The 57,671-nt window shown below is 67.8% G+C and carries 53 protein-coding genes, 1 tRNA gene and 1 pseudogene (1 of these 55 running past the window's edge); 35 read left to right on the top strand and 20 right to left on the bottom strand.

The annotated features are described in order from the left end of the window. Positions 1-75: 75 nt before the first annotated feature. Positions 76-270 carry a hypothetical protein gene (locus NZH93_RS51485; protein WP_505011382.1) on the top strand — a complete coding sequence of 65 codons (195 nt, stop codon included), beginning with the start codon at positions 76-78 and terminating at the stop codon, positions 268-270. Next, the gene (locus tag NZH93_RS34060) at positions 194-430 is read left to right on the top strand and encodes a Na+/H+ antiporter NhaA (protein ID WP_259627395.1); all 237 of its coding nucleotides are present in this window, start codon (positions 194-196) and stop codon (positions 428-430) included. Before NZH93_RS51485 ends, NZH93_RS34060 begins: the two co-directional genes overlap by 77 nt. 90 nt (positions 431-520) lie before the next feature. Here NZH93_RS34060 and NZH93_RS34065 read toward each other — a convergent pair. Together NZH93_RS34065 and NZH93_RS34070 are read right to left on the bottom strand one after the other, a co-directional pair. Further along, positions 521-671, bottom strand: a pseudogene (locus NZH93_RS34065) (SulP family inorganic anion transporter); the annotation flags it as partial. Positions 672-1,094: 423 nt separating this feature from the next. Continuing rightward, positions 1,095-1,271, bottom strand: a complete 177-nt coding sequence (locus tag NZH93_RS34070; protein ID WP_259627396.1) for a hypothetical protein — start codon at positions 1,269-1,271, stop codon at positions 1,095-1,097. A gap of 564 nt (positions 1,272-1,835) precedes the next feature. Here NZH93_RS34070 and NZH93_RS34075 point away from each other — a divergent pair. The 7 genes from NZH93_RS34075 (at position 1,836) to NZH93_RS34105 (ending at position 8,497) form a co-directional block, all read left to right on the top strand. Then, complete coding sequence (locus tag NZH93_RS34075; protein WP_259627397.1) at positions 1,836-2,582, top strand: hypothetical protein; 747 nt, start codon at positions 1,836-1,838, stop codon at positions 2,580-2,582. After that, entirely contained in the window at positions 2,579-3,538 is a 960-nt protein-coding gene (locus tag NZH93_RS34080) for an alpha/beta hydrolase (protein ID WP_259627398.1), read from the top strand. The genes NZH93_RS34075 and NZH93_RS34080 overlap by 4 nt, the downstream gene beginning before the upstream one ends. An 82-nt stretch (positions 3,539-3,620) precedes the next feature. Continuing rightward, on the top strand, positions 3,621-3,923 hold the full coding sequence (locus NZH93_RS34085) for a transposase (protein ID WP_259627399.1): 303 nt from the start codon (positions 3,621-3,623) through the stop codon (positions 3,921-3,923). 132 nt (positions 3,924-4,055) lie between these two features. After that, the gene (locus NZH93_RS34090) at positions 4,056-5,429 is read left to right on the top strand and encodes a recombinase family protein (protein ID WP_259627400.1); all 1,374 of its coding nucleotides are present in this window, start codon (positions 4,056-4,058) and stop codon (positions 5,427-5,429) included. A gap of 752 nt (positions 5,430-6,181) precedes the next feature. Next, positions 6,182-7,042: a macro domain-containing protein gene (locus NZH93_RS34095; protein ID WP_259627401.1), complete on the top strand. Its 861-nt coding sequence runs from the start codon at positions 6,182-6,184 to the stop codon at positions 7,040-7,042. A 43-nt stretch (positions 7,043-7,085) separates the two neighbouring features. Beyond that, positions 7,086-7,883 carry a nucleotidyltransferase domain-containing protein gene (locus tag NZH93_RS34100; protein ID WP_259627402.1) on the top strand — a complete coding sequence of 266 codons (798 nt, stop codon included), beginning with the start codon at positions 7,086-7,088 and terminating at the stop codon, positions 7,881-7,883. Beyond that, positions 7,880-8,497: a metallophosphoesterase gene (locus NZH93_RS34105; RefSeq protein ID WP_259627403.1), complete on the top strand. Its 618-nt coding sequence runs from the start codon at positions 7,880-7,882 to the stop codon at positions 8,495-8,497. The genes NZH93_RS34100 and NZH93_RS34105 overlap by 4 nt, the downstream gene beginning before the upstream one ends. A 14-nt stretch (positions 8,498-8,511) precedes the next feature. Here NZH93_RS34105 and NZH93_RS34110 read toward each other — a convergent pair whose 3' ends face one another. After that, positions 8,512-10,296, bottom strand: coding sequence for a tetratricopeptide repeat protein (locus tag NZH93_RS34110; protein ID WP_259627404.1), 1,785 nt, complete (start codon positions 10,294-10,296; stop codon positions 8,512-8,514). 200 nt (positions 10,297-10,496) lie between these two features. After that, entirely contained in the window at positions 10,497-11,408 is a 912-nt protein-coding gene (locus tag NZH93_RS34115) for a helix-turn-helix domain-containing protein (RefSeq protein WP_259627405.1), read from the bottom strand. 606 nt (positions 11,409-12,014) lie between these two features. Here NZH93_RS34115 and NZH93_RS34120 point away from each other — a divergent pair. Further along, on the top strand, positions 12,015-13,622 hold the full coding sequence (locus NZH93_RS34120) for a transcriptional regulator (RefSeq protein ID WP_259627406.1): 1,608 nt from the start codon (positions 12,015-12,017) through the stop codon (positions 13,620-13,622). On the opposite strand, the gene NZH93_RS34125 is transcribed toward NZH93_RS34120, so the two are convergent. From NZH93_RS34125 to NZH93_RS34135, 3 genes are all read right to left on the bottom strand, one after another. After that, on the bottom strand, positions 13,623-13,973 hold the full coding sequence (locus tag NZH93_RS34125) for a cupin domain-containing protein (protein ID WP_259627407.1): 351 nt from the start codon (positions 13,971-13,973) through the stop codon (positions 13,623-13,625). After that, positions 13,970-15,541, bottom strand: a complete 1,572-nt coding sequence (locus tag NZH93_RS34130; protein WP_259627408.1) for a helix-turn-helix domain-containing protein — start codon at positions 15,539-15,541, stop codon at positions 13,970-13,972. The genes NZH93_RS34125 and NZH93_RS34130 overlap by 4 nt, the downstream gene beginning before the upstream one ends. A gap of 148 nt (positions 15,542-15,689) precedes the next feature. After that, positions 15,690-16,073, bottom strand: coding sequence for a helix-turn-helix domain-containing protein (locus NZH93_RS34135; protein ID WP_259627409.1), 384 nt, complete (start codon positions 16,071-16,073; stop codon positions 15,690-15,692). 355 nt (positions 16,074-16,428) lie between these two features. On the opposite strand from NZH93_RS34135, the gene NZH93_RS34140 reads away from it, so the two are divergent. The 5 genes from NZH93_RS34140 (at position 16,429) to NZH93_RS34160 (ending at position 21,639) form a co-directional block, all read left to right on the top strand. Next, the gene (locus NZH93_RS34140; RefSeq protein ID WP_372506960.1) at positions 16,429-16,758 is read left to right on the top strand and encodes a WhiB family transcriptional regulator; all 330 of its coding nucleotides are present in this window, start codon (positions 16,429-16,431) and stop codon (positions 16,756-16,758) included. Then, positions 16,755-17,063, top strand: coding sequence for a hypothetical protein (locus tag NZH93_RS34145; protein WP_259627410.1), 309 nt, complete (start codon positions 16,755-16,757; stop codon positions 17,061-17,063). The genes NZH93_RS34140 and NZH93_RS34145 overlap by 4 nt, the downstream gene beginning before the upstream one ends. Then, complete coding sequence (locus NZH93_RS34150; RefSeq protein WP_259627411.1) at positions 17,060-17,662, top strand: hypothetical protein; 603 nt, start codon at positions 17,060-17,062, stop codon at positions 17,660-17,662. The genes NZH93_RS34145 and NZH93_RS34150 overlap by 4 nt, the downstream gene beginning before the upstream one ends. Continuing rightward, complete coding sequence (locus NZH93_RS34155) at positions 17,659-19,737, top strand: cell division protein FtsK (protein ID WP_259627412.1); 2,079 nt, start codon at positions 17,659-17,661, stop codon at positions 19,735-19,737. The genes NZH93_RS34150 and NZH93_RS34155 overlap by 4 nt, the downstream gene beginning before the upstream one ends. 138 nt (positions 19,738-19,875) lie before the next feature. Further along, a complete protein-coding gene (locus NZH93_RS34160; protein WP_259627413.1) occupies positions 19,876-21,639 on the top strand; it encodes a recombinase family protein in 1,764 nt (587 codons plus the stop codon). On the opposite strand, the gene NZH93_RS34165 is transcribed toward NZH93_RS34160, so the two are convergent. Next, positions 21,621-21,703 (bottom strand) — tRNA-Leu (locus NZH93_RS34165). The genes NZH93_RS34160 and NZH93_RS34165 overlap by 19 nt on opposite strands. Positions 21,704-21,822: 119 nt before the next feature. Here NZH93_RS34165 and NZH93_RS34170 point away from each other — a divergent pair. Then, positions 21,823-23,145, top strand: coding sequence for a M20/M25/M40 family metallo-hydrolase (locus tag NZH93_RS34170; protein WP_259627547.1), 1,323 nt, complete (start codon positions 21,823-21,825; stop codon positions 23,143-23,145). Positions 23,146-23,199: 54 nt separating this feature from the next. Here NZH93_RS34170 and NZH93_RS34175 read toward each other — a convergent pair whose 3' ends face one another. Together NZH93_RS34175 and NZH93_RS34180 are read right to left on the bottom strand one after the other, a co-directional pair. After that, positions 23,200-23,916, bottom strand: a complete 717-nt coding sequence (locus NZH93_RS34175) for an SDR family oxidoreductase (protein ID WP_372506961.1) — start codon at positions 23,914-23,916, stop codon at positions 23,200-23,202. Positions 23,917-24,053: 137 nt separating this feature from the next. Then, positions 24,054-25,085, bottom strand: a complete 1,032-nt coding sequence (locus NZH93_RS34180; protein ID WP_259627414.1) for an AraC family transcriptional regulator — start codon at positions 25,083-25,085, stop codon at positions 24,054-24,056. A gap of 267 nt (positions 25,086-25,352) precedes the next feature. Here NZH93_RS34180 and NZH93_RS34185 point away from each other — a divergent pair, with 267 nt between their 5' ends. Continuing rightward, entirely contained in the window at positions 25,353-25,550 is a 198-nt protein-coding gene (locus tag NZH93_RS34185) for a WGR domain-containing protein (RefSeq protein ID WP_259627549.1), read from the top strand. Here NZH93_RS34185 and NZH93_RS34190 read toward each other — a convergent pair. Beyond that, complete coding sequence (locus NZH93_RS34190) at positions 25,504-26,487, bottom strand: hypothetical protein (RefSeq protein ID WP_259627415.1); 984 nt, start codon at positions 26,485-26,487, stop codon at positions 25,504-25,506. The genes NZH93_RS34185 and NZH93_RS34190 overlap by 47 nt on opposite strands. Before the next feature lie 198 nt (positions 26,488-26,685). On the opposite strand from NZH93_RS34190, the gene NZH93_RS34195 reads away from it, so the two are divergent. Genes NZH93_RS34195 through NZH93_RS34215 form a run of 5 tightly spaced genes read left to right on the top strand, consistent with a single transcriptional unit; the run spans position 26,686 to position 36,851 of the window. Next, positions 26,686-30,231, top strand: coding sequence for a DUF4132 domain-containing protein (locus NZH93_RS34195; protein ID WP_259627416.1), 3,546 nt, complete (start codon positions 26,686-26,688; stop codon positions 30,229-30,231). An 8-nt stretch (positions 30,232-30,239) separates the two neighbouring features. Continuing rightward, complete coding sequence (locus NZH93_RS50140; RefSeq protein WP_276024620.1) at positions 30,240-31,331, top strand: ATP-binding protein; 1,092 nt, start codon at positions 30,240-30,242, stop codon at positions 31,329-31,331. Next, positions 31,331-33,856: a DUF5682 family protein gene (locus tag NZH93_RS34205; RefSeq protein WP_259627417.1), complete on the top strand. Its 2,526-nt coding sequence runs from the start codon at positions 31,331-31,333 to the stop codon at positions 33,854-33,856. Before NZH93_RS50140 ends, NZH93_RS34205 begins: the two co-directional genes overlap by 1 nt. Continuing rightward, complete coding sequence (locus NZH93_RS34210; RefSeq protein ID WP_259627418.1) at positions 33,853-34,956, top strand: VWA domain-containing protein; 1,104 nt, start codon at positions 33,853-33,855, stop codon at positions 34,954-34,956. Before NZH93_RS34205 ends, NZH93_RS34210 begins: the two co-directional genes overlap by 4 nt. Next, positions 34,956-36,851: a YehQ family protein gene (locus tag NZH93_RS34215; protein ID WP_259627419.1), complete on the top strand. Its 1,896-nt coding sequence runs from the start codon at positions 34,956-34,958 to the stop codon at positions 36,849-36,851. Before NZH93_RS34210 ends, NZH93_RS34215 begins: the two co-directional genes overlap by 1 nt. A gap of 11 nt (positions 36,852-36,862) precedes the next feature. On the opposite strand, the gene NZH93_RS34220 is transcribed toward NZH93_RS34215, so the two are convergent. Continuing rightward, positions 36,863-37,294, bottom strand: a complete 432-nt coding sequence (locus NZH93_RS34220) for a hypothetical protein (RefSeq protein WP_259627420.1) — start codon at positions 37,292-37,294, stop codon at positions 36,863-36,865. A gap of 155 nt (positions 37,295-37,449) precedes the next feature. Between NZH93_RS34220 and NZH93_RS50920 the strand changes: the two genes are divergently transcribed. Both NZH93_RS50920 and NZH93_RS34230 read left to right on the top strand, forming a co-directional pair. Beyond that, on the top strand, positions 37,450-38,616 hold the full coding sequence (locus NZH93_RS50920; RefSeq protein WP_259627421.1) for a sensor histidine kinase: 1,167 nt from the start codon (positions 37,450-37,452) through the stop codon (positions 38,614-38,616). After that, entirely contained in the window at positions 38,613-39,263 is a 651-nt protein-coding gene (locus tag NZH93_RS34230; RefSeq protein ID WP_259627422.1) for a response regulator, read from the top strand. Before NZH93_RS50920 ends, NZH93_RS34230 begins: the two co-directional genes overlap by 4 nt. Here NZH93_RS34230 and NZH93_RS34235 read toward each other — a convergent pair. The 3 genes from NZH93_RS34235 to NZH93_RS34245 all read right to left on the bottom strand — a co-directional run bounded on the left by NZH93_RS34235 (position 39,260) and on the right by NZH93_RS34245 (position 40,761). After that, a complete protein-coding gene (locus NZH93_RS34235; protein WP_259627423.1) occupies positions 39,260-39,607 on the bottom strand; it encodes a hypothetical protein in 348 nt (115 codons plus the stop codon). The two genes, NZH93_RS34230 and NZH93_RS34235, sit on opposite strands and share 4 nt — an antisense overlap. A gap of 89 nt (positions 39,608-39,696) precedes the next feature. Next, complete coding sequence (locus NZH93_RS34240; protein ID WP_259627424.1) at positions 39,697-40,113, bottom strand: hypothetical protein; 417 nt, start codon at positions 40,111-40,113, stop codon at positions 39,697-39,699. A 126-nt stretch (positions 40,114-40,239) separates the two neighbouring features. Continuing rightward, positions 40,240-40,761: a DUF6630 family protein gene (locus NZH93_RS34245; protein WP_259627425.1), complete on the bottom strand. Its 522-nt coding sequence runs from the start codon at positions 40,759-40,761 to the stop codon at positions 40,240-40,242. An 84-nt stretch (positions 40,762-40,845) separates the two neighbouring features. Between NZH93_RS34245 and NZH93_RS34250 the strand changes: the two genes are divergently transcribed. Then, the gene (locus NZH93_RS34250; protein ID WP_259627426.1) at positions 40,846-41,904 is read left to right on the top strand and encodes a hypothetical protein; all 1,059 of its coding nucleotides are present in this window, start codon (positions 40,846-40,848) and stop codon (positions 41,902-41,904) included. 1 nt (position 41,905) lies between these two features. On the opposite strand, the gene NZH93_RS34255 is transcribed toward NZH93_RS34250, so the two are convergent. The 4 genes from NZH93_RS34255 to NZH93_RS34270 form a co-directional block, all read right to left on the bottom strand. Beyond that, complete coding sequence (locus tag NZH93_RS34255; protein ID WP_259627427.1) at positions 41,906-42,298, bottom strand: GNAT family N-acetyltransferase; 393 nt, start codon at positions 42,296-42,298, stop codon at positions 41,906-41,908. A gap of 52 nt (positions 42,299-42,350) precedes the next feature. Next, positions 42,351-43,262 carry a zinc-binding dehydrogenase gene (locus NZH93_RS34260; protein ID WP_259627428.1) on the bottom strand — a complete coding sequence of 304 codons (912 nt, stop codon included), beginning with the start codon at positions 43,260-43,262 and terminating at the stop codon, positions 42,351-42,353. 107 nt (positions 43,263-43,369) lie between these two features. After that, the gene (locus NZH93_RS34265; RefSeq protein ID WP_259627429.1) at positions 43,370-44,290 is read right to left on the bottom strand and encodes an AraC family transcriptional regulator; all 921 of its coding nucleotides are present in this window, start codon (positions 44,288-44,290) and stop codon (positions 43,370-43,372) included. 43 nt (positions 44,291-44,333) lie between these two features. Beyond that, the gene (locus NZH93_RS34270) at positions 44,334-47,000 is read right to left on the bottom strand and encodes a helix-turn-helix transcriptional regulator (RefSeq protein ID WP_259627430.1); all 2,667 of its coding nucleotides are present in this window, start codon (positions 46,998-47,000) and stop codon (positions 44,334-44,336) included. Positions 47,001-47,164: 164 nt separating this feature from the next. On the opposite strand from NZH93_RS34270, the gene NZH93_RS34275 reads away from it, so the two are divergent. From NZH93_RS34275 to NZH93_RS50925, 9 genes are all read left to right on the top strand, one after another. Next, positions 47,165-47,959 carry an ABC transporter ATP-binding protein gene (locus NZH93_RS34275; protein WP_259627431.1) on the top strand — a complete coding sequence of 265 codons (795 nt, stop codon included), beginning with the start codon at positions 47,165-47,167 and terminating at the stop codon, positions 47,957-47,959. After that, positions 47,952-48,659 carry an ABC transporter ATP-binding protein gene (locus tag NZH93_RS34280; protein WP_259627432.1) on the top strand — a complete coding sequence of 236 codons (708 nt, stop codon included), beginning with the start codon at positions 47,952-47,954 and terminating at the stop codon, positions 48,657-48,659. The genes NZH93_RS34275 and NZH93_RS34280 overlap by 8 nt, the downstream gene beginning before the upstream one ends. A 15-nt stretch (positions 48,660-48,674) precedes the next feature. After that, positions 48,675-49,526 (top strand): branched-chain amino acid ABC transporter permease, encoded by an 852-nt coding sequence (locus NZH93_RS34285; protein WP_259627433.1) that lies wholly within the window; start codon positions 48,675-48,677, stop codon positions 49,524-49,526. Further along, positions 49,526-50,551: a branched-chain amino acid ABC transporter permease gene (locus tag NZH93_RS34290; RefSeq protein ID WP_259627434.1), complete on the top strand. Its 1,026-nt coding sequence runs from the start codon at positions 49,526-49,528 to the stop codon at positions 50,549-50,551. Before NZH93_RS34285 ends, NZH93_RS34290 begins: the two co-directional genes overlap by 1 nt. Next, positions 50,548-51,867 (top strand): ABC transporter substrate-binding protein, encoded by a 1,320-nt coding sequence (locus tag NZH93_RS34295; protein WP_259627435.1) that lies wholly within the window; start codon positions 50,548-50,550, stop codon positions 51,865-51,867. The genes NZH93_RS34290 and NZH93_RS34295 overlap by 4 nt, the downstream gene beginning before the upstream one ends. Positions 51,868-51,985: 118 nt before the next feature. Then, positions 51,986-52,858, top strand: a complete 873-nt coding sequence (gene bdeA, locus NZH93_RS34300; protein WP_443742680.1) for a bis(hydroxyethyl) terephthalate hydrolase — start codon at positions 51,986-51,988, stop codon at positions 52,856-52,858. Positions 52,859-52,997: 139 nt separating this feature from the next. Beyond that, positions 52,998-53,795 (top strand): SGNH/GDSL hydrolase family protein, encoded by a 798-nt coding sequence (locus NZH93_RS34305; RefSeq protein WP_259627437.1) that lies wholly within the window; start codon positions 52,998-53,000, stop codon positions 53,793-53,795. 93 nt (positions 53,796-53,888) lie between these two features. After that, positions 53,889-55,022: a PucR family transcriptional regulator gene (locus tag NZH93_RS34310; protein WP_259627438.1), complete on the top strand. Its 1,134-nt coding sequence runs from the start codon at positions 53,889-53,891 to the stop codon at positions 55,020-55,022. A gap of 10 nt (positions 55,023-55,032) precedes the next feature. Further along, the gene (locus NZH93_RS50925) at positions 55,033-56,172 is read left to right on the top strand and encodes a PucR family transcriptional regulator (RefSeq protein ID WP_259627439.1); all 1,140 of its coding nucleotides are present in this window, start codon (positions 55,033-55,035) and stop codon (positions 56,170-56,172) included. Between the two features lie 67 nt (positions 56,173-56,239). Here NZH93_RS50925 and NZH93_RS34320 read toward each other — a convergent pair whose 3' ends face one another. Further along, positions 56,240-56,623 carry a hypothetical protein gene (locus NZH93_RS34320; RefSeq protein ID WP_259627440.1) on the bottom strand — a complete coding sequence of 128 codons (384 nt, stop codon included), beginning with the start codon at positions 56,621-56,623 and terminating at the stop codon, positions 56,240-56,242. 231 nt (positions 56,624-56,854) lie between these two features. Between NZH93_RS34320 and NZH93_RS34325 the strand changes: the two genes are divergently transcribed. After that, on the top strand, positions 56,855-57,671 hold the 5' portion of the coding sequence (locus NZH93_RS34325) for a cellulose binding domain-containing protein (protein ID WP_259627441.1). 1,208 nt of this gene lie beyond the right edge of the window; only the first 817 of its 2,025 coding nucleotides appear in the window; it begins with the start codon at positions 56,855-56,857; the stop codon falls past the right edge of the window.

Raw genomic sequence — 57,671 nt, forward strand, 5'->3', positions numbered from 1 at the left:
GGTGGCGGGTGCGGATGTCGACGTCGATTCGGCGGGCTGATCACCTCGCTCGCCGACCCGGTCGCGTTGGGCATCGTGCTGGCGCTCGTGCTGGGCAAGACCATCGGCATCACCGGCGCGACCTACCTGGTGCCCGGTTCACCCGCGCGGAACTGCACGACACCTCGCCTGAACCGACATCATCGGCCTGGCCGTGCTCGGCGGAATCGGGTTCACCATGTCGCTGCTGATAGGCGACCTGGCCTTCGGCGCCGGCAGCGAGAGCGATGAGCACGCCAAGGTCGCGATCCTCATAGGCTCCCTGCTCGCCGGGTTGATCGCCACGGTCATCCTGCGTGCCCGCAACCGTGCCCATCGACGGATCTGCGCCGAGGAATCCTTGGACGTCGATCAGGACGGGATTCCCGACGTGCACCAGCGCGAGGACTGACCCACGGTTCAGTGGTTGGTGAGTTCACCGGTGAGCGCCGAGTGCATCCTGGCGCTGTAATCGTTGAGGTCGATGATCTCCACGGTCTTTGGTAAAGGACGCGAACAGCCCGACGCTGGGATCGACCCCGGCGATGATGGAGAACGAGATCGCCTCGGGGATGAGTGCGAGCGCGACCACCAGTCCGGCCAGCACTTCGCCGCGCAGCACGTTCAGGGTCATCCGGGTGGAGCCCAGGCAGGCGAGCAGCGACGCGGGAGAAACCGTTGAGCGGTCAAGAACAACTCTGTCGTGATTGGGCGCAGTCCCGTGTTGGAGGACCGCGCGGAGTACTTCGAGGGCGACAGCCGCGCGGGAACCTGTCCACATAGGTGCGTCAGTTCTCGGGCGTGACCCTGAGAAGTGGTGTGTGAGCCTCAGACTATCGTGACTACGGCGGGCAGGACCAGGAGCGGCACATGCGGCATTTCCTGTCCGTAATGGGTTCTGCTGGTTCAGAGCATAGACCTGAGCCGTCGGCAGAGTGAACCTCCTCGACATCGAAGTGGGGATCATACGAAGCGGTCGAGTTGTGGTCCACAACACGACCACCACGAAGGCGATCGGTGTACCTCGGAATTCGGAGAATAAAGGGCCCTGGCTCTCGGGTGAGGTGAACTCGAGTTCAGCCCATGCGGATTCCGCCGACCAGAACCGATCCGATGATCACGGCGATCACGGCCATTCCGGCCCACCCGCCCCATGAGGCCAACGCCAGGACGGTGACAGGGACGATGATCAGCAGCGCGATCAGCACGATCGGGCGAAGTACTCCATCGGAGTCGAACAGGAAGCGGCGCATGGGTCCAGCCTCGCAAATCCCCTGGCAGAACGCACCACCGGCATTGTCCGGCAACTGTCCACTCGGACGCTTGTCCCCTAGAAGCGTTGCGCGATCACAGTTCGGGTCTGAGCGCCCACGTGAAATTGGCATCCGGACCGGCATACCCCCGCACGGTGTCCGATGCGGGACCTCACGTTCAGACGACGCGTTCAAGGACGTTCGCGGCAGCGTTCACACCGTCTTCCGCACGGATCCGCTCGCCTAGCCGTGCGGCGTGTTCACAAAGTGCTCCGTCACCTGCTACCTGTGTGAGCCGGTCGGCGAGTCGGTCTGCTGTGAGGTCCTGCTGCCGCAATGGTTCGGGTGTGACGTCCATGGTGTGCATGCGAGTGGCCAAGTGCGGTTGGTCGGCTACGAACTTTCACACCACCTGTGGACGGCCGGACGCGAGAGCAGCACCGGTGATGCCGCGCCGCCATGGTGCACGACCGCGGCCACGCGCGGGATCAGCCGCTATCCGGTGGCCACCACGGCTCGGACCCTGGACTTCCACACGGCGACGACCTCTTCGTACCGTGGGGAATGCTCTACATCCCGCTCGAGGGCCACGAATCATTGTGGGACGACGATTACCAGTGGGACCCTCGAGGTTTCTGGGGTTACCGCCACCTGCTCGAGCACAGCTTCTCCCGCTCCCCCGGCTTCGACAGTCGGATCACGCTTCCCGGCTCCGGCCTCGCGGTCAGCATGAACGTCGACGAACGGGTCGATGTCGGCTACCCGCCCACGCCGTACGTCAGCCCGTTGATCGACTTCTTCACCGCCAGGGCCGCCACGACCGTGCGCACGCGCAAGGCCGAGCTCGCAGTGGCGTTCCAGAGTCCGGACTTCGCCGACCACGTCGTCTACTTCGGTTGTCACGGAGAGGCCGGTACCAAGGACCAGCGCGCCTATCTCGTGCTCGGTGATGGGGAGAAGATCTACAGCACCGAGGTCATGGCGTGGCTGTCCAAGGGGTTGTCCACAAGGCCGGTGGTGTTCGTCGGCGCGTGCCAAGGAGGGCAACTCGCGTCGATGTTCTACCCGGCGTTCGGTTACCACATGCTGCACCGGGGCGCGCGTTGCCTGATCGGGCCGCAGATCGACCTGCCCCGTGCGTTCGCCCGCGAGTACGCCACAGGACTGTTCGACGCGTTCCTCACCCCGAACACGAGGCTCGGTGACATCGTCCGGCAGCTGGCCCGTGAGTTCCTGGACAAGCACCACAACCCGCTCGGCTTGATCTTCTCGCTGCACCGCGGGATCGATGTCCACCTGGCGGTCCGATGAGCCTGGTCGTGCTGGACCTCGACGCTGACGGCAATCCCCTGGACCCCGCGACCCAACAGCCGGTGGCAGACGTCCAAGGGTTCCTCGCCCGACACCTGGAGGTCCCAGAATCCGCGACCGACATCGTGGTGTTCGTGCACGGCTGGCGGAACACGAAAGCCACCGCGTTCCACCGCGCCCACCGGTTCGCCGACCTGGTCACCACCACCTACGACCCCGTTCGCTATCCGGCCTTGGGGGCCTGGAACAGCCACTACGTCGTGGTGCGGTGGCCTTCGGCGAGCAACCCGTTCCTCCACGGCTACCGCCGCATCCGCGACCGCGCCCACCTGATGTCCACCACCGGCCGCGCCCCGGAAGCACTGGCCCACCTGCTCGGCTACCTCAACGCCCACCGCGAACGGCCGCGCGGCACGCTGCGCACGAAGGCCGGTCAATACCTGCATCTGGTGGGCCACTCGTTCGGCTGCAGGTTCCTCGCCGAGGCCATCCAGTGGGCCGCCGACAGCAGGCCGGACGTCCTGGGCTGGGACCGCTCCGACCCTCGGTACCCATACGCCGCCGACACCCTGCTGATGTTCCAGATGGCGTACCCGCACGACCTGATCGCCCACGGATTCCCCCGGCTGCTTCACGACGCCCCGATCGGCGGGCCTGCCGTGTTCACGCACTCACGGTTCGACCGGGCGGTCGGGCTGTGGCACAGACTGGCCGAGCGGCGGACCGGGGTCGGCCACCGCGGTGCCACCGAACCCAGGGAACACATCTCGTCGATCATCCTGCGACCGATGACCCAGAACTACACCGCGGGGGATTTCACGAGCACGCTGGTCAACGTCGACGCCAACCTCTGCTTCCGCCGAGGCCGGTTCCTCAACCCCGCCGGAGCCCACGCCGACATCCTCCACCCCGAATCGGCGCACCTGATCCTGTCACTGGCAGAGTTAGCCCGTTGAAGAACCACTCAAAAGTTGCCGTGAATAGAGCGAATAGGTGCTGCTGATGTGGCCCCTGGAAACTGATCCACGGTTGTGAGAGTTGAGGCAGAGTGATCATCAGAAGGTCACTGTGCCCACAAAGTACTCCTCGTCGGTGCGCCGCCAGGTCTGTCTGCGACTGCTCGGTGGTGAGCCCGTCGCCGAGATCACCGCCGACACCGGCATCTCGCCGGCGACGCTGTTCCGGTGGAAGGCCAAGGACCTCATACTCGGCTGGGTACGAGCGACACGGGGAACATGGGCGGTGGACGTCGACAAGGTGGTCACGCGTGAACGCACAGGGCCCGTCGGTGAGGCTGGGACCGCAGACGACGACATGCTGCGGATCCGCCGCCTCCACTGAACATCGCGCACGTTCGGACCACCAGATGACGGTCGAGACTGCGCCACCTGGGTGAGGTGCGACAGGAGTGACGTCATCGCCGATCACCACCGCTGTCCTGACGGTGACGGTCCCCCAGCGAAGGCGAGCAACATGACCACGGCCCTGCACGACGACAACTCGTTCAGCACGTGGATCGGACGTGACACCCCCAAGACACGCAAGCGTGCGAGTCGTCGTGCGTCGGAGGAACTTCGGTTCGCCTTCTACGGCCGAGCCTCCACCGTCGAGCACCAAGACCCGGCGACATCCGAGGGCTGGCAACGCGAAGCCACCGAGCACTTGATCGCCGGACACAGTCGGATCGTGGCGTCGTACTTCGACGTCGGCAGCTCACGCCGTCTCCCCTGGCGCCACCGACCCCAAGCCGCGGAACTCTTGTCCGCGTTGGCGGATCCGGACCGGGGCTTCGATGCCATCGTGGTCGGAGAGTACGAACGGGCCTTTGCCGCCGACCAGTTCCAGCGCATGGCCCCGCTGTTCCGCCGCCATGGCATCCAAATCTGGTTACCCGAAGCCAACGGGCCTGTCGATCCGGGCAGTCTCATGCACCAAGCCCTCGTGACCGTGCTCGGCGCCCAATCACATCGCGAGGTCCTGCGAGCCCGTCACCGAGCACTGGCGGCGATGCGCATCCAGGTCGCGGACCAAGGCCGCTACCTCGGCGGTCGACCGCCCTACGGATACCAGCTCGTCGACGCGGGCCCGCACCCGAACCAGGCCGACGCGAAATGGGGACGGCGCCTGCGCCGCCTGGCCGAGGATCCCGACACCGCCCGCCACGTGCGGTGGATGTTCGCCGAGCGACGGTCCGGTCGCAGCGTCGCCGGAATCGCGCGGGCCCTCAACGAGAAGAACGTGCCGTGTCCCTCCACCGTCGATCCCACGCGCAACGCTCATCGCAGTGGGGTGTTGTGGACGGTGCGGTCGGTGGCGACGATCCTGGAGAATCCGCGTTACACCGGCTGGCAGGTGTGGAATCGGCACAGCGCCGACCACGACGCGTCCACCGATCGGCGACGGGTCGTTCATCAGCGGACCATCCGGCAGGACTGGGTCGTGTCCAAGCAACGCACCCACACCGCCCTGGTCAGCGAACAAGACTTCGTCGCGGTCCAGGGCATGCGATCAGCGCGCCCGACCGGCGACGGTAGCATCCGCACCTACCAGCTGTCAGGGCTGCTGCGGTGCGGTGTCTGCGATCGTCGAATGGACTCACACTGGGTGCATGGGCATGCCGGTTACCGGTGTCGTCACGGACATTCGAGCAGCCGGACCCGGACGCCGGATACTCCCCTGCCGCTGTACCTTCGCGAGGAATTACTCATCACCAGGATCGGCGTTCACCTCGCCCAAGAAGATCACGAGGATCGACCCACTCCTGCGGAGATTGCTACGTTCCTGCACGTCAACGCGCTGACAGTCACCTGCTACACCGACCGTATCGCCATCGGAAACCAGTCCTGAAAATACGAAAATCCGGACCGCAAAAGTGCGATCCGGATCCGTGGGGTAAAAACGTGACCGAGGCCGGACTTGCGCACTACTCACCCGCGTGGTTCTTCCGAGCCCTGAGTAGGTCCACCTGTCCCGATTCTCACCTGAAGCCCGTCCCGCGATGGTCACGCGGGACGGGCCTCTTACATTGGCTTAGGCAGCTCTACCAGCGGCAACGTCGAGATGGGACGCCGGACACCTAGGACACGACCTGTCCTGATAGGCCCCTGTCCGGGCTCACATGCACGGTAGAAAACGGCAAGCCAACGGGACGCCTGGAAAGCAGCGCAGTCACCGAGCACTACCCATATCCAATTTGGTTGCTAAGTCTCACCTATCAGCCCAGACAAAACAAACTTGTGGGACACGAAAGACAAGACACTCGATCAGAAAGGACTGCCGCCAGATTAAACTGGAACAGCATCCCGTTGGTGCCCCAGGTGGCGATGAAGCACTGCCGAGACAGACCGAACCATCGAGCCAGCGTGACCAGGCAGTGCATCGCCCGCATCGCCACATACGGGCTCAACACGCGGGAGCATCCTGGGTCCACTGCCACGTTCAGACTGGCACTTACAACGCCTCTCACCAAGCATGTGAACGTGCTCAACCTACGAACGAGCGAACTCACCAGGAACTCGCGTTTACACCAACATCCAGCCTGGATCCAGGACGACAGATAGAGTTCCCCTGTCCAACGCACCACCCCAAGGGAGACCTGCATGCGGCGACTCCACCGGAACCTCCGTTCGACGCTTGCTACCAAGCGTGGCCTGACCATCCTGGCCAGGGACTCACTCGCCACCTTCGGTGTTCTCGGCGGATCGGTGCAGATTTACGATGTCCTTACGCCGAAGGCAACCTACAGTCCACTAGTGATGGCCGTGCTCCTAGGTGTTCTCCCCATCACAGTTGGACTCACACGTGCCTGGCCCAGAGACACTCTCTTCCGTCACTTAGGTCAACCTGACGCCACCATCAAAATCACCATTGGCGACCTCTTCAACCAGGATAGCCACCTAGTGATCGGCTATACTGATACCTTCGACACCGACACTACAGACCCACGAGTCATCCACCCTCGTAGCATTCAGGCACAGTTTCAACAGCGATACTATCCCGATAGCATCGCTCTAGGTCGTGCCCTTACTTCGACTCTTTCGCATATCACACCGCAATGCGACATCACCAAAACCCACGGAAACACTAATCGCTACCCAATTGGAAGCGTAGCCGTCCTAGACGTCGGGAACCATTTGGCATTTTGCCTCGCATACGCCAGGATGGGGCACGATCTCGTTGCCCGCGGCACAGTCGATGACATCTGGAACAGCCTTAGTGCACTATGGGATTCGATCTATACTCACGCTCATCGCGAGCCGGTCTCGATAGCTGTGATCGGCTCCGAACTCGCCAAGGTCGACTCCCTAGACCGTGCTAGCCTCATCCGGCTCATAATCCTCTCGTTCATCGCCCGCACACGCACCAGCGTTGTCACACGTCAACTCACCATCGTCATCCATCCCAATGACAGCGAGAAAGTTGATATGCTCGAACTAGCCGCATTTCTGGCCACAGCATAAGCAAGCACATTTGTGCAATTTTCAGAATAGCTAAGAGGAATATATGACAGAGTTCGCGCACGAGCTGAAAATAGCAATCGGCCAACTAGAACTAAACAGCAGCGAGCAATCAGCCCTATTAGAAAGGATTTCAAAAGATACACAAGGGTTGCTGATATATGGAAGCAGGGCCCGAGGGGATCACATCTCGACATCAGACTTCGATTTGCTTCAACTGAATAAATTCCCATTTTCGACCTTTAAAATTGATCGAGTATCTGTTAGTTCATACACACCAGAACAACTGTCCAGCGCTACTCGAACCCTCTTTGGAACTCATATCATCCGTGATGGACGAGTTATTTTCGATCCAAACGGAGAACTTGCTCAAATTATCGAAAGTCTCGAACCAGCTGATCCTCAGACTCTGCTCGAAACAGTTCATCATTACAGCATTATTCTCAACCAGTCAGACAAGGAAAAGCGCCGATATCTTTCCGGACTGGTTCGCCTGGCCCGATATCTACTAAGAACAGCGATATACGCAAAGGCGATGCTTTCAGGTTCACCTTGCTTCTCGGTTCGAGAATTAGCCGAAAGATTCAATGATCCCGAACTGTCAACGATCTTGGCCTCTGATCCACAAGTAACAGGAAAACCTTCTAAGGAACTTTTTGAAGAACTTACGAGCCGATTGATCGAGAACATAGGCCCATTCCCAGAAAACACTTATGGCTCTATTTCAGCCATCGCAGTTAGCGCCTGGGACTCGGATCGAAATCTAGCTGCACTCGCAGTCCGAGCTATGTCAGAAGATAAAGCAACCCTTAATTACTCGGATCTCCCAAAGGTACTGCTTTGAGCGAAACAATTGGAATAGTTGGCGACATACACGGTAACGTTCAAGCACTGCTTGGACTACTACGCACAATAGATGGAAAGTACGATCGCCTAATATTTGCTGGAGATTACATAAATCGAGGGCGAGGTAGTGCCGATGTAATTCAAATACTAGTCGATAACGCAAGCGAAAATTCAAAAATGACCTTCGTTGCAGGTAATCATGATCTCGCTTTTTTAAACTGTCTCGAAGACGGAAAACTCTCTGAATTCCTCATGATAGGAGGCGCTGCAACGATAAACTCATACATCAAGGCCCCGGAACCAGATGTGCTTTCTCAGCTGCGGCGAAGCGTGTCGGTGGAGCACAAAAATTTTCTACACAACCTCCAACCACGATATTTCGATAATGGCCTACTCGTAACGCACGATGCCGAGAACTCCCTCAAACCGGGTAAGGGAGTTCTATTTCACGCGTTCGGGCATGTTCCGCAAGCTAGTTTCATACCTAAAATTACTCAAGATTGGGCTGCTATAGACACAGGCTGTGGAACGCTTCCTGGAGGGCGTCTGACATGCCTTTTTTGGCCTACGAGAGACTTCGTCCAAGTAGATGACTCGGGCCATAAAGTCTAGAACATACATAAAGGCTATGAGGTTTCTTCGATAACGCCTTCCACAATAGATCGGAGTTGCTCGTTTCCGGTGACTGCAACTAGAGAGTTGGCCTTCCCGAGCGATTGCAAGGCCTCCGCTCTATTACCCACGCTGAGCTGTACCTCAGAGAGATGAAATCGAGCCCAGGCTTCGCCATTAGGGTTTCCAATTTCGGCATAAGCCGTTGCAGCTTCGTCCAGTAGGCCAATCGCCAGAATTTCCCTGCTCGTTTTACCGAAGATCCGACCGAGTAGATGACTAGAAGAAACCATTCCTTCTCGATTAGAGGTACGCTCATTCTCATCAAGCGAGCGCTGCGCGAATCTTTCAGCAACTGCAAGGTCTCCTCGTTCGAACAGAATGCGCGCAACCTGATTTAGGCTCATGGCGATATTATCAGGCATGCCGGAAGCCTCATTAATTTGCAGTGCAGTCCTGTAGGATTTCTCTGCTTCAACCAAGTCGGATTCAACCTCCAAAATTTCGCCCATTGTTGCATGAGCAGAGGCCAATGCTGACTGGTCATCGAGTTTGCCAAGAATCTCAATAGCCTCCGCGCACTTCTCCTTCGCCATTTCTGTTTGGCCTGACTTTTTGTACCAGCGCGCCAGATTGGTCAAGGTCCGAGCCTGGCCTATCTCGTCGCCAGACTCGCGACGCGCAGATAGCGCCTCCTGATAACACTCCAAAGACTGATTATTGTCACCAGTCCGACTCGCAGTAATTCCTAGATTATCCAGCGCATAGGCCAGAACGTCCAGCGCATCCACACCACCCATACGCGCTGTTTGTACGGCCTCATTCAACGAGTACCGCGAATTTCGCAGATCCCCAAGCTTGCGCTCAACTATTCCGATGCTCACCAGAATTCGCGCACGCTCCACGACAGTATCTTTTGATTCTCCAGAGCCCACCAGTCGCGTAAGCACTTGCCGGTTAATTTCCAGGGATTTCGCGAAACGCCCCGTGCGCCGCAAAAATCTCGCATATTTCTCAAGACTAGCCACATCGGATTCAACAATCGCTTTGGCGTACGCCGCCTCAGCTTGAGTCATAAGTCCCTTAGCTTCAAGAGCCTCCGCAGACGCTAGCGCTGATCCGCCAGGTGAAATCTCCTGTACCTCTCCCGTAATTGATCGCGCACTCAGTTTTTGACCCACTTTAACGCCTGTGTATATTGGCGAAGTTGCGACTTCGACAGGTACAGGTACAGGTACCTCAACGGGAACAGGTGTCTCGCGACTACTCTTTTGACTCATCCACCCTCGCAGGCGCGCATTAATCTCCTGCCGGAGGCTTTCCAAATTGTCGAATGTCTTGTACAGCAGCTCCTTCGATTCTTCCAACTTTACCTTGAAATCGAGAACTTTCTTTAGCTGATCGCCTGGGTCGCTCATCTGATCCTCAGGAATACCCTTGAACAACACAAGAATATCCAACATCGGGGAATCAGTTCGCGGGATACATTCTTTCGCTAGGAAAAATTCTTCTTCTGTTCCCGAGGTAAATTTTCCATTAACTGCCGAATGAGAGCCCCATCGAGGCCCAAGAATTAGAATCATATAGTCACAACGTCCAACAAGCTCATTGATGAGCCCTTGAGGCCTCCCAGCTCCGCCCGGAACGTCTTCCGAACTCTGAGCGCGAAAAGCAAATCCTGAATCAGTCGCGTATATCTGGTTAAACTTCTCGACCTCTTCACGTACAGCTGCGCGTTCGGCCGACAAGCCTCCAGGGGAAGCTATGAAGACTCGATACGTCACCACGTCGATGGGCATGCCGATAGAGTAGCTGCTGAAGCGCACCGTCGCCTGTCATTCAGCCTCATGATCTGACCGCAGGTTGGCGGGAACTACTCAATATTCCTCACGAGGAAGAATACTGGCCAGGGTTGTCAGCCGTCGAAGCCGACCGGCAACCCTGGGTGCGGCAGTTTTATTCACACAGAGACGATCAATTCACCTATTAATAATCATCTTTAGTGATCATCACCGTAGATTTGATCGTATGTGTCTGCATGCAATTCAAGCAGTTGCCGTGATTTATCCACGTCCAGTGCCATCGAGTCCAGTACATCTACCTTCCGGCGATAGAACTCGATGGCATGGTTGCTTTCCAGGAATGTAGTGGACATGTCAGCGTCCGTGTACGCCAACGAGGCCGCATCGTCGAATGTCAACAGTGTCACGGGCCGGAGTAGCGCGACATGTCCTCCAGCACTCCGCGGAATGACACGCAAGCTCACTTGCGGCCAGTCACTCAAAAAGGTCAGCCACATCATCTGGTCGTGCATGGTGTCAATACTTCCGACCCTGAGCTCAAGCGCATTCTCATGAATATAGAAGACCGACGATGGAATACTCTCGCCACACGCACGAGTCGAGCGATCAATCCGACTCGTTACCATTTCGATGTTTGTTTCTTTTGAGCCAGCACCCGTTGACAGCAACGCTAGCGCGTATGCCTCAGCCTGCACGAGTGCCGGGATAGCTACCGGGTCATAGCTGGTGAGTTTGACTGCTGTGCGTTCATGGATTTCCAGCGATAGCAGAGTATCTGGGAACCCTACTTGGTGAGTTCGCGTGAAATGCCCGAGGTGCTCTTCTTGCACCAAATGCATAATTCGGTCGCGGTCTACCTTTTCGGCACCGCACTTGCCCAATAGTGCGCCAATGTCCCAGCTGCTTGTAGCACGCGATCCCTTCTCTAACTTACTCAATTTGGCTAAAGACCAGCCCAATTCTCCCGCGACCCGAGCAGTTTTCAACCCCGCGTACTGGCGAACCCGCCGCAGCTCTTCTCCGATCTCACGACTCTGTGCAGTGCTCGCACGTGAAGCGAGGGCATCAGCAGGACAATCACCGTAGCTCGAACTGTCCTCAATTCGCACTCGCGGCATCACGATTCAGATTTTTCTGACGAATTTGGCAGTTCATTGTTCCCACATTCGAGCTGCTGCCTTCTGCGCGAATCGAGCAGATCATCACGCTCCTCATTGGAACGAGACAACCACTCTTCTGCAATATCTTCTGGACTAACCACTGATCTGTCCGATCGTTGCGAGCGTGCACTGCGGGAAAACCTTCTATCGATGACGTCGAACCAGTCTCCGGAACTCAAGACGTTTCCACCAGTCGAAAATGTCGCCAATTACCCATGTCCAGATCAGCACGCATGACACGCATGCAATAACGATCAGAGCTGTCACAACAGAGAACTCCCCACCATCGCGACGACTCGCATTTTTTCGCGGTGCGCAGTCAATCAGTCCGAATTCGCCCGCTGGCACTGGCAGCCGCGTCGAGACTGGACATGTGTCCATAACAACGGCGTTCAGGAACCCCCGTCCTCTCTAGAACCTTTCGAGTGCTCAGCGAAACCCGTAGAGATGGGCCGCCGACATCGAGCGACTGGTGCAGCCGTACTTCGCCAGTTCGTGGCAGACTGAAATCAGGCTCTCATCAGCGCTTGATCAGCGGAACGACCTGGAGGCGACATGCGACGACCTGTGGTGAAGGCAAGACGGTCGGAGCGGGTGTTTCGCACTGTGCTTGAGCGGAAGATCTGGGAGCGGAGGCAGACCTTTGAGGAGTTTGCCGAGTTCGCGGAGGTGTTTGCTCGTGAGCACAGGGAGCCTGGAAGCGTTGGGGTACGCCATCTTCAGCGGCTGGCGGCTGGGCGTAAGCCATCTGGAGAGCCGCTGAGTCCGGTGCGGCCGTCGACTGCTCGGCTGTTGGAGAGGATCTTCGGGGTCAGGATCGATGTGTTGCTGGGTTCTGCGCGAGAGCCCATCGAGGCGCCCGAGATTGTTGGTGGTGGGTCGCCTGCGCGGGCCGATGGTGAGCTGGTTGACGCGTTGACGTGGCTTGATCGGCGTGCTGGGTGGGTGTCTGGCACTGGTCGACGCAAGGTGGGCACGCTGGCTGGGGATCTTGGCGTTGGCGGATTGCTCGATCGAAACGCTCGGCGGAGCAGGGTCGGGCCGGCTCAGGTGGCCAGTGCGTTGGCGGACTACTACGGGCCGTTCAAGGCGGGGTACGGGATGTACCGGGCTCGCTGCGGGGGCCAGGCGGTCGTGACGAGTGTTGTCACGCGGGTTGAGTGGCTTGATATGGCCTGCGCGTTGATGGCCGATCGGGACAGCGTGAGGTTCGTTGCTGGAGAGTTCGTTCCTGAGGCCGCTCTCGGCCATGTGGGAGCAGATGCTGCGGTGGACCGTCTCGCGGAATCGGTGGCGCTCGGCGTCCGGATCGCCAACTTGCCGCTCTACCGGCTCTTGGGCGTTGAGATCGGTGATGCGCTCAGTGGGACCGTTGGTCAGGTTCCGTTCATGGAGTATGCGTTGACGATGGATCTACTCGAAGGCGAACTCCTGGACGCCGTGGCGGCTGGTCGGAGCGCTCTGCCGCTTCGGGACCTGTACTTGCCCAGTGCTGAGAGTGTGCTCGACCTGCCGAAGCGGGTGTGCGCGGGTGGTGTGCTTGCGCTCTGTGCCATCGCGCGACCGGGTGATCCGTTCCGCGGTGGGCCGGACTACGCGCTCTTGGTTCAGGAGCGGTCTGGGAGCGTGTTGAACGCGAGTGGGCGGTTGGCGGTGATCCCGAAGGCGTTTCACCAGCCGATGAGTGATGTCCGGGCTGATGCGCGGGTGGGAGCGACGTTGCTGCGGGAGCTTGAAGAGGAGTTGTTCGGGCGTAGCGACGTCGACTTGACCATTGGTGATGGGCGGGCCGCGGTGCCGATGCATCCTGGGCGGGCATCTGAGCCGATGAAGTGGCTGATTGCGGAGCCTGGGCGGATGCGGGTGGAGTGCACGGGGTTCGGGTTGAACTTGGTTAGCGGGAATTACGAGTTCGCTGGCCTGGTAGTGATCGAGGATGAGGAGTTCTGGCGGCGGTTCGGTGGGCAGGTTGAGGCGAACTGGGAGGCCTCTGGGCTGCGGCTGTACTCCAGTCTCGATGGTGAACTGGTCGAGGAACTGGTTGGGCAGGAGGCCTGGAGCAACGAAGGGCTGTTTGCGTTGCTCCAGGGGCTCCGGCGGTTGCGGGAGATCGGCGGTGGGCGGATGGAGTTGCCTGCCGTCGAGGTGGAGGTTGGCGGGTGATCAGGTCTGGGACGGCCAGCGGACGGTGATGACCACCGAGTCCTCGTTGGCTTCCCACGTGTGGTCGATGCCGGGACCCCACATGACGTAGTCGCCTTGGCGGATCATGGTGGAGCTGCCCTCGGTGAGGTCTACGCGGAAGTTGCCCTGTACCAACAGAACCAGGGTGGTTCGCTGGTCGTCCGAGGTCCATTCCGGACGCTTGTCCCCTGCCGGGTGGGTGCCCCACTTCACCTCTACGTCCTTGGAGGACCGCACGCCCTCGGACGGGTCGATGAAGTGTCCGATGAGCCACCCGCGGGTGTCGCTCGACGCTTCTTCGGCGTTTCCGTGGCTCCAAGTGGCGGTCAACGAATCTCCCAATCGATCGTAGGCAGGTCCACGCGGCTCCCGCCGATCTGCTTCAGTCGGCGAAGACCTTGCAGGAGTGCGAACAGACCTTCGTTGCTCCACGCTACGTCGCGCACCAGGTCGGCTAGCAAGTCGGTGTCGAGGCTGGAGTACTGGCGCAGGTTGGAGGCTTCCCAGTTGGTTTGCACCTGGCCGCCGAATTGCGGCCAGAAGTCCTCATCCTCGATGACGATGAGGCTGGCGAACTCGAAGTTGCCGCTGACCAGGTTGAGGCCGAAGCCTGTGCACTCCATGCGTAAGCGGTCGGGCTGTTCGGTGAGCCAGCGCATTGGGGCAGATAGAAGGCTCGGGTGCATGGGGTCGGCATGGCGCTGGTCGGTCGCCGTGTTGTCGATGTCGTGGCGGCCGAACAGCTCCTCTTCCATCTCGCGGCGCAGTGTCGCGCCTACCTGTGCGTCAGCCCGGTAGTCCGTCAGTGGCTGGTGGAAGCCCTTGGGGATGACGGCCAGGCGGCGGGCGGCGTTGATGACGTGGCCGGAACGTTCCTGGACGAGGAGTAGGTAGTCCGGTCGGCCGCGGTACGAGCTGGCCGGGCGGGCAATCGCGGTGAGGGCGAGTGTGCCACCTGCGCAGAGCCGGTCGTTGACGTCGAGGACGGTTGGCAGGGTTGGCATGTAGTTGTCGCGTACTGGCTGCGAGCCTGGGCGTGGGGTGGTGCCGTTGCCGAGTGCGTCGATCAGTTCGCCTTCGAGCAGGTCCATCGTGACCGCGTAGCTGGCGAACGTCGTGAGGCCTACCGCGCCGCCGATGGTGTGCTTGCCGATGGCGATGTCGAGGAGGCGGTAGAGCGGCATGTTCGCGAAGCGGATGCCGATCGCGAGCATTTCGGCCAGGCGTTGAGCGGCCAGGCCCGCACTCGTCTCGTCCAATGCAATGGTGTCGTCCGGGGTGGCGCCGGTGAGGCGAAGGCGGTCGTTGAGCGCCTCCAGGGGGCAATCGAGGTCGAGCCAGTCGGGGTGGGTGAGCACGCTCGTCACGGCTTTAGCGTCGCTGCCGAAGCTGGCCGTGTAGGTGCCGTGGCCGGTGGTCACGGTGCCGTAGTAGTTGGTGAGGGCTTGTGCGACGTCGCGTTGGTTGACGCGTCCGCGGCGGATGCCCCGGTCGTGGAGGTCGTTGACGTTCAGGTGGGCGAGTCGTGTGGCTACGTTGCGCCTGGCTGTGCCTGGCTCCCATCCCGTGTGGTGGTCGAGCCAGTCGAGCGCCGCGACCATGTTGGGGTCTGCGCTGAGCCGTATCTCGGCGTCTTCCGCCGCGCCTTCGGGGAGTTGTACCGGTGCCTCGTTGGCCAGGATGGCGAACCGGGTCTTCACGTCTGCGGGTGCCCGGTCGTGAGCCGTGTCGAGGAGCTGTTGCATCTCGGACTTTGGCCGTAGATCCGGTTTCTGGTGCCAGGCGGCGACGGTTCGCGCACTGACGCCCAGGTGCTCGGCGAACGCCTCGTGGCTGAGCCGCAGTGCGGCCTGTAAAGCGGATGCGGTTTGGCCTGTCCAGCCGTTCGCGAGGCTCATTGGTCGCTACTCCCCCAAGTGCGATGTGCAGTGAACCTGCACTGGTTGTGCGGTGAATGTGCAGTGGAACTGCATGGGTTCGGACGCCGTTCCGCAGTGGAATTAGTGCATGGAAAACAACCGGCTCCACCAGGGAAAACGTCCCGAACTAGCGTCTATCGCGAACGTGCTCGATGACGGTCGAGAGATCGGTTTTCAGGCCGTCGAGGCGTTCGGTGATGTCGTTGAGGCGCTGTTCGAAGCCGTCCAAGCGCGACCACAGGGTGTCGGCCGGGTTGGCAAGGGGCTCGTCGAGTTGCGGCGGCCGTCGGTCGTGGAGCACGGCGTCGAGGTGTTGCGGGTGCCAGCCCAGGGCCGTGGACAAGGATTCCAGGGTCCGCGGGCTGCGGCGGCGTTCGACGGTGCGGTGTTGGACCTCGCGGACGATCGCTTGCGAGACGTGCGAGCGCTCGGCGAGTTCTCGTTGACGCCACCCCAGCTCATTCACGCGCTCGTTGATGGCCTTGGCGACTGCCGCCCAATCCTCCGACACGTATTCCTCCGCGCTCCGCCTCAGCGCTGAGATTAGCCAACTTCGGCTCATTGGTGATGTGACACGGCGGCTTTTGCCCCGTGTGGGATCTCGCGCGGTCTCATTAGCGCTGAAATCGGCACTCTATTGCTGAAATCATCGAATACTTCTCGAAGGGCTTTCTCATGCGTACTTCTCTGTCGAACGTTCACTACTCGATTCGCGAAGCGGCCGGGGTGCTCGGTGTTGCCCCCTCGAACTTCGCTCGTGCCATCCGGCTCGGCCAGGTCCGAACGGTGCGGCGGCGTGGCCAGGTGGCCATTCCCGCAAGCGCGTTGATCCGGCTGCTCGGTGACCCCATGTCCGGGGGTACGCCGTGAACGACCTGAGGTTGATCAACATCGCGTGGCGGTTGGATCGGTTGCGCTGGACTCCGAGCGAAACGCTTGTGGACGTCGTGCAGCGCGACGGCTTGTGCATGGAGGTGACGGCGGAACAGCCGCCGTGTGGTGACGAGGTGCTGACCGATCGCGCGTTGGCTGCGCGGTTGTGTGCGGGCTGCCCGGTCCAGGACGAGTGCTTGGAACTGGAGTTGCGCACGGCTGGCGAAGACACGGTTGGTGTCTTCGGCGGGTTGCCGGATGGCGACCGGCGCGACCTGCACTCGCATTGGCTGCGGCGCGGTGAACGGTGGTCGAGGCCATGAACGCGACTCAGATCATGATCGGTTTGGGTGTGCTGGTCGTCCCGCTGTTCCTCTGGCGGGTCGGTGCCCGTCGGGCGAAAGCACCGCGGGCTCGTGTGCACTTGGTGTCGATGGCTGGCCGGGTGTTGTTCAACGCCGCGCTCGTGGTCGTCGTGCAGTGGGTGGTGATCACCCACCGGGAAGGGCCGTGGCTGCTGTTGGCGGTGCTCGGCGTACCTGCCCTGTTCGCCTCGTACACGTTGACGAAGGCGTTGACCGTGACCAGTTACGAGCCTCCCCAGAGTCGACGGGGTGAGCGGCGATGAGCGAATCGGTTGAGCGGGTCGCGGTGCAGGTGGACCGGTTGTGTTGGACGGGGATTCTGCTGGGGCTGGCGTTCACGATGACGAACGTTCAGCAGTTCGCGGCTGCTGGCTCGTTGCCGTGGTCCTTGGCCTGGTGTGCGGCGTGGCTGCTCGACCCGATGGTGTCGCTGGTACTGCTGGCGATTCTTCGGGCCGAGCAGGTCACGGCTCAGCACGGCGTGCGGATGGGTGGATGGGTCCGTGCGGCGAAGTGGTTCACGCTCGCCGCCACGTACGTCATGAACACCTGGAGTGCGTTCATGGCCGGGTCGGCTGCGTTGGTGGTGCTGCACTCGGTGCCGCCGTTGGTCGTGTTCGTAGCGGCTGAGGCGGTCACCGAACTGCGGGACAAGTTGGTTGTGCCGGTAGCTGGTCCGGCGCCCGAACCGGCCGCGCCTACGCCGCGGACGTCGTTCGCGGAATACCTCGCTGTAGCCCAGGCCGCGCGGACCCGTGACGTGAAGGTGACGCCCGCGTGGGTGCGCGAGGTAACGGGGTGTTCGCGTGGCCTGTCGTCGCGGCTGGCCGCTGCTCTCGCTGAGCAGGAGGTGCGGCCGTGAACGGTGATGTGGTGCCTGCCGCGCCTGTGTACGACGGCGAGTTGGTTGATGAGCCGCCGAAGGTGGTCCGGCGGTTCGGGGACATCTGGCAGCGGTCGCGGTTCGTTCCAGCCGTTCTCAGGTCCCGAGCGGCGCTCGGGTACGCGGTGCGGGACGCGGTCGCGTGGTTGGTGAGAGCGCCATTGCGGTTCCTGAGCGGAACTGTGCGGGGTGCCGTGGTCGCGGGGCGTGGGTGGCGGCGATGGGTGCGGGTGCGTGACTACCGGGAGGCTGCCGAGCAGTCGGAGAAGTTGGCGGACAAGTTCATTGAGATTCGCGAGTTGACCTTGTTCCGGTGGAAGGTCACAGGGGCGGTTTGTGCGGTCGTCTCGGCTGTGTTGGCCGTGGGCTACGTGATGTTCGGCGGGCTGGCGTTGTGGGGTGTGACCGGGGTTGCGTCCGTGGTGCTCGCGGTCGTCGGACGGCGGAAGGATGGCTCGCCTGGACGGAAGGCGGTGCTTGCGGGGCCGCGGACGCTGACTTGGACGATGGACCCTCAGGTCTTGGTCGACGCGTTTCGGGACGCGAAGCTTGTGGGCAAGGACGAGACCTTGCGCCTGGTGGAGCGCGCCGCGCGTGTTGGTGATGGGTGGGCGGTCACCGTGGACCTGCCTGCCACGCGGAAGGCCGCGGACGTCATCAAGAACCGGGACGCGCTTGCTTCGGCGTTGGCCGTGGACGAGGTGCAGCTCATCGTTGAGCGTGTTCGCGGGAAGGGCGGGCACGCGGGCCGGGTGTTCCTGTGGGTGGCTGATGAGGACCCGTACGCCGGTCCCCCGTTGCGCACTCCCCTGCTCGACGTCGAGTGGTGGGACGCGTGGCGGCCGGTGCCGTTCGGGCGGGACGCGCGGAACCGGCGGATCGATCTTCCGTTGGTGTGGACGTCGCTGCTGGTGGGAGCGATTCCTAGGCAGGGTAAGACTTTCGCGACTCGGCTTGCTGCCGCTGGGCTGATCCTCGACCCCTATACGCGGCTCTATGTGTACGACGGCAAGGGAGGCAAGGACTGGGATTCCGCCGAGCAGATCGCCTTCCGGTACGTATGCGGGGACGAGCTGGAGCACGTCGAGGCAGTGCGCGATCACTTGGTGGAACTTGTTGCAGAGGTTCAATCCCGGTACGCACGAATGGCCACATTGGATGATGAGGTCTGCCCGGAGTCGAAGATCACGCCTGCCATCTCGCGAGATCCGAGTCTCGGTATGCCGATCACTGCGGTGATCATCGATGAGGTTCAGGTGTTCCTGGAGAACCCGACGCGCGAACAGGTGGGCGGCAAGAAGACCACGCTTGGGGCGTACATCGCGGACCTGCTCGCCTACCTCGTTCGGAAGGGGCCTGCGGCGGGCATCGTGGTCATCCTGGCCACGCAACGGCCGGACTCGAACACCATCCCATCTCGGTTGCGTGCGGTGCTCGGGTCGCGGTTCGCGCTGCGGGTGATGGACTGGCGGGACTCCAACATCGTGCTCGGCGAGCAGATGAACACGCGCGGCTATGACGCGTCGACGCTGCTGCCGAGTCACAAGGGGGTCGGCATCCTGCGGCCGGACGGTGAGACCGACGCGGGAGCGGACATGCTCGCGATGACGGTTCGGACGTACTACATGCCGAACGCTGAGTGGCGGGTGATCTGCGCGCGTGGCCGTGCGCTGCGGGAGGCTGCGGGGACGCTGGCCGGTCATGCGGTGGGTGATGACGCCGTGCGCGCGATCGACTCAGTAGCGGTCGTCAAGGCGCTGGGAACGGGAGCCGCTGAGGGGTGGGTTGTCGAGCTTCCGGAGCCGTTGGCGGCGGTCGTGGACTACCTCGGGGACCAACTCGACAAGCGCGAGTTCGTGCCGACCGCCGAGTTGGTGGAGGCGTTGAAGGTCGAGCCGACGATGTTCGGCAAGGAGATGGGCGAGCTGGGGTGCAAGCCGGTCCGGCAGTACGTCCCCGAGGGCGACGCCACTCGGCGGGTGCGCGGCTACATGACGGCGGACATCCGAGCTGCGGTTGATGAAATCGGCGCTACCAACGTCGAGCAGCCATGAGCCCTGATGAGAGGGTCACTGTGCGCGTGCCGGACGAACTTCCGCCCCTTACGCCTGCTACCTGCCGCATACTGCTTGCCATACTGCTTGAGTTGACCGAAGTCGAGGTCTTGGACGGACCTCAGGGAGGGGGTACTAGTGACTGTTGAAATCATCAGGAACCCGTGGGCAACGCTGGACAACATGCTCGGTGTCGAGGTCGTGGAGACCATCGATGAGGGCATCGGGCCGATGGCGGGGTACGGACGCTGCTCGACCGAGGACAACCAGGACCCGGAGACCTCTCGCGGATGGCAGTTCGGGAACGCCCGGAAGTTCGTCGGGCCGCTTGGCGGTGTCGTGACCGAGGAGTTCTTCGACATCGGGCAGTCGCGGTCGGTGCCGTGGGAGCGGCGTCACGAGGCGTCGCGGCTGCTCGCCGCTCTGAAGGACCCGAACCGCGGGTGGAACGCCGTGGTGGTCGGTGAGGGCACGCGGTGTTGGTTCGGCAATCAGTTCTCGCTGATCGCTCCGAGGTTCGCGGCGTACGGCGTTGACCTGTGGGTGCCGGAACTGGGCGGGAAGTTCGATCCGCGGAATCCGTCGCACAAAATGCTGATGAGTGTGCTCGGCGGAATGAGCGAGTCCGAGCGGCAACACGTTCAGGCTCGCGTGCGTGCAGCGATGGATGCCCAGGTCGTGAACGAGGGGCGTCACCAGGGCGGACGTGCGCCCTACGGGTACACCGTGGTCGACGGTGGGCAGCACCCCAATCCGCGAAAGGCGGCTGAGGGGTACCACCTGCGCATCCTGGAAGTTGACGAGCCGTGCGCTGAGGCGGTCCGGCGGATCTTTGCCGAGTACATCAGTGGCCGGGGTGATCGGGCGATTGCCACTGGGCTCAACCGTGACGGGATTCCCTGCCCCTCTGCGCGACGTCCGGACCAGAACCGGCATCGGCCGGGTGATGGGTGGCAGGGCAGCACGGTCCGGGCGATTCTGGACAACCCTCGCTACACCGGTTACGCGTTCTTCGGCCGGTGGACCCGGCATGAGTTGCTGCTCGACCCGGACGACGTGGCTGCCGGATATGTCACACGGTTCCGGAAGACCAGCCCCGAAAAGGTCATCCGGTCACGGCAGCCCGCGCACCCGGCGATTGTGTCGGTCGAGGTGTTCACCGAAGCTCAATTGCTTCGGAGGTCGAAGTCTGTGGGTGGCTTGAAGACAGCGCGGAAAACTGAGCGTGCGGAGCGGCCTACGAAGCAGACCTACTTGTTCCGTGGCCGTATCCGGTGCTCGGTGTGTGGCCGGAAAATGGAGGCGAGCCCGCGCAAGCACGGCATGTACTACCGCTGTCCGGCACGCACTTTGGCTCCCGGCTCCCCCGCTTTGGCATCACACCCACCAGCGATCTACCTCCGCGAAGACGTGATCCAGGACGCAGTGAACGACTGGCTCGGCGAGGTGTTCGCGCCGGCCAATGTGGATCGCACGGTGGCCAAAGTTGTTGCCTCCCAACCAGGAGCGGCCGTCGCGCAGAACGGTCGGGACACGGCCAAGCAGCGGCTCGCTACGGCGGAAGCTCACATGAACAGGTTCCAGGAGGCCATCAAGGCAGGCATCGATCCGGCCGCGCTGGTGGAGGCGATGAACGAGGCGCAAGCGGCACGGGCGGCTGCGCGAGCGGAACTGGAAGGCACTCCGGCACCGAACACGGTCAGCGACGCTGAGATATACGCGGCCATCGACTCATTGGGTGACGTTGGCGCTGTGCTGAAGGAAGCGAAAACGGAGACACTCGCGGCGCTCTACCAGTCCGTTGACCTGCAAGTTCTGTATACGCACACGGCCCACGAGGCTGATGTGATCATCAAACCCGTGGGCCGTGTGAATAATGCTCATGACCGAGGGGGGACTTGAACCCCCACGCCCTTTCGGGCACTAGCACCTCAAGCTAGCGCGTCTGCCATTCCGCCACCCGGTCTTTCGGCTCTCGCCGTGGTGTGTGCATAGATTACATGATCGTTCCCGTGGGCCAAAATCGGGGGGTGTTTCGGGGCTCTCAAGGGGTGGAAGCAGTGGTAGGAAGGCTGCGTGGAGAACTTGGGAGATGGTGCGGGGCTGCTGCTGGCGCAGGACGAGGTCGTGGGGTTGGCCAGTGAGTTGATTCGGATCGATACGACGAACACCGGGGACCCCGCGACTGTGGTTGGGGAGCGGGCTGCTGCTGAGTGGGTGGCTGAGAAGCTGGCTGAGGTGGGGTACGAGACCACGTACGTCGAGTCCGGGGCGAAGGGGCGGGGGAACGTGGTCGCCCGGTTGGCCGGTGCTGATCGGTCACGGGGGGCGTTGTTGGTGCACGGGCATCTGGACGTGGTGCCTGCTGACCCGTCCGAGTGGTCTGTGCACCCGTTCTCCGGGGCTGTGCAGGACGGGTACGTGTGGGGGCGTGGGGCTGTCGACATGAAGGACATGGTTGCCATGTCGTTGGCGGTGGCGCGGCGGTTCAAGCGGGATGGGATCGTGCCGCCGCGGGACATCGTGTTCGCGTTCCTGGCGGATGAGGAGGCCGGTGGGTTCTTCGGGGCGAAGTGGCTGGTGGAGAACCGGCCGGAGCTGTTCGAAGGGGTCACCGAGGCGATCAGTGAGGTTGGTGGGTTCTCGATCACGTTGAAGGACGATGCTCGGGCCTACCTCGTGGAGACCGCCGAGAAGGGGATTCGGTGGTTGACGTTGCGGGTGCGCGGGACCGCTGGGCACGGGTCGATGATCCATCGGGACAACGCGGTGGCGAAGTTGGCCGAGGCGGTGACGAAGCTGGGGAACCACCAGTTCCCGCTGGTGGTCCGGCCGTCGGTGCGGGAGTTCCTGGACGGGGTCACGGAGATCACCGGGTGGGACTTCCCCGAGGAGGACCTCGAAGGGGCTGTGGGGAAGCTCGGGGCGTTGTCGCGGATGATCGGGGCGACGTTGCGGGACACGGCGAACCCGACGATGTTGTCGGCCGGGTACAAGGCGAACGTGATCCCGTCGGTGGCGCAGGCCACTGTGGACTGCCGGATCCTGCCTGGGCGGGAGGAGGCGTTCGACCGGGAGCTGGCGGAGTTGCTCGGGCCGGACGTGGAGCGCGAGTGGGTCGGGTTGCCGCCGGTGGAGACGACGTTCGACGGGGCGCTGGTGGACGCGATGGCGGCGTCGATCACGGCTGAGGATCCCGGTGCGCGGGTGCTGCCGTACATGTTGTCGGGTGGTACGGACTCGAAGTCGTTCCAGCAGTTGGGGATTCGCAACTTCGGGTTCGCGCCGTTGAAGCTGCCCGCGGATCTGGACTTCTCGGGGTTGTTCCACGGGGTGGACGAGCGGGTGCCGGTGGACGCGTTGAAGTTCGGAGTGCGGGTGTTGGAGCGGTTCCTGCGGAACTCCTGACGCCGGGGGGCCGGGGCGCGGACGTCGCGCTCCGGCCCGCGCGCCGGGTCTCGGTCAGAGGGTGAACTGGGCTTTGACGCCCGCGATGACCGTGTCGTCGGTGGTGGCGCGGGAGGAGAGGGCGGCTTTGGCGTCGTCTCCGGCGGTGTAGCGGAGCTGGTCGGTTCCGTCGGTGACGGCGGTGACGATGACGTCGGCCACGGCGGCGGGTGGTGCTGCTGTGGTGAGGACCTTCTCGAAGCCCGCGTAGACCTTCCGCACGGTGGGTTGGTAGTCGGTGAGGGACTCGTCGTTGGCGAAGTCGAGTGAGCGGCCGGTGAAGTCGGTGGCGATGGCGCCGGGTTCGACGATCTTGACCTTGATGCCCAGCGGGGCGAGTTCGTAGTGCAGGGACTCCGAGATGCCTTCTACGGCGAACTTCGTGCCGTGGTAGAGGCTGCCTAGGGGGAACGCGACCCGGCCGCCGATGGAGCTGATGTTGACGACGGAGCCCGAGCGGTTGGCACGGAGGTGCGGTAGGACCGCTTGGGTGGTGGCGAGCAGGCCGATCACGTTGGTGTCGAACTGTTTCCTGATGCGGCTCGTCGTGAACGCTTCGAGTGGGCCGTAGGCGCCGTAGCCCGCGTTGTTGACCAGGACGTCGATGCCGCCGAACTTGGCCACGGTGGAGGCGACGGCGTCGTCGATCGACGTTTGGTCGGTGACGTCGAGGCGGGTGACGAGGACGTTGTCCAGGGAGGTCAACTCCTGCTCGGTGTGGGGGTTTCGCATGGTGGCGACGACGTTCCAGCGCGGGCGTGGAACGCCAGGGCCGTTGCGCGGCCGATGCCCGAGGAGGTGCCGGTGATCAGGACGGTCTGGGACATCGTGGCTCGTTTCGGGTGGAGGGGTTCGACTTGGTTTCCACCCTAGGAAGGGAAATCCGCGGCGGCAGTAGCGTGGGGCGCCGTCGTGGTGGCCATGTGCGCCAGCCGGGTTTGGGCCGGGGTGCTGCCGGTCCAGGTGCGGTAGGCCCGGTAGAACGACTTGGGGTCGTCGTAGCCGAGCAGGAACGAGATCTGGTCCACGGTGAGGTCGTCGTTGCGCAGGTATTGGTGCGCCAGCGTGGTTCTGGTGTCGGTGAGGACGGTTTGGAACGTGGTGCGCTCGTGCAGCAGCCTGCGTTGCAGTGTGCGGGTGCTGATGGCCAGCGAGCGAGCGACGCCCTGCGCCGTGCCCTGGCCGGCGGGGAGGAGTTCCAGGAGTGCGGCACGGACTCGTTCGGTGGTCGAGGCTTCGCGGGTGACCTCGGAGAGCCGTTTGCGGAGTTCGGGTTCGAAGTACAGCCACATCAGGTCGTTGGCGGTGAGGAACGGGCGGTGGACGTCGGCCGCCGCGAACGTGATCGTGGGCAGCGGCGCCTTGTCCACGTCGATGCCTAGGTAGTCGAGGAACGGTCTGGTGTCCTGGGGGACGTCGGGCACGGCGAAACGGAGCGGGCGGACGTCGTGGCGGGTGCCGATGCGTGCCAGGGCCACCCAGAACACGAGTTCGGCGATCACGAGGACGGGTGGTGGTGTGGGTTTGTCGGGCCAACGGCAGGTCAGCGTCAGGCCTTCCGGGTCGGTGGTCACGTTCAGGCGCAGGGGTCCGGTGAGCGCCTTGTAGCCCACGAGCCTGCGGGCGGCGATGTCGAGGTCGCGGCTGCACAGCGCGGCGAACATGGGTGGGTTGAACACTTCTGGGGACAGCGAGCGCCCGATGCGCACGACGAGGTCCGGGCTGTCGGCCTCGGCTTCCACAGCCTCCCAGAGCGCGAAGTACTCCCCCGGTTCGAGGGTGATGGGTCCGCGGGTCAGCAGGTCGGCGGGCAGGCCCGCTCGGCGGAGCACGTTCGGCAGGGATATGCCGAGGTCGTGCAGGAGGGCGCCCGCGGTTGGGTCGAGCGCGAACCTGTCCACGTCTGCCCTCCTGGTGTCGGTGGCGGTCTCACGGTATTCGCCATCGCGGGCCGCGGGGGTGGTGGATCGCGCCACCTCTGTGCCGATCTGCGTCAGGCGAGGTCGCTGGTGAAATTTCCCATGAATGGTCAAAATGCCCAACCCGAGGTGATCAAGCGACCCCATGATCACTCGCCGCTGATGGACGTCACACGATTCCGGCGCCTGCCGCCGCAGCGCAGGTGAGGCCTTGACCAGGGAACTCGTTGCCGATGGTTCCGCGAAGTTCTGGGAGGCGAGCGGGACGGTGCGGGTGTGACCGTGCGCTATGGGCGGCTGAGGTTGGTGGGGCAGACCAAGGTCAAGGGCTTCGGGTCCGAGACGCTGGCGCACGTCGACAAGCTCGTGGCGGAGAAAGAGAAGAAGGGCCTCGATTCGGTCAGCACGTCGGAGGTGCTGGCCGACCTGACCTCGCTGACCGGCTGAGGACGGCGGTGGTCGCGATGGCCAGCACGGCGATCAGCGTGCCCGCCGCGGTGAGGGTGGTGGTGTCGGGGTGGAGGAGTGCTTGGCCGCGTAGGGCCTGCCATGTCAGCAGGGCGATGGTGGCGGTGTAGCCGGCGGTGGCGATCAGCGTTAGGTGCAGGCGGGTGCTGGCCTTGGCCAGGAGTGGGTGTTTGGCGGCGAGTGCGACCAGGAGGAGGCTGAGCAGGGGTAGGGCTTGTAGGGCGTGGATGCCGACGAAGTGTGGGATGCGCAGGTCGCCGCCGGTGGTGGACCAGCCGGTGACGGGCATGGACGGGCCGCCGTCGGGGACGCCTACGCTGTGCGCGCCGATGGCCGTGACGGGGCGGTTGGCGTTCAGCTCGGCCCGTTGCTCGGGGGTGGCGTCGGTCATGAAGAACGCCAGGAGCATGCCGATCAGTGACAGGCCGAGGCCGAACCTGATGGCCCACGTGGTGGCCGGTTCCTGTTGGCGTTGCAGGGAAACGACGACCGACACGACGAAGGTGGCGATCCAGAGGATCAGGATCATCTGGCCCATCAGGTTGAAGAGGGTGTCGTCGAACTCGGTCTCGGTGTTGAAGTGGCTGGTTTTGCCGCGGACTACCTGCGTGAGGACCAGCGCCATCTCGGCGATCGAGATGACGGCGACCACGGTGCCCGCCCACCAGCCGGTGCGTCTGGCCCGTCTGGACAGGGTGAGCATCCAGGCGAGGGTGGCGCCGAAGAGGGCGAACGAGATGCCGAACTTGAGCGGCTTCGACCACGCCGGGCTGCCGTTGATCAGGCGGTCGTCGACTAGGAGGCCGATGGCCGAGACCAGGACCACGGCGACCATGGCGGCCGACAGCGCGATCAGCGGTCGGTGCCAGTGGACTCGGGGTTCGAGGGCGCGGGCGGGCGGGGATGTGGTGATCATGAGGGGGGCTCCATTCCGGCGGCGGCGAGGTCAACGGTCGCAGTCGCGCGGGTCCGGGTCACTGCGGCCAGCACGTCGGACCGGGGTGCGGTTCGCCCTACCTCCGGATGGTCTTGCCTGGTCAGAGGGGTCGCGCGCGGAATTGTCGGACCCTGCCTCTACCGTTCCTCCCAGTCGAGCCGAACTGGGAGATACGACGTGCGCAGGTGGGAACTCGTTGCCGATGGCTCCGCGAAGTTCTGGGAGGTCGGGCGGGATGGCACAGGGGTGACCGTGCGGTACGGGCGGCTCGGTTCGGCTGGGCAGACCAAGGTCAAGGACTTCGCGTCGGAGGCGTTGGCGGTGGCGCACGTGGACAAGCTCTTGGCGGAGAAGGAGAAGAAGGGGTACGGGGAGGTCGGTGCCCCTGTCGCGAGTGGACCAGTGGCCGCTGGGGTCGACGAGTCCGTGGTCGAGCGGCCGGATGAGTCGACGTTCGTGGTGCCGCCGTCGTGGCGGAATGTGGCACGGCCTGGGCGTGGGCAGGGTGGGCGGCGGGCGGCCAAGTCCTCTCGGGACGCCGAGGCGTACCTGCGGTCCAAGGTGGAGCGGCTGCCCGCGCAGTTGGCGGCGGCGCTGGTCAACCGCGGCTCGGAGCCGGAGTTGGTCGAGGCGGCCAAGGCCTACCTGGACGGTCGGGGGACGCCGCTGGGAGCGGCTGTCGTGGGGGCGACGCTGACCAGCGAGGCATCGCGGTACTACGGCAGGGAGGACGTCGCGACGCTCGCGGACGTGTGGGTCGTCCAGCACGGGTTCGCGTTCGCCGCGCAGGCGGTCAGCGACCTCGGGCGGATCAGCGTCTTCTGGGCTGGTGCTCCCGGCAAGGCGACGGCGGCGGTGGGCCGGCGCACCGACGACCACCAGACCTGGCCCTACGCCAACCGCCAGGTCGTGGAGCGGCTCCGGGTGCTGCTGGCCGGTGCCGACGAGGCCGATTACCTGGCCGCGGTCGAGGTGTTGTCGGCGCGGCGCGACACCGTGCTCACCCGGACGATCGCCGCCTACCTTGCCTCGACGCGGCAGGACTGGGTCGACGAACTGGTCGCCGAGGTGTTGCCGGGTGCCAGGCTGGTGGAGGAGCACCGGTTGTTCCTCGGTTCCCTGGGGACGGTCGAGCAGGTGGAGGCGGTGTACGCGCGGGAGGAGTACCGGTACTGGCTGCCGCAGAGCGACGTGCTGCCCACGGTGGTCTGCGCTGTCGGCGCCGGAATCGCGCCGGTCTTGGCTCGGCTGCTCGACGGGGATTCCGGTGACGACGCGCGCAAGCTCCTGGTCGACGCGCTGGCGTGGACGCCGACCGATGAGGCGTTCGGCCTGCTGGTGGCGCGGCTGGACGAGAAGTTCGTCATGTCCGCGGTGGTCGGTGCGGTCAAGCGCTACCCGGCGCGGGCGTTGCGGGTGTTGGCGGCGAGCGAGTCAGCGGCGGCGAGGTCGTTGCTGGTCGGGCACGTCCGGGCCAATCCCGAACTCGTGGCGGTGGCGGAATTGGACGACGAGCTGCGGGTGGTGGTCGAGGACGCCGCCGCCGAGGAGGGGGCCGCGCCGGACGCGCCCGACGAACTGCTGCCGCGGGTGCTGGTGGCTCCCCCGTGGACGGTCGGTCGCGCGGCGGTCAAGCCGGTCGTCGTCGACGGGTTGGAGTCGGCCGCGGTGCGGGAGATCCGGTGGGAGCCGGGCGAGCGGCAGGAGTGGTCGGAGGCGTTCGGCGGCTACTACTGGGCCGACGCCACGTTCCCCGAGTGGGCGGTGGCGGTCGCCCGGCTGCTGGCGGGCAAGATCCCCCACCACATGCAGCCCGCACTGGTCCTGAAAGCCCCGAAGGAGTTGCTGCGGCGCCACCTCGTGGACTGGCGGCCGGAGATGTGGTCGGCGATGGACTGGGCGAGGCCGTTCGTGGCGCGCTTCGAGATCGACGCGCTCCCGGTCGCGGTGCGGATCGCGAAGGCGGATCCGACGTCTGGCGCCGAACTGTTGCTGCCGTTCGCGGACGGTGAGGTGGCGCGGCTGATGGCGGGCTGGTTGGGGCGGCTCAAGTCCGTGCACGGCGTCGCGGTCGCGTGGCTGCTGCGGCACCCGGAGACGGCGGTTCGGGCGTTGCTGCCCGTGGCGCTGGTGAAGCCGGGCAAGGCGCGGCGCGAGGCCGAGGCGGCGCTGCGGCTGGTCGCGGCGCGCGGGCACGCCGACGTGGTGCGGCGGGTGGCTGCGGAGCACGGGGGTCGGGTGGAGGAGGCCGCGGAGTCGCTCATCACCACGGATCCGCTGGACCACCTCCCGGCGAAGATGCCCGTGGTCGGCGACTGGGCTGATCCGGTGCTGCTCCCCCGGATCCTGTTGCGGGACAGGGAGCACGCGTTGCCCGTCGCGGCGGCGGGGCACGTGGTGACGATGCTGGCGATGTCCAAACCGGATGACGTGTACGCGGGTGTCGAGGTGGTGCGGGAGTTGTGCGACCCGGAGTCGCTGGCGCGGTTCGTGTGGGCGGCGTTCGAGGCGTGGCGGGCGAACGGGACGCCGCCGAAGGACGGGTGGGTGCTGCCCGCGCAGGGGCTGTTCGGCGACGACGAGACGGTGCGGGCGCTGGCTCCGGTGATCCGGGTGTGGCCGGGTGAGGGCGGGCACTCGAAGGCGGTGGTCGGGCTCGACGTGCTGGCGGCGATCGGCAGCGACGTGGCGTTGCTGCACCTGAACGGGATCGCGCAGAAGGCCCAGTTCGGCGGGTTGAAGGCGCGGGCGCGGGAGAAGATCGACGAGGTCGCGGCCGGGCTCGGGTTGACCGGTGAGCAGTTGGCGGACCGGCTGGTGCCGGACTTCGGGTTGGACGACGCGGCGACGCTGGTGGTCGACTACGGGCCGCGGCAGTTCGTGGTGGGCTTCGACGAGCAGCTCAAGCCGTACGTGGTGGACGGCGACGGCAAACGTCGGGCCGCGCTGCCCAAGCCCGGCGCGAAGGACGACCAGGAGTTGGCGACAGCGGAGCACAAGCGGTTCGCGGTGTTGAAGAAGGACGTGCGGACGGTCGCGGCGGACCAGATCCGCCGGTTCGAGGCGGCGATGGTGGCGCGGCGGCGGTGGCCCGCCTCGGAGTTCCGGTCGCTGTTCGCCGAGCACCCGCTGCTGTGGCACGTCGTGCGGCGGCTGGTGTGGATCACCGAGGGCGGGCAGGCGTTCAGGTTGGCCGAGGACCGCACGATCGCCGACGTGAACGACGACGCGGTGGAGCTGCAGGAGGACGCGGTCGTGGGGATCGCGCACCCGTTGGACCTGGCGGATTCGGTGGCCGACTGGGCCGGGGTGTTCGCGGACTACGAGATCCTGCAACCGTTCCCGCAGTTGGGCAGACCGGTGCACGCGCTGGCCGAGGACGAGCGGTCGGCGTCGGAGCTGAAGCGGTTCCAGAACGTCACGGTCCCGGTCGGCAAGGTGCTGGGGCTGACGAACAAGGGCTGGCGGCGGGGTGAGCCGCAGGACGCGGGCGTGGAGTGCTGGATCACCCGGCCGGTGCCCGGCGGCGGGTCGATCGTGGTGAACCTGGATCCCGGCATCCCGGTCGGTGTTGTCACCCTGTTCGAGAACCAGACGCTGTCCGGGGTCTGGTTTAACGACCGCGGCAGCGAGTGGCGGCGTGACGGGGCGCGGACGTTCGGTGAGCTCGACCCGATCACCGCGTCCGAGGTCCTGACCGAACTGACGTCCCTGACGAACTGAGGAATCCGTTGTCCGACAACACGAAGGTCCAGCGGCCACCGGCCGAGATCCGGTTCGCCGACGAGTTGGCGCGGCTGCGCGAGTCCGACACCGCGCACCGGCCTCCGGGGTGGGCGCTGAGCTTGCAGGGGGCGCGGCGGTTCATCATCGGCGACGAGCGGGCGGGTATCACGCGCAAGTTCGTCGGCGACCCGTCGCTGATCGACCGGGCGCTGGTGACGTTGGCGACCAGTCGCGGGCTGATGCTGGTGGGTGAGCCGGGGACGGCGAAGTCGCTGCTGTCGGAGCTGATCGCGGCGGCGGTGTGCGGGGAGTCGACGCTGACGATCCAGGGCGGCGCGGCGACGACCGAGGACCAGATCAAGTACTCGTGGAACTACGCGCTGCTGGTCGCGGAGGGGCCGTCGCCGCGGTCGCTGGTGCCCGCGCCGATGCTGCGGGGCATGGCCGAGGGGAAGGTCGTGCGGTTCGAGGAGATCACCCGGTGCCCGCTGGAGGTGCAGGACAGCCTGCTGTCGCTGCTGTCCGAGCGGGTGGTGGCGATCCCGGAGCTGACCGGGCCGGACGGGATGGTGTTCGCCAACGACGGGTTCACCGTCATCGCGACGGCGAACACGCGGGACCGCGGGGTCAACGAGATGAGCGCGGCGCTCAAGCGGCGGTTCAACTTCGAGACGGTGTTCCCGATCGCCGACCTCGCCACCGAGCTGGACCTGGTGGAGCAGGAGGCGCGGACGCTGCTGGAGCGCTCGGGGGTCGGGGTGCAGCCGCGGCGGGACGTGCTGGAGGTGCTGGTGACGACGTTCCGCGAGCTGCGCGACGGGGTGACGTCGTCGGGACAACCGATGGACCGGCTGACGACGGTGATGAGCACGGCGGAAGCGGTGTCGGTCGCGCACGCCGTCGGGCTGCGGGGGTGGTTCCTGCGGGGCGAGGCGGGCACCCCGGCGGATCTGGTGGAGTGCCTGGCGGGGACGGCGGCGAAGGACAACGCGGACGACCTGGCCCGGCTGCGGCGGTACCTGGAGCAGCAGGCGTCGAAGCGGCGCGGTGAGCAGTGGCAGGCGCTGCACCGGGCTCGTCACCTGCTGCCCGGCTGATGGCGACGACGTTCATCGGGGTTCGGCACCACAGCCCGGCGTGCGCGGGGCTGGTGGCGGCGACCATCGAGGAGTTGCGGCCGGCGTACGTGCTGGTGGAGGGGCCGGTCGACATGAACGGCAGGCTCGACGAGCTGCTGCTCGGTCACGAGCTGCCGGTCGCGGTCTACACGTACTACCGCGACGGGGAGCGGTCGCACGCGTCGTGGACGCCGTTCTGCGACTACTCCCCCGAGTGGGTCGCGCTGACCGCGGGACGGGCGAGCGGGGCCGAGGTGCGGTTCATCGACCTGCCCGCGTGGCACCCGGCGTTCGCGGGGCGGGGCAACCGGTACGCCGACGCCGAGGCGCGCTACACGGAGGTGACGGACAGGCTGTGCCGGGAGTTCGCGGTCGACAACGTCGACGTGCTGTGGGACCACCTGTTCGAGGTGGAGCCCGCTGACGGGTTGGCGGAGCGGTTGACGGCGTACTTCGACGTGCTGCGCGGGGAGGCTTCCACCGAGCACGCCGACGTGGAGCGCGAGGCGTACATGGCGGCGTGGATCAGGGCGGCGCAGGCGGACGCGGGTGATCGGCCGGTGGTCGTGGTGACGGGTGGGTTCCACACGCCCGCGCTGCGGGCGATGACCGCCGGGCCTGCGGCGGGGTGGGAGTGGGCAGGGACGGCGGCGCGGGCGGGTCAGGATTGGACAGGAGCGGCGGCAGCGGCGGGACAGGAGTTGGCGGAGGCACCACTGCCGCTGGGGCAGGAACGGACGGAAACACCACCGCAGCCTGGGCAGGAACGGGCAGAGGCGTCGCCGCCAGTTGGGCAGGGGTGGGCGGAAACACCACCGCGGTCTGGGCAGGAATGGGCAGGAACGTCACCGCCGGTGGAGCAGGGGTGGGCGGGGGCGTCGGCGGGGCGGGAATGGGTGGGGGCGGGGTGGCCTGCGGTGCCGGAGCCGCCTGTGGAGGCGGTGGGGGCCAGTTATTTGGTGCCTTACTCGTTTCGGCGGTTGGACGCGTTCACCGGGTATCAGTCGGGGATGCCGTCGCCGGAGTACTACCAGCGCCTGTGGACTGACGGGGTGGCCGGTGCGGCGGCGGGGCTGGTCGAGTCGGTGGTGGGGCGGTTGCGGCGGCGGAAGCAGGCGGTGTCGACGGCAGATCTGATCGCGGCGCGGACGCTCGCGGAGGGGTTGGCGCGGTTGCGTGGGCACGGTCATCCGTCGCGGACTGATGTGTTGGACGGGCTGGTCGGCGCGCTGGTGTCGGAGGACCTGTCGCAGCCGACGCCGTGGACGGTGCGCGGGCCGCTGCGGGCGGGCGCGCATCCGGCGGTGGTGGAGATGGTGGCGGCGCTCAGCGGTGAACGGGTGGGGCGGCTGCACCCGGAGACGCCGTCTCCCCCGCTGGTGGAGGCGGTGAGGGCGGAGCTGTTCGCCCTGGATCTGGACGGCTCGGGTGAGGTTCGGGTCGACCTGACCGACTCGCTGGGGTTGCGACGCAGTCGGGTGTTGCACCGGTTGCGGGTGTTGGAGGTCGTCGGGTTCCACCGGTTGTCCGGGCCCAGCGGCGGGGGTGATCCGGTGTACACCGAGCGGTGGCTGCTGACGCCGTCCGACAGGAGGCTGCCCGCGCTGATCGAGGCGGCGGCGTACGGGGCGACGCCGGACGAGGCCGCGGCGGGGGTGCTGCGGGAGCGGGTGCCGGACGCGGGGGTCGACGAGTTGGCGGGGGTGTTGTTCGACGCGGCGCTGTGCGGCATCACGGCGGTGAGCGGCAGCGTGGTGGCGTCGTTGCGGAGTCGGGTCGCGCGGGTGGCGGACGTGGGGGCGCTCGGGCGGGTGCTGGCGACCGTGGTGGGGCTGTGGCGCTACGACGGGCTGTTCGGGACGGCGGGCAGTCCGGTGCTGGCCGCGGTGATCGACGGGGCCGTGACGCGGCTGCTGTGGCTGGTGGAAGGGCTGCACGGTGGGGCGGGTCCCGCTGATCCCCGGCGGCTGCTGGCGGTGGCCGCGGCGCGGGACGCGGTGCTGCACGCCGAGCCGGTGCTGGAGAACGGGCGGGACGCGGCGGTGGCGGTGCTGCGGCGGGTCGCCGCCGACCCGCAGGGGCCGCCGGACCTGCGCGGGGCCGCGTTCGGGTTCTGCTGGTCGCTGGGTGACGGCGGTGACGTGGAGCGGGCCGTACGGGGTATGTCCGGGCCGAGGACGATCGGCGACTGGCTGGCGGGGCTGTTCGCGGTGGCCCGCGAGGAGGTGCTGTCGGCGGAGGCCGTGGTCGAACTGCTGGACGAACTCGTGCACGCACTGTCCGAAGAGGACTTCCTGATCGCGCTTCCCGCTCTGCGGCAAGCGTTTGCGTACTTCCCGCCGTCGGAGCGGGAGACGATCGCGGAGCGGGTGATGATCGCGCGGGGTGTGCGCGGGTCGGTCGGGCCGCTGCTGCGGGCCGACGTGGACCCGGCGGTGGTCGCGGCGGGGATGGCGTTGGAGGCCAAGGTCGACGCGGTGCTCGCTCGGGAGGGGTTGGCGTGACGGAGTTGGAGCGGTGGCGGCTGATCCTCGGGGAACCCGCCGAGCCGCACTGCGGTGGGCTGGAGGGCGCCGGGGCTGGCCGGGACACGGCGCTGGAGTGGCTGTACGGCCGTGAAGCGGATCGGGAGAACCGCGGGGTGCGGCGCGGCGGACAGGGCGAGTCGGTGCTGAAGACCGTGGACTGGCTGGACGAGGTGCACCGGCTGTTCCCGAAGGAGACCATCGAGCGGTTGGAGCGCGACGCCGTCGAGCGCTACGACATCACCGAGATCGTCACCGATCCCGAGGTGCTGGCACGGGTCGAGCCGAACGCGGCGCTGCTGCGGGCGGTGCTGCGCACCAAGCACCTGATGAACCCCGAGGTGCTGGCGATGGCGCGGCGGATCGTGGACGCCGTGGTCGCGGAGCTGACGCGCAAGCTGGCCAAGGAGGTCAAGCTGGCGCTGAGCGGTACTCGGTCGCGGCGGCCGAGCAACTTCAAGCAGGCCCGCAACTTCGACTTCCGGCGGACGATCCGGTCGAACCTGGCGCACTACGACCCGGCCGAGCGGCGGGTGTACATCGAGAAGCCGATGTTCTCCTCGCGCACCCGTCGGCACATCGAGCGGTGGCAACTGATCCTGGTGGTGGACCAGTCGGGGTCGATGGCGGGATCGGTGATCCACTCGGCCGTGTCGGCCTCGTGCCTGTGGGGTCTGCCGGGGCTCAAGACGCACCTGATCGCGTTCGACACGTCGGTGGTCGACCTGACGTCGGACGTGGTGGACCCGGTGGAGCTGCTGATGAAGGTGCAGCTCGGTGGTGGCACGAACATCTCCAAGGCGGTGACCTACGCCGAGGGCCTGGTGGAGAACCCCCGGCGGGCGATCGTCGTGGTGATCACCGACTTCTACGAGGGCGGCGACGCGGGTCAGTTGGTGCGCACCGTGCGCAAGCTCGTCGAGCAGGGCTCGGAGGTGCTGGGGCTCGCGGCGCTCGACGAGGACGCGAACCCCGACTACGACAAGGACCTCGCGCAGCGGCTGGCGAACGTGGGCGCGCACGTCGGGGCGATGACGCCGGGCCGGTTGGCCGAGTTCGTCGCGGAGAGGATCGGCTGATGCGGGACGACCTGCTCGCGCTGACGTCGGACGCGTTGGCGGCGCTGGCCAACCGGGGTCTGCTGAAGCGCGCGACGAAGGACCTCGACGCGGGCGCGGGTCCCACCGTCGAGGTCGACGGTGGGACGGTGCGCGGCCGGTTCCCCGACGGGGTCGAGGTCGAGCTGCCCGTCGGGGTCGCGCTCGGGGCTGCGGCCTGCTCGTGCGGCGCGCAGGGGGTGTGCAGGCATCGGATCGCGGTGGTGCTCGCCTACCAGCGGGAGGGGTCGGGCGAGGCCGCGCCGGTGTTCACGGCGTGGTCCCCCGGCGCCATCGACGACGAGGCGCTGTCCGGGCTGCTGGGCGTGCGCGGGCTCGCGGCGGCTCGGCGGTCGCACGCCGCCGGGTACCCGGTGCGGCTGCGGCGGCCGACGGCGGCGGATCCGGCCGCGAGCGCCGAACTGCCGTCGTGCACCGTGCGGTTCCTCGTACCGGGTGAACTCGGGTACGTGCACGCGGACGCGACGGCCGCGCGGCGCGACGAGTTCGTGGCGCACGCGGTGTGGGCGTTCCGCGAGGCCGACGAGCGCGGGCTGGTCGAGGACGTGGTGCGGTTCGACGTCGGCGGGAGCGCCGGGCCGGACCGGGCGGGGCTGGCGGGTGTGCTGGAGCTGGCCGACCGGGTGCTGCTCGACGGCGCGGCGCACGCCGATCCGGTGCTGGACGCCGGGTTGCGGCGGGCGCGGGTCGAGCTGGGTGACCGTGGTCTGCACTGGCCCGCGGCCGCGGTGGACGACCTGGTGGGGCAGTTGCGGGCGTACCGGGAGCGGTCGGCGCACTACCGGGCCGAGCGGTTCGCCGAACTGGTCGCGGAGCTGCACGCGCGGCACCGGGCGACCGGGGCGAGGTCGCAGGTGCTGGGCACGGACGTGCCCGCCGAGACGCCGCTGCACCGGGTGCGGGTGACGGCGCTGGGGTGTCGGATCCGCGGGACGGTCGAGGACCGGACGGCGGAGGTGTTCTTCGCGAGCGGCCCGACCACGCTGGTGCTGCGGCACCGGTGGGCGATCGGCGAAGGCGAGTCGCCGACGGGGCACGACCTGGTGTCGCGGCGGGTCGCGGGCACCACGTTGGGGGCGCTGGCCGCGTCGAACATCGTGTCCGAGTCGGCGTCGCGCAGCGCCAGCCGGGTGTTGAAGGTGTCGGCGGGGCGGGTGTCCAAGACGTCGATCACGCCGGTGGGGCGGGCGTGGGAGGGGTTGTCCGAGCCGGTGTTGGTCCGGTCGCTCGCCGCGGAGGCGGCGGCGTTGGAACGGCTGCCGCCCCGGTTGGTGCGGGCACGGGTCGAGGCCGAGCTGGTGCGGGTCGTGGCGATCGGCGAGGTGCGGTCGGTGGGGTACTCCCCCGGCGCGCAGCGGTTGGACGCGGTGGTCGCGGACGAGTTCGGTGCGACGGCGAGGATCTCGGCCACGCACCGGGGGGAGGCTCCTGGCGCGTTGGACGCGTTGGCGGGCGCGTTGGAGTCCGATCCGGTGATGGTGAGCGGGTCGTTGCGGCGGGTCGGGGGTGTGGTCGTGATCGATCCGCTCGCGGTGCTGACGGGGTCGGGGGTGGTGGTGCTCGACCTGGCCCCGGTGCGGGGTGTCGGTGTGGTGCCGGGGTACCGCGAGTCGGGGTCGGACCTGATCGGGGCGGCGGTGGACGCGGCGTTGGCGGTGTGCGCGGATGCCGCGCACCGGGGGCTGCGGCACCTCGCGCCGGGGGTGCGGGCGCGGCTCGGTGAGGCGGCGGCGGGGCTGCGGCGGGTGGGGTTGCACGGGTCCGCGGCCGCGGTGACGGCGTTCGGGGAGGAGGTGAGCGCTCGGACGTGGGTGGACGCGCAGGTGCGGCTGCTGGTGGCCCAGGAGTGCCGCTGAGCCCTGGTGCGTCACGCGTCGGCGGCCGGGTCGTGGAGTGCGGCGGTCAGCTTGGGCTTGTCGTGCAGGACGAGGACCGCGCACAGGACGGTGTAGGTGGCGGCCAGGTACTTGACGAACGGGTAATGGAAGGCGAAGTCCATCAGGGTGATGTTGAGGCTCACCGCGAAGAGGGCCGCCGCGCCGAGGAAGGTGGTGCGGCGGAACAGGAGCATGACCGCCGGGAGGAACTCGAAGAGCCCCGTCACCCGCCCGTAGAACGGGGAGTACCCGTAGAAGGCCCACACCAGCGACGTGCCGTCCGCTGTGGACTTCGAGATGGTCCAGTCGCCGTAGTGGTACTGGCCTCCCAGGAGTTTCACGCTGCCGTAGAACAGGAACACGGCTGACAGCAGCAGCCTGACGGCCAGGATCGCCCTGGACGGCGAGTGGAACCAGATCACGGTAACTCCAAGGTCGAGGGGTGGTGGCGACCATGGTGGTGAGCCGGCCGGGGTCGCGGACCGTTCGAAGGTGCCGATCCGCCGGCCTTCGGGAGGAAGCGCCTCCTCCCGAAGGAGGAAGCGGGGCCCGGTCGAAGTGCCTAGGCTCGGTCGTCGTGACGACGGAGGACACGACGTGGCCCACGGCGGCGCGGTGGGCGATCCGGTTCGGTCCGCTGGTGGTGGCGCTGGTCGCGCTGCTCTTCCTGTTCGAGCCGCGGGGGGTGCTGACGCCGGGGGTCTGGGTGGTGGCGTTGGTGGGCGGCGCGCTGGTCGTCCCCGGCGGGCGGTGGCCGCTGGCCGTGAGCCTCGCCCAGTCGGGTCTGCTGCTGGTGTCGGTGGTCGCGGTTCCGCCGAGCATCGGGATCACCCAGCTACTGGCCGGGGCGGCGTTGGGGGAACTCGCGGTGCGACGGCCGTGGCTGCCCTACTTGGCGTGCGGGACCGCGATGGCCTGCGGCGTGGGGGCGTTCTACCTGGCCTCGCAGCCCGACGCCGAGCCGGTGCCCACGGTGTTGCGGGTGCTCATCATGGTCGGTGGCCCGGTGTTGGCCGGGCGGCACCTGCGGTCGTTGCGGGAACTGGCCCAGCGCTACCGCCGGGACGGTCTGGACGCGGTGCGCCTCCGGGACGCCGAGGTCCGCGCGGCGCGGGAGGCCGAGCGCACGTCCATCGCCCGTGAGCTGCACGACCTGGTGGCGCACCACGTGTCCAGCATCGTGCTGCGCGTCGGTGTGGCCCGGCACGTCCCGCCCGATCCCGAGGCTTTCCGCGCGGCGCTGGACGACGTGCACGAGTCGGGCACCGACGCGCTCAGGGACCTGCGCGAACTCGTGTCCGTGCTGCGCGCTCCCGGTGCGTCGGACGTGGCGCTGCTCAGCCCGGACGGCCTGGACCCGGCGTTGCGGCAGGCGGTGGAACGGTGTGAGCAGGCGGGGTTCGACGTCACCGACGCCATCTCCGAGCGGGGTGGCGGTCTGGACTCGGTGCGGCGGCTGGCCGTGCTGCGGATCGTGCAGGAGTCGCTGACCAACGTGATGCGCCACGCGCGTCCCGGTTCCACCGTCGAGGTCGACGTGCGCGGGACGGCCGACCACGTCGAGATCGGTGTGTTCAACGACGGCGCCCCGGTCCGCCGGGTCGACGGGCCGTCGGGGCACGGACTGATCGGTATGGCCGAGCGGGTCACCGTGCTCGGCGGCACGTTCAGCGCGGGTCCGACGCCGACCGGGTGGCGCGTGGCCGCGCGGTTCCCCCGTGCGGGCTCGGCGGTCCACCGGTGATCCGGGTCGTGCTGGTCGACGACCAGCACCTGGTGCGGGCCGGGTTGCGGATCCTCTGCGACTCCGCGCCGGACGTGGAGACCGTGGCCGAGGCCGCCAACGGCCACGAGGCGGTGCGCGCGGTCGAGGAGCACCGTCCCGACGTGGTCCTGATGGACCTGCGGATGCCGGGGATGGACGGTGTCACGGCGACCGCGCGCATCCTCGAACGGCACCGGCACACCAGGGTCGTGGTGGTCACGACGTTCGACGACGACGAGAACCTCTACGGGGCGCTGTCCGTCGGCGCTTTCGGGTTCCTGCTCAAGGATTCCGCGCCCGAGGACCTGCTCGCGGCGGTCCGCCGGGCGGCGGCGGGCGAGCCGCCGTTCAGCCCCGCCGTGCTGCGGCGGGTCGTCGGCCGGGCGACCGAACGGCACCGCCCCGCCCCCGCGGGTGAGGACGTGCTGCCGCCGTTGACCCCGCGCGAACGGGACGTGCTCGTGCTGCTGTCACACGGGTTGAGCAACGCCGACATCGCCGAACGGCTGCACCTCGGTGTGACGACGGTCAAGACGCACGTCGGGTCGCTGCTGACGAAAACGGGGCTGGACAACAGGGTTCGCCTCGCGCTGCTCGCCCACTCGGCGGGGATCGACGCGGACTAGTGGCCCTTGCGGGTGGACGCGTTGCGGACCCACACCCACAGGGCGAGCGCGGCCAGCGACGCCACGACGATGATGTCGATGGTGCGCGCGGTGGCGGCGGCCGCGGGACCCGTCTTCTGCACGACCGCGCCGGTGTTCTGCGCCGGGGGCGTGCTGACGTCCGTCTGCGCGGCGACCACGGTGACGTTCCCGACGAGCGTGATCCCGGCGGGCGACGTGGAGTACGCGGGCGACACGGCGACGTCGTCGGTCGCGCTCGCGCTGCCCACGACGACCAGCAGTAAGAAGGCGACGGCCAGGAAGCCGGTGAGCACCGTCGCTCGAACCACTCGAAGGGCCACCACGCTCGTCCTCCTCCGGCCGGATGCCGTTGGGCGCCAACGCGTGGATCTACGGGTGCGGCCTGCGGTCGGCTCATCGAGACGGAAGAACGTTACCCGGCCGTTATCTTCAGCGCGCGGTAGGAAGCGGCGGCGCTGGTGGCCGCGGCGGCGATGATCGCCGACCCGACGACGACACCGCTGAGCGCGATCGGGAGGCCGTCGGCGAGGCTGTAGCTGCGCAGGGTCTCGACGATGGACGCGACGCCCAGGACCGCCGTGACGACGCTGAGCCACGGGGCGTCGAGCGGCGCCATCGCGCGCACCATGGACAGCACCAGCACCGCGCCGCCGATCGACACCACCACCCAGAACCCGGCCAGGTTCTCGCTGAGGACCGATCGGTCGAACGCGAGCGGCGCGATGATCGACCAGACCGCGGCCAGGAAGCAGACGGTGCTGGTGCGACTGGCGAGCGCGATCAGCTTCAGCACGACCTCTTCGCCGTGCCACTGGGCGGACTCTTCCACCTGGCCCTCCGTGCTTCGTTCGGCTTCCCCCGCGACGATTCCACGGCTCGACGGGTGTGTCGATCATCGAGGACGTGCTGGGAGGGAGGTCACGAGCATGGACGACGGCGGGACGCTTGTCGAGGATCACCCGTCCAGGGCGCCGAAGACGCCCGCCGTGAACCCCGCCGCGGTGGCCAGGTCGACCAGGTCGGCGCGGCGGCTGTTCGGCACCAGCACAAGCGGGTAGCAGTCCGACTCGATGTCCAGGACGGCCAGGGTCGTGCCGCCCTCACCGAGTCCGGTGCCCGCCAGGTCGAGGAACTCGTGCGTCGCGACGTGGACGTCGGCCTCGTCCAGCCAGACCCAGGCCCCCGCGTTGGTCGGGTTCGACCGCAGCGCCCTGAGCTGGGCGATGACCTCCTCCGCCTCCTCCTTCCAGTCGACCTCGGCGAGCAGGTCGTGGTCGGCGAGGGCGTCCACGAGGGCGATCCACGCCAGGGTGGGGATCGGTTCGTCGATGCCGCGCTCGTCGAGCCGGTCGGCGTGCGCCAGCAGGTAGGCGTCGGGGTCGTCGTGCGCGCTCGTCACCCGCTCCGCGACGTCCGGTTCGCCGGGCGCGAGCAGGGCGGCGAGAGCGGCCAGCGCGTCTCGAACGGTCTGCGGCATGCGGGTCCTCCTGGTGTGCGGGCGGGGCGAAGACCTTGACCGCGCCCGCCGGAACGGGAGCGCGGGCGGCCACGTCGTACCGGCATGAGCCAAACACGGCGGGTCCGGTTGTCCACGGCCGCACCACTGGTCTGGGGCGTGGCCGGGGTCGCGGCGGTGCTGGCGGTGTGGCACGGGTTCGGGATCCTCGTCACGCCGGAGCGGACGTTCTTCTGGTTCATGACGTTCGCCGACCTGGTGGTGGCGGCCATCGCGTTCTGGTTGGGGCGGCAGTGGCCGCGGTACGCGGACATCGAGTCGGGCGGGATCGTGCTGCTGCGGCAGCGGATCCGGTTCGAGGCGATCACCGAGATCCGGCTGGGTGACGTGTCGGCGAAGCCGTTCTGGTTGGCGTTCTGGCTGCCGACCTCGCTCGTGGTCGGGCTGATCGTCGCGTTCACCAGCGCCTCGTCGTACAACCGGGAGGTCGTCGAGTTCGCCACCGAGAACGGCCGTGCGCGGCTGCGGTGGCGGCGTGCCTCCGGGCACGACGAACTGGTGCAGGCCGTGCGGGCCGCGCGGCCGGACCTGGAGCCGCGGTACGGCCTGGACGGGAACAGCCCGGCGCGGGACTTCTCGCCCCGCATGTCCGTCGGCGGCGGGCTGCTCTGCGCGGGCCTGCTGCTGTGGGGGTTCTTCGCGGGCTGGTCCGGCCTCCAACTGCTCGACCGGTCGACGGTGGACGAGCCCGTCCCGGTGGCGGCGACCTCGTCCGCGCTGCGCTCGGCGACCTCGCACCTGACCGGGTACGAGCCGCTGCCCGGAGTGCGGGCCGAGTACTACTCCTGGCCCTGCGCCCGGAACAACGACCTGCTGCTCGGGCCTTCGCCGGACGTCGTCGACCTGCACCTCAAGGTCGTCGGCAGGGACGTGCCGCCCGCCACCGCGGACGCCATCGAGGCGCGCATCAGGCAGGACATCGGGATGGACCCCGACCAGTACCTCTTCACGCTCGACCGCCGGACGTCCGACGTCGCGGTCGACATCCCCCTGGTGTCCGGCCTGCACGTCGAGGTCTTCACCGGCTGCGTGGCCTCGGCCGACCTGCCCGGTCTCCAGCGGCAGCTCGACGAGTTCGCGGCCGCCATCGGGGCGGGCCGCTAGCTCACAGGGCGATGAGCCCCGCCCTCGTCGGGGTGAACCCGCAGGTGTCGAGGTAGAACGGCGTGAGGTGGTCGTCGAAGTCGACGTGGAGCCACTCGCACCCGGCGGCGCGGGCGTGTTCGACGGCCGTGGCGACGAGTGCGGCCCCAACGCCTTGCCGTCGCACGGAAGCGGTGACCAGCGTGTCGAGGATGAACGCGTGGATCGCGCCGTCCCAGGCCACGTTGACGAACCCGACCAGCTCGCTCCCCCGGTTCGCACACACCCATCCGAGGCTGTGCCGGTTGACCTGCGCCCACCAGTCGTCGTCGAGGACCCGGTGGTCGAAACCCTCCGCGTGCAACGCGTTGACGGCGGTGTTGTCGAACCGGCCGCGCCATTCGTAGCTGATCATCGCCGCACCGTAGGGAACGGGTCGGCGCGGCGTCCAGCGGGTTCAGCCGCCGTCAGGACACGTCGAGGACGACCTTGCCGTGGACCTCGCGGGCGAACAGGGCTCGGACGGCGTCGTCGACGTCCCGCCACGCGCCGCGCAACCCGACCTGCGCCGACAACCTCCCGGCGGCGACCAGTCCCAGCAGGTCCGCCAGTTCTCCCGAGACCGGGGAGGTCACGTCCCCGAAGGTGTTGATCGTCTTCGGGGCGCCGAACGCGAACAGCGATCCCGCCTCGAACGTGGTGCTCTCCCCCGAGGCCGAGCCCACGAGGTGGATCGCCCCGCCCTCGGCCAGCAGGGCCCACATCCGGGCGAGGTGCGCCCCGCCGATCGTGTCGAGCACGAGGTCGAACCGGTCGTCCACTGTGGACAGATCCGTCACCACCTCACCGGCGCCGAGTTCGCGCAACCCCGCCGCCCGGTCGGGACCACCGACGGCGGCCGTCACGTGGGCACCGGCGATCGAGGCCAACTGGACCGCGAAGTGCCCCACTCCCCCGCTGGCACCGGTGATCAGCACCCGGCGGGCCAGCAGCGACCGGGTCCGCAGGACGCGCAGGGCGGTGATCCCCGCGACGCCGAGCGCGGCGGCGTCGTCCAGCGCGACGGCGTCGGGGACCACGGCGAGCCAGGCGGGGCTGACCGCGACCCGCTCGGCCCACGCGTACGGCGCCATCCCCAGCACGACCCGCGCCCCCTCGGCCGGTCCGGAGCCGTCGGCCGCGGCCCGGACCACGACACCGGCCGCGTCGTGCCCGTGGATCACCCCCGCGGGCCACTGGTCGGCGTACTTGAGCTCGCCGAGGTTCAGGCCGATGTGCCGGACGTCCACCAGCACCTCGTCCGCGGCGGGACGGGGTTCTTCGACATCGGCGAACCGGACCGGACCGTCATCGCCGTGTTCGACGACCAGTGCGCGCATGGTGATCTCCTCGTCAGCGGGGTGGCACGTGACGACGAGCTTTCGGCACGGCACCGCGGCCGACCAGGTCCGGGACGATCAGTTGTGTGGCCGTCTGCCTCGCGGGGCTATCGCGCGCGGACGGTGCGGCGGTACTCGCCGGGGGCGAGCCCGCGGGCCCGGCGGAACGCCCGGCTGAACGCCTGCGGCGTCGCGTACCCCACCGCGCCCGCCATCACGTCGATGGGCTCGTCGGTGTCGCGGAGCCGGAGCGCGGCGAGGTCCATCCGCCACCGGGTCAGGTACGCGCCGGGTGTCTGCCCCAGCGCGGCCGGGAAGCGGCGCGACAGCGTCGCCCGCGACACGCGGATCGCCTCGGCCAGGGTCGCGGTCGTCCACGGCCGCTCGGGTTCCTCGTGGATGCGCGACAGGGCGTCGCGCACGACCGGGTCGAGCACCGCGCCCAGCCACGAGCCCGACCGCTCGGCGGGATGGCTGTCCAGCCACGCGCGCACGAACCGCACCAGCAGCAGGTCGATGACGCTGTTGACGGTCGCGGTGCTCCCGATCCGGGGATGGGCCAACTCCTCGGTCAGCAACCGGATCACCCCGTCCAGCGACGAGTTCTCCCGCGCGGGCAGGTGCATCGGCACGGTGAGCGCCGCGAGCACCAGCGTGCTCACCTCGGGGTCCTGTTCGTAGTGCAGGGTCAGCAACCGGGTGTCCACCTCCGGCGTCCCCAGGCGCAGGACGTCGCCCCTCGTCTGGGCCTCGATCGCGGCTTCCCGGTCGCAAGGCCCCATCCGGACGCCCGGCAGGCTCGACAGCCCGTGCTCCGTGCCAGGGGGCAGCAGCACGACGTCCCCCGCGTCCAGCCTCCGCGGCGGCTCACCGGGGACGTCGAGCCACACCGTCCCCTCGGACACGGCGTGCAACGCGGCTCCGGGGAACGTGCTCAGCCACACCCCCCACGCGCCGCCCGCTTCGAGCCGCACCCCGAGCGAGCCCCGCGCACCCGAGACCCGCAGGGCGTCGGCCAGGAGATCCATCCCCGCATCGTCCCACGACGTCGGAACCGGGGCGCCGCGCCCGCTAGCCGAGCAGGCGGGTCAGTTCCACGCGGGAGCGGACTTCCAGGCGGGCGAAGATGTTGCGGAGGTGGTGTTCGACGGTGCGGTGGCTGATGAACAACTGGGCGGCGATCTCGCGGTTGGTCGCGCCCTCGGCGACGAGCTTGGCGATCTGGGACTGCTGCGGGGTCAGCGCGGTGCTCGGGGCGGTGCGGGTGGGGACGATGGTGTCGCCGGAGGCGCGGAGTTCGGCGCGGACGCGGTTGACGAAGTGCTCGGAGTCGTACTGCTGGAAGATCTTCAGCGCGTCGCGCAGGTGTTCCCTCGCGGCTTTCGGCTGCCTGCCGCGGCGGAGGCGGTGGCCGTAGAACAGTTCGGTCTTGGCCAGTTCCATGGGGGTGCCGCCCGCGCGGTGCAGGCGGATGGCTTCGCGGAAGTGCTCGTCGGCCACGGGGTCGGAGCCCGCCAGCAGTGCGCGGGAGCGGTGGGACAGCGCGAGCCTGGCCGGGCAGCCGGTGCTGACCGCCCAGCCCTCGTACTGGCGCAGCACGTTGGTGGCCTTGGCCTGCTGGCCGCACGCCACGGCGGCCTCGACGAAGTGGGGCGCGGTCATGACCTTGATGCCGGGGTGGACGCGGCCGGTGCCGACGGCGAGCAGCCGCAGCCGGTTGAGCGCGTCGACGGGCCGGTCGTCGACCAGGTCCACGCACGCCAGCGCCCACGAGCTGAACGTGCTCGGCCTGCCGAGGCCGCGTCGGGCCACGTCCGCGGCGGCCAGGTGCAGGCGGTGCACGGCGGTGGCCTTGTTGCCCTGCAACGCCGCCATGAGCGCGAGGATCGTCAGGTGGTCGACCACGGTGTTGGGCTGCCCCATCGAGGTCGCCTCGCGGACGCCCTCCAGCGAGCTGTCCAGCGCGATGGAGTGCTGGTCCAGCAGGAGCGCCGCCAGCGAGCGGTAGACCAGCGCCCACGGCACGAGCGCGACCATGCCGCTGTCCCGCGCCGAGGCCACGGCCTGGGTGGCCAGTTCCAGCGACCGGGTGGCGTGGCCGAGCACGTAGGCGGCCTGGCTGCCCCAGATCTTGGACCGCGGGTCGGACAGCCCGGCCGCGAGCCGCATGGCCCGGTCCAGCGCGGGCATCGCGACCTGGTGGCGGCCCGCGAACGTGGCGGCCATGCCTTCGAGGTGGTCGAGCATCAACTGGGTCACGGGCGGCTCGTCCGGGCGGCGCAGGCTCGTGGCACGGGCGACGGTCCTGGCGTGGTCGGCCTGGTCACCCGCGATGCTGCCCGCCTCGGCGGCGAACACCAGCGCGGTGATAGCGAGCGTGCGGTTGGACTCCAGCAGGCCGTCGGACGCCTTCAGCAGGCTGCGGACGGCCGTGCCGGGCACGCCGTCGCCGAGTTCGACGCCGCCGCGGACGTAGTCCGCCATGCCGCGCAGTTCGCGGCTGCGGGTGTGCGCGCGGGCTTCGCGGAGCATCGCCCGCGCCTGGCGCGGCCTGCCGACCGACCAGTGGTCGGCCGCGGCGGAGATCAGGTGGGCGGCCTTCGCCTCAGGTAACCGGGTGAGCGCGGCGGCGCGCTGGTAGGCCTGGGAGGACGCGGCGTAGTCGCCCGCGCGCCTGGCCCGCTCGGCCGCCGCGCCGAGTTCGGCCGCGTGGCCGTCGTCCACGCGGCGCGTCATCGCGGCCTGGTGCCACAGCCAGCGCGACCGGTGCTGGTCCGGGTCCAGGACGCCCGCGAGCAGTTCGTGGGCCCCGCGGTGCTCGCTGATCGGCACCTCGGTGGCCAGCACGGTCCGGGTCAGGGTGGTCGACACGCCGACGTGCTCGCCGCGCACCACGAGCAGGCCGCTGTCGCGGGCCTCCTCCAAAGCGTCCAGTTCCAGTTCGGCGCGCACGACGGTGTCCAGCTCCAGGTCCTCGTCGGCCACGGCGAGCAGCACGAGCCGTCGCGCGTCCGGCGACAGGGCCTGGAAGCGGGACCGGAGTCGGGCCCGCAGCACGCTGTCCGGCGCCAGTTCACCCGTGCGCGCGAGTTCGGTCAGCGCGAGCGGGTTGCCGCCCGCCAGGTCCAGCACGCCCTCGGCGAAGTCCTCCGACACCCCCAGCGGGTTGTGGTCGGCGAGCAGGGCCATCGCGGCGGGGTCGTCGAGCGGTCGCAGGGGCAGGACGGGCAGGCCGGTGAGGGGGTTGTCGCCGCGGTGGGGTTCCAGCGCGAACAGCACGGCGACGCGGTGGTCGGCGACGCGGCGGGCCACGAACGCCAGCGCCTCCAGCGACGGGCGGTCGAGCAGGCCGGCGTCGTCGACGAGCACGAGCAGCGGGCGCTGGGTGGCCACGTCGCACAGCAGCCGGTGGACCTCGGCGTTGAGGGGGAAGCTCCGCCGCGCGACGCCGGGGGCGAGCCCAATCGTGATCTTCAGCGCTTCGGGGAGCCGATCGCTCAACGGGTGCAGCAGGCGGTGCAGACCGGCCGGTTCGAGGTCGGTTTCGTCGGGCACGCCGTGCGCGGTCAGCACGCGGAAGTCCGCCGTGCGCGCCAACTCCAGCAGCGCGGTCTTGCCGGAACCGGGCCCACCCGTCACGACCAGCGCGGATCCGCGGCCCGCGCGCGTGGTGTCGAGCAGGTCCCGGACGGCCGCGCGCTCCTGTTGCCGACCGCGCAAAACGACCTCGGAAGCCATACCGGACAGTGTCGCGCGGGTGTGACGAAATGGGGAAGGCCTACGGCCGAATTTACCTACCAACGTTAGTTTTGAGACTCCACGACTGGTGATTCCACCGATGCCGCGCACGAGTGATCAGCACAGACTGCTGCGAATCATCACCGTTCGTGGAAACGAGACCAATGTCGATCACTTCCCACGAGAAGTTGCTGCACGTAGGCGGTGTCACGGTCCGGTTCGGCGGGCTGGTGGCGCTGAGCGAGGTCTCACTGACCATCCGACCGCGAACCGTGGTCGGCGTCATCGGGCCCAACGGGGCGGGCAAGACGACGCTGTTCAACGTCGTGTGCGGCTTCATCCGACCGGAGACCGGCGACCTGAGCTGGAAGGGGCGGCCGCTGCGCAAGCACCGGCCCGACCAGCTCGCCGGTCTCGGGATCGCCCGCACACTACAGGGACTTGGGCTGTTCGGCGGACTCACCGTGCTGGAGAACGTGATGACCGGGGCGGGCAGGCTGGCGCGCACGGGCTCGCTGGCGTCGCTGCTGGGCACCGGCAAGTCGGCGCGGGACGAGCGCGAGCTGCGCGACCGGTCCATGGCCGTGCTGACCGAACTCGACGTCGCCCACGTGGCCCAGTTGCACCCGGGAGCGCTCCCCTACGGCGTGCGCAAGCGGGTCGCGCTGGCCCGCGCGCTGGTGTCCGAGCCGGAGCTGCTGCTGCTCGACGAACCCGCGAGCGGGCTGTCGACCGGCGAGATGGACGAGCTGGCCGACCGGATCCGGGCGTTGACCGAGAAGACCGCCGTCGTGCTGGTGGAGCACCACATGGACCTGGTGATGCGCGTGTGCGACGAGGTCGTGGTGCTCGACTTCGGCGAGGTCATCGCGTCGGGCAGCCCCGACGAGGTGCGCGTCGACCCCGCCGTCGCCGACGCGTACCTCGGCACCGCACCCGAGGAGCTGCCGAGTGCTTGAGATCGAGGGCCTGAGCGCCCACTACGGGCCGGTGCGGGCGCTGTCGGAGGTGAACCTGAAGGTCGAGGAGGGCAGCATCACCGCCATCCTCGGCGCCAACGGCGCGGGCAAGACGACGCTGCTGCGGGTGATCAGCGGACTGGTGCGGGCGAGCGGAGGGCGGGTCACCGCCTTCGGCGAGGACATCACCGCGATGCCCACTGACAGGATCGCCCGCTCCGGGGTGGCGCACGTGCCCGAGGGCGGCGGCGTGATCCCCGAGCTGACCGTGGAGGAGAACCTCCGGCTGGGCGCGCTGTGGCGGCCGGACCGCGCGGACCGGGCCAGGGCGCTGGACGAGGTGCTGGAGCTGTTCCCGCCGCTGGCACCCCGGCGGAGCAAGGCCGCGGGCACGTTGTCCGGCGGCGAGCGGCAGATGCTGGCCATCGGCCGCGGCCTGATGGGCAGACCGCGGATGCTGCTGCTGGACGAGCCGTCGCTCGGCCTGGCGCCGCTGGTCGCCGCGAAGATCATGGCGGTGCTGCGCGACCTGCGCGCCGACACCGGGCTGACCGTGCTGCTGGTCGAGCAGAACGCGCGCAGCGCACTGTCCATCTCGGACTACGGATTCGTGCTGGGGCTCGGCGAGGTGGTGGCCTCCGACGACGCGGCCACGCTGCTCGCCGACGACCAGCTCCGCCACGCCTACCTCGGCTTCTGATCGGAAGGGGGGCCGATGACAACGTTCTTCAACCTGACCTTGGCAGGCCTGTCCAGCGGGGCGGTCTTCGCCGCGCTGGGGCTGTCACTGGTGATCATCTACCGCGCGACCCGCGTGGTGAACTTCGCCCAGCCCGCGCTCGCGCTGATCTCCAGCTACGTCGCGTACTCCGTCACCAAGGGCACCGGCAGCTACTGGCTCGGCTTCGCCGCCGCGATCGTCGTGGGCACGGTGCTGGGGATCGCGGTGGAGCGGCTGCTCGTCCGGCCGCTGCGCAACGCCCCCGAGCTGAGCCCGATCATCGCGACGATGGGTCTGCTGCTGGTGCTCCAGGCGGTGGCCGGGATGATCTGGTCCAACGAGCCGCACGCGTTCTCCTACGCGTTCGACTTCCGCGGCCGGTTCTCCGCCGCCGACCTGTTCGCCGTGCTGGCCGTGCTGGTCACGGCGACGGGTGTGCTGCTGCTGTTCAAGTTCACGTCGCTGGGCCTGCGGATGCGGGCTGCGGCGTTCAACCCCGAGGTGGCGCGGCTGCTGGGGGTTCGGGTCGGGGTGATGCTGACGCTCGGCTGGGGTCTGGCCGCGGCCGTCGGGTCGTTGGCGGGGCTGCTGGCCGTGCCGCCGTTCATCTCCCCGACCGTGCTGGACGAGGTGTTCGTGTTCGCGCTCACCGCGGCGGTGCTCGGCGGGTTGGACAACCCGCTCGGCACGATCGTCGGTGGGCTGGCGCTCGGGATCGGGTTGTCGTACGTGGCGGGGCTGCTGGGTCCGGAGCTGGTGCCGTTGGCGGCGCTGGCGATCCTGGTCTCGGTGCTCGCGGTGCGGCCGGCGGGCCTGTTCGGTCGAGCTACGGCAAGGCGGGTCTGATGCTGAACAAACTTCCCCCGGTCGTCGTGCACCTGCTGGCGGCGCTGGGTTGCCTGGTGCTGCTGGTGCTGCTCACGTTCGCCGCAGACCCGTTCACGAACCTGCGGATCGCGACCGTCGGCTACTACCTGATCGCGGTGGCCGGGCTGGCGCTGCTGACCGGGTTCAACGGGCAGGTGTCGTTGGGGCACGGCGCTTTCATGTTCATCGGCGCGTACACGGTCGCGCTGCTGGTGAAGCGGGTGCCCGCGTTCCCGATCTGGGCCGACCTGCTGCTGGCCACGGTCGCGGGCGGTGTCGCCGGACTGCTGGCGGGCGCCGCGGCGGCCCGGTTGCGCGGGCCCTACCTGGCGGGCGCGACGCTGGCGCTGGCCGTGGGCCTGCCCGCCGTGACCCAGCGGTTCCCGGAACTGCTCGCGGGCAGCAACGGGTTGAGCTTCACGGTCAACAGCCAGCCCGCCGGGCTGGTCGGCACGATCCCGTCGACCCAGTGGCAGGCCTGGATCGTGTGGCTGGCGGTGCTGCTGGCGCTGGTCGTGCTGGCGAACCTGGCGCGCGGCAAGCTCGGCCGGACGCTGCGGGCGGTGCGCGACGACGAGGTCGCCGCGTCACTGGCCGGTGTCCACGTGGGACGGACGAAGATCCTGGCGTTCCTGGTGAGTTCGGCGTGCGGCGGGCTCGCAGGCGGCTTGCAGGCGTTCCTGCTCGGCACGGCCGCGCCCGGCTCGTTCACCGTGGCGCTGTCGCTGAGCCTGTTGGCGGCGCTGGTGCTCGGCGGGCTGGGCAGCCTGTGGGGCGCGCTGTGGGGCGCCATCGCGCTCGTCTACTTCCAGGTGTGGACCGACGACATCGCCGAGGTGCTGAGCCTGCGCAGCGACATCTCCGACAACCTCCCGCTCGCCCTGTACGGCGTGGTGCTCATCGTGGTCGTCCTCGCCTTCCCGGCGGGGATCCAAGGCGGGCTGCGCAAGTTGTGGGTCCGGGTACGACGCCCGGTCCCTTCTCAACGAGGAGAAGCATCATGAGAAGCAGTCGATCCGTCACCGCGGTCGCGCTGGCCTCCGCGCTGGTGCTCGCCGCGTGCGGCGGCGCGGGCGAGACGCCTGCCAACAACGGCGGCGCCAAGAGCGGTGAACCCGCGCCCGGCGTCACCGACACCGAGGTCGTCATCGGCTCGCACCACCCGCTGACGGGTCCGGCCGCGCCGGGCTACAGCAAGATCTCCGTGGGTGCCAGGGCCGTCTACGACTACATCAACGACGGCGGCGGGGTCAACGGCCGCAAGATCACCTACAAGGTCGAGGACGACGGCTACAACCCGACCAAGACGGTCGAGGTCGTGAAGAAGCTGGTGCTGGAGGACAAGGTCTTCGCGATCGTCGGCGGGCTGGGCACGCCGACGCACTCGAAGGTACTGGACTACCTCACCACCGAGGGTGTGCCGGACGTGCTGGTGTCCTCGGGCGCGCTGATGTGGAACGCGCCGGAGAAGCACCCGAACACCTTCGGCTACCAGCTCGACTACACCCGCGAGGGCAAGATCCAGGGCAAGTTCATCAAGGAGAAGCTGGCGGGCAAGAAGGTCGGGCTGCTGGTGCAGAACGACGACATCGGCACGGACACGCAGAAGGGGCTCGACCAGTTCATCAAGGACCAGATCGTGGAGCGCAAGACCTACGACCCGGCCAACACCGACGTGACGCCGCAGATCTCGGCGTTGCAGGCGGCGGGCGCGGAGGTCGTGGTGTGCGAGTGCATCCCGGCGTTCACGGCGCTGACGATCCTGACCTCGTTGAAGATCGGCTACAAGCCGCAGCTCATGGTGAGCAGCATCGGCGCCGACCCGGCGACGTTGACCGGGCTCGTGGAGCAGTTCGCGAAGCAGGGCGGCACGCAGGTGTCCGGCGGGGCGCTGCTGACCGGCATCATGGGCACCCGGTACCTGCCGAGCGTGCGCGGCGCCAGCGACCCGTGGACCGAGTTCTTCAAGGGGATCCACGACAAGTACATCCCGCAGGAGCCGTTCACCGACACGATGGTCTACGGGATGGTGCAGGCGTACACGTTCAGCCAGGCGCTCAAGGCCGCGGGCAAGGACCTGACCCGGCAGAAGCTCCTCGACGCCATGTCCTCCGGTGAGCTGAAGGGCCCCGGTCTCACGCCGTTCGCCTACAGCAAGGACGACCACGCCGGGTACACCGGCGCGCTGGTGTTCCAGATCGCCGCCGACGGCAGCGTGAACACGCTGGAGGAGGCCATGACCACGGACACGGAATCCGGTGAGGTGAAGGCCGTCGACGACAAGAGGCCCACCCCGCAGGAGGTCAAACTGGTGGGCTAGTGGTTCCACCGATGCGGGGCCCTCGATCGGGGCAGCAGGATGACACGTGTCGGTAACCGTTGTGGCACAACGAGTTACCGGCACTGTCCCTCCTCAACGATTCGGGGTGTACAACGACGTGCAGCTTCGCAGCGTTTTCACGACGGTGACCCTGACAGCGGCGCTACTCGGCGCCGCCGTCACGGCCTCCCCTGCCAGTGCCGCGGAAAACCCCTACGAGCGCGGCCCCGCACCGACCAACTCGAGCATCGAGGCGTCCCGCGGCTCGTTCGCGACCTCCTCGACGTCGGTGTCGTCCCTGTCCGTCACCGGTTTCGGCGGTGGCACCATCTACTACCCGACCAGCACGGCCTCCGGCACGTTCGGCGCGGTCGCCATCTCCCCCGGCTACACCGGCACCCAGTCCTCGATCTCCTGGCTGGGCCCACGGCTCGCCTCGCAGGGCTTCGTGGTGTTCACCATCGACACCAACACCACGCTGGACCAACCGGACAGCCGGGCCTCGCAGTTGTTGGCGGCGCTGGACTACCTGACCCAGCGCAGCACGGTCCGCACCCGGATCGACTCCACGCGACTCGGCGTGATGGGGCATTCGATGGGTGGTGGCGGCACCCTGCGCGCCGCCGCCCAGCGCCCCGCCCTGCAAGCGGCGATCCCGCTGACCGGCTGGCACACCGACAAGACGTGGGGTGACGTCCGCGTGCCGACCCTGGTGATCGGCGCCGACGGCGACACGATCGCCCCGGTGGCCTCGCACTCGTCGCCGTTCTACAACAGCCTTCCGTCCACTTTGGACAAGGCTTATCTGGAGCTGCGCGGCGCTTCGCACTTCACGCCGAACTCGTCGAACACGACGATCGCGAAGTACAGCATCTCGTGGCTCAAGCGCTTCATCGACAACGACACCCGGTACGAGCAGTTCCTCTGCCCGGCACCGTCGACGAGCTTGACGATCGCGGAGTACCGGGACACCTGCCCGCACTCCTCCTGATCGTCACGCCGAGACCGGGGTCCCGCCGCAAGCGCAGGCGGCGGGGCGCCGGTCTTCGGCGTGCCGCGGGTGCGGAACGCGCCACCCGTCTGGAAGTCTCGGTCACCGCACCACCTCCGCTCCAGGAAGAGGCCGAGCAGTGACACGCACCTACCTGCGCTACGTGGCGCTCGGGGACAGCCAGACCGAGGGCATGAACGACGGCGACGACACCGGCGGCTACCGGGGCTGGGCGGACCGCCTGGCCGAACAGCTCGCCGCCGCGGACCCGCGGGTGCGCTACGCCAACCTCGCGGTGCGGGGCCGGACCGCCCACCAAGTGCGTGCCGAGCAACTCCCCGTGGCGCTGGACCTGCGACCCGACCTGGCCACGGTGATGATCGGGATGAACGACCTGCTCCGGCCCCGGTTCCACGCCACCTCCGTGGCACGTCACCACGAGCACATCTTCGAGGCCCTCACCGGCCAGGGCGCCCACGTCGTCACCTTCCGGTTTCCCGACCCCGGCCTCCTGGTACCCGCCGCGCGCTGGCTCACCAGGCGGACGCACGAGCTCAACGCCCGCGTCCGGGAAGCGGCCGACCGGCACGGCGCCACCGTCGTGGACCTCTTCGCGCACCCGGTCTGCACGGACCCCCGGCTGTGGAGCGCGGACCGGTTGCACCTCAACGCGCTCGGCCACTCCGTGCTCGCCGCCGCCGTCGCCCACGCGCTCGACCTGCCCGGCAGCGACGTCGCGTGGTCGAATCCCCTGGACCCGCTGGAGCGACCCACGTCCTGGCGGCGTGCGGGAACCGAACTGCGGTGGGCGACGGGTTTCGTCGGACCGTGGCTCGTCCGGCGCGCCTTCGGCCGTTCCTCCAGCGACGGGCGCACCGCGAAACGCCCCGTGCTCACCCCCGTGGGTCCACGACCGGAACGCGACCACGTCTCCTGAGCACGGGGTCGAAGGCGGCCCCATGGCGGTACTCCTCGTCGTGCTCGCCCAGCACCATGTCCTTCTGGGCGACCGCTGGCCAAGGGGGACTGCATGGGCAACCTCTTCACCCTGTGGAGAGATCGCATCGACACCAACAGCAGGCGTGCCGTCGACGTCTACACGCGGGAACTCCCCGATTTCCGGAAGATCGCGGACGATTCCAGGGCCCGTGCCGCGATCGTGGACTTCGCCGTGTTCCTGCGGGAGCGGACGGTCGCGCTGGCGACCGAGAACAAGGCCTTCACCGAGGACGACCTGGCTTTCCTCGCGTCGGCCGGACGTGCTCGGGCCGAAGGCGGGCTCTCGCTGGCCTCCCAGCGCCACGTCCTGCTCCTGCACACCTCGCTCACCTTGAAGGAGGTGCACGAGGCGGCCGATCCGCACGACCTCGACGACGTCATGCACACGCTCGCCTGGCTGCCTCCACAGGGACTGGCCGCGCAAACCGCCTACACCCGCGGGTTCCTCACCGGGCAGGAAGCGGTGGTGCCGGTCGTCGACCGCGTCCGGATGCTCGCGGACACGCTGCTCACCGACGACCCGGTCGCCGCGGAGATGGCCAGGAGCCTGGCCATGGACGTGCCGGACCGCTGGGTCGTGGTGGTCGTGCGGATCCCCCCTGGACACCCGACCAGCACGGACGTCCTCGACCACCTGCTGGCACGCCACTGGACACCGGTCCGCTGGGAGGAACCCGGCGAGTTCGTCGCGCTGGTACCGGACAGCGGGTCCCAGGACCTCGCCGTCGTCCAGGACTTCGCCGACGGCGTGGGACTCCCGTGCGCGGTCGGTGCCGCGCGAGGCCGGACCGGCGGGCTCGCCGCGACGTTCGCGCGAGCACGGCAGGTCAGCCGGGCCGCACCCGTCCGGCGCGGGCCGAACACCGTGCACCACCTGACCGACCTGTTCGCCGAGGTCGGCGCCGCGCGCATCCCACCGGTCGACCGGTGGCTCCGCGAGGTGGCGGACCGGCTCGCCGCCGGTCCGGACCTGGTGGCGACGCTCGACGCCTTCTACCGCAACGACATGGCCAGGACGAGGACGGCAGCGGCGTTGGGCGTCCACCCCCGGACGCTGGAGTACCGGCTGCGGCGCGTCCAGGACCTCACCGGACTGGACCCGGCCTCGGTACGGGGTGTCCGGGTCCTGAGCACCACCGTGACCCGCGTCCTCGCGGCCGGCTGAAGGAGGGGCTGTGAGCGATCTCCTCGGCCTGCTGGGACGACGGGTGCCCGCCAACGCCCGACGGGTCGTCGAGATCTGCGCCGACGACCTGCCGGAGTACGCCGCCGCCGCGAGCGACCCCCGCGAGTACGCGGACATGCTCGACTTCGCGGTGTTCATCCGGCGGCGCACCATCGACCTCGTCGCGGGCGACGAGCCCTTGACCGATGACGACCTCGCGGTGGTCGCGGCCACCGGGGAACGACGTGGTGAGACTGGTCTGTCCCGAACGGCCCTGCGCCGCCTGCTCGCGCTGCACGCGAGCGCCACCCTCAACGAGATCCAGGAGGCGTCCGGTCCCCACGACCTCCCCGTGACCATGCGCGTGCTCGGCTGGCTTGGACCGCAGGGAGCGGCTGCCCAGCAGGCGTACACCCTCGGGTTCCTCAAGGGGCAGAAGCGTTTCCTGCCGGTCGTCGCCAGGGTGCGGCAGTTCGCCGAGATGGTGCTCGCGGGCGAGGCCGCCGCCCTCGCCGGCGGTCGGGACCTGGGCATCCACGTGCCCGACTCGTACCAGGTGGTCGTCGCACGAGTCCCGGACGTGGACGCCGAGACGTCGGCCGAGGTCGTCCACGCCGTCTGGCACCGGTACGGCGTCCCGGCCACCTGGTGCGCGCCAGACGAGTTCGTGGCGCTGGTCCCGGTCGAGCCGCAGACCGACGCCGCCGGGCTGATCAGGGACCTCGCCGAGATCACCGGTCGGCCGTTCGCCACGGGCACGGCCACCGGTCCGGCCGCGGCGCTCTCCGAGGCCTTCGCGCTGGCGCGGCGGGTCAGCCGGGTGACCCGCGTCGAGACCGCGCCGGGGTACCTGCACACCGCGGCCGACGTGTTCCTCGAACTCGGCGCCGCGGACCTGCCGGAGATCGACCGGTGGCTGCACCACCTGGCGCGGCGCCTGACCGGCGGCCCCGACCTGGTGGGCACCCTGGACGCGTACTACCGCCACGACCTGAACCGGGTACGGGCGGCCACGGCGCTGCGCATCCATCCCCGGACCCTGGACTACCGGCTCCGAAGGGTCCACGAGCTGGCCGGGATCGACCCGGCGGGCACCCACGGGATCCGGGTGCTGAGCACAGTCGTGTCGCGGGTCCTGGCAGGCCGCTGAGACCGCCAGTAACGCAGGGCGAGGCCCTTCACCGGGTCGGGAACCGGTGAAGGGCCTCCTCGACTCGTCAGACCTTCGCGAGCCGGTACTCGTAGGGGGAGGACCCCGGTGAGGCCGAGCAGTTGCTGCCCTGGCGCGAAGCGGTGTACGTGTAGCCGGACGGGATCCCGCACGCCCACACGCCGGTCAGGTTGACGTTCACGGCGTCGAGCAGGAAGTACTCGTAGCGGAACGCGCAGTTGGTGTTGACCCGCACGGACGACCAGGTGTAGCCGGCCGGGACCGTGCAAGCCCAGGTGCGGTGGCTGGCGATCCCCACCTCCTGGACCGCGGCGGGCGAGGAGGTCGTCTGCTGAGCGGCGGCGGTCGAACCGCCGATCACGATCGAGGCCGCGATGGCGGCGGTCACGCCGAGCGACGCGCCGAGGCGTCCGAGCACTGATCCGGTCACGTTTCTCCTTGTCGGGATGGCGTTCACGCGGGCAGGGTCGAAGCCTCCCAGCGCAGCGGCGCGGCGTCTTCGTCGAAGCGCGAGAACCCGGCCCGGAACCGGAGCCCGTTTTCACGCGGAACCGAAACCGGTCCGGCACGAGGACCACGTGAGGTCACCCCCTTGCGCGCCCTAGAGGTCTAGACCACACTTCCGGTCACCTGGCCGCCGCCACGACCGGATCGAGGGATGATGGGCAGATTCTCCTTGTTGGCCCTGGGGACGGCCGCGGTCGTCGCGGCCGGGTTGTTGGTGTCCGCCGGGTCGGCTGTCGCGGCTGGGCCGTCCGCGGCGTTTCGCAAGGTGTCGGACTGGGGTACCGGGTTTTCCGGGGAGTACACGGTCTTGAACTCCGGGTCCACGACGTTGAGCGGGTGGAAGGTGGAGTTCGACCTGCCAGCGGGTTCGGCGATCGGGAGTTTCTGGGACGCGGCCATGACGCAGGTGGGCGGGCACTTCACGTTCACCGACAAGGGGTGGAACGGGACGCTCGCGCCTGGGCAGTCGGCGTCGTTCGGGTTCAACGGGGCGCCCGGTGGGGCGACCGCGGTGCCGTCCGGTTGCAAGCTGAACGGGAAGGCGTGTGACGGCACCACGCCGGAGGACGCGGTCGCGCCGTCCGTGCCGCAGAACGTGCGGTCCACGGCGAAGACGGCGAACACGGTGTCGTTGGCGTGGAACGCCTCCACGGACAACGTCGGGGTGACGGGCTACGAGGTCTACCGGGGTGGGCTGCCCGCGGCGACGGTGACGGGCACGACCGCGACCGTGGAAGGGCTGGCGCCGGACACGTCGTTCACGTTCACCGTGCGCGCCAAGGACGCCGCGGGGAACCTGTCGGCTGCCAGCGCGGCGGTGGTGGTGAAGACCGACGCGGGTGGTCAGCCGCCTGCCGGGTGGCACCCGTCGTACCTGTCGGTCGGCACCGTCTACGAGCCGTTCGACGGCACGGACCGGTTCTTCACCAAGGTGAAGCCGCGTTTCCCGGCGGGGAAGAACGTCGACTACG

This window comes from Umezawaea endophytica (assembly GCF_025061645.1).
GTDB classification, from domain to species: Bacteria; Actinomycetota; Actinomycetes; order Mycobacteriales; family Pseudonocardiaceae; genus Umezawaea; species Umezawaea endophytica.

Bases quoted from the DNA above. Each gene is read 5' to 3' on its own strand.
- NZH93_RS34070 (WP_259627396.1), bottom strand. From the start codon at position 1,271: ATGCGCCGCTTCCTGTTCGACTCCGATGGAGTACTTCGCCCGATCGTG.
- NZH93_RS34075 (WP_259627397.1), top strand. From the start codon at position 1,836: ATGCTCTACATCCCGCTCGAGGGCCACGAATCATTGTGGGACGACGAT.
- NZH93_RS34080 (WP_259627398.1), top strand. From the start codon at position 2,579: ATGAGCCTGGTCGTGCTGGACCTCGACGCTGACGGCAATCCCCTGGAC.
- NZH93_RS34090 (WP_259627400.1), top strand. From the start codon at position 4,056: ATGACCACGGCCCTGCACGACGACAACTCGTTCAGCACGTGGATCGGA.
- NZH93_RS34095 (WP_259627401.1), top strand. From the start codon at position 6,182: ATGCGGCGACTCCACCGGAACCTCCGTTCGACGCTTGCTACCAAGCGT.
- NZH93_RS34100 (WP_259627402.1), top strand. From the start codon at position 7,086: ATGACAGAGTTCGCGCACGAGCTGAAAATAGCAATCGGCCAACTAGAA.
- NZH93_RS34110 (WP_259627404.1), bottom strand. From the start codon at position 10,296: ATGCCCATCGACGTGGTGACGTATCGAGTCTTCATAGCTTCCCCTGGA.
- NZH93_RS34120 (WP_259627406.1), top strand. From the start codon at position 12,015: ATGCGACGACCTGTGGTGAAGGCAAGACGGTCGGAGCGGGTGTTTCGC.
- NZH93_RS34130 (WP_259627408.1), bottom strand. From the start codon at position 15,541: ATGAGCCTCGCGAACGGCTGGACAGGCCAAACCGCATCCGCTTTACAG.
- NZH93_RS34145 (WP_259627410.1), top strand. From the start codon at position 16,755: ATGAACGCGACTCAGATCATGATCGGTTTGGGTGTGCTGGTCGTCCCG.
- NZH93_RS34150 (WP_259627411.1), top strand. From the start codon at position 17,060: ATGAGCGAATCGGTTGAGCGGGTCGCGGTGCAGGTGGACCGGTTGTGT.
- NZH93_RS34175 (WP_372506961.1), bottom strand. From the start codon at position 23,916: ATGCGAAACCCCCACACCGAGCAGGAGTTGACCTCCCTGGACAACGTC.
- NZH93_RS34190 (WP_259627415.1), bottom strand. From the start codon at position 26,487: ATGATCACCACATCCCCGCCCGCCCGCGCCCTCGAACCCCGAGTCCAC.
- NZH93_RS34205 (WP_259627417.1), top strand. From the start codon at position 31,331: ATGGCGACGACGTTCATCGGGGTTCGGCACCACAGCCCGGCGTGCGCG.
- NZH93_RS34215 (WP_259627419.1), top strand. From the start codon at position 34,956: ATGCGGGACGACCTGCTCGCGCTGACGTCGGACGCGTTGGCGGCGCTG.
- NZH93_RS34245 (WP_259627425.1), bottom strand. From the start codon at position 40,761: ATGCCGCAGACCGTTCGAGACGCGCTGGCCGCTCTCGCCGCCCTGCTC.
- NZH93_RS34250 (WP_259627426.1), top strand. From the start codon at position 40,846: ATGAGCCAAACACGGCGGGTCCGGTTGTCCACGGCCGCACCACTGGTC.
- NZH93_RS34255 (WP_259627427.1), bottom strand. From the start codon at position 42,298: ATGATCAGCTACGAATGGCGCGGCCGGTTCGACAACACCGCCGTCAAC.
- NZH93_RS34260 (WP_259627428.1), bottom strand. From the start codon at position 43,262: ATGCGCGCACTGGTCGTCGAACACGGCGATGACGGTCCGGTCCGGTTC.
- NZH93_RS34265 (WP_259627429.1), bottom strand. From the start codon at position 44,290: ATGGATCTCCTGGCCGACGCCCTGCGGGTCTCGGGTGCGCGGGGCTCG.
- NZH93_RS34270 (WP_259627430.1), bottom strand. From the start codon at position 47,000: ATGGCTTCCGAGGTCGTTTTGCGCGGTCGGCAACAGGAGCGCGCGGCC.
- NZH93_RS34275 (WP_259627431.1), top strand. From the start codon at position 47,165: ATGTCGATCACTTCCCACGAGAAGTTGCTGCACGTAGGCGGTGTCACG.
- NZH93_RS34285 (WP_259627433.1), top strand. From the start codon at position 48,675: ATGACAACGTTCTTCAACCTGACCTTGGCAGGCCTGTCCAGCGGGGCG.
- NZH93_RS34290 (WP_259627434.1), top strand. From the start codon at position 49,526: ATGCTGAACAAACTTCCCCCGGTCGTCGTGCACCTGCTGGCGGCGCTG.
- NZH93_RS34295 (WP_259627435.1), top strand. From the start codon at position 50,548: ATGAGAAGCAGTCGATCCGTCACCGCGGTCGCGCTGGCCTCCGCGCTG.
- NZH93_RS34310 (WP_259627438.1), top strand. From the start codon at position 53,889: ATGGGCAACCTCTTCACCCTGTGGAGAGATCGCATCGACACCAACAGC.